The 57671-nt window shown below is 72.6% G+C and carries 46 protein-coding genes and 1 pseudogene (1 of these 47 only partly in view); 31 read left to right on the forward strand and 16 right to left on the reverse strand.

Annotation, left to right across the window (positions count from 1 at the left end):
* Positions 1 to 56: 56 nt before the first annotated feature.
* The 7 genes from EST92_RS00870 to EST92_RS00900 all read left to right on the forward strand — a co-directional run bounded on the left by EST92_RS00870 (position 57) and on the right by EST92_RS00900 (position 16172).
* Positions 57 to 6896 (forward strand): type I polyketide synthase, encoded by a 6840-nt coding sequence (locus EST92_RS00870; protein ID WP_129279063.1) that lies wholly within the window; start codon positions 57 to 59, stop codon positions 6894 to 6896.
* A gap of 1 nt (position 6897) precedes the next feature.
* The gene (locus tag EST92_RS00875) at positions 6898 to 11457 is read left to right on the forward strand and encodes a type I polyketide synthase (RefSeq protein WP_129279064.1); all 4560 of its coding nucleotides are present in this window, start codon (positions 6898 to 6900) and stop codon (positions 11455 to 11457) included.
* 65 nt (positions 11458 to 11522) lie between these two features.
* Positions 11523 to 11777 (forward strand): phosphopantetheine-binding protein, encoded by a 255-nt coding sequence (locus tag EST92_RS00880; RefSeq protein WP_254068375.1) that lies wholly within the window; start codon positions 11523 to 11525, stop codon positions 11775 to 11777.
* Positions 11778 to 11780: 3 nt separating this feature from the next.
* Positions 11781 to 12602 (forward strand): alpha/beta hydrolase, encoded by an 822-nt coding sequence (locus tag EST92_RS00885; protein WP_129279065.1) that lies wholly within the window; start codon positions 11781 to 11783, stop codon positions 12600 to 12602.
* Positions 12599 to 13780: a glycosyltransferase gene (locus tag EST92_RS00890; protein WP_129279066.1), complete on the forward strand. Its 1182-nt coding sequence runs from the start codon at positions 12599 to 12601 to the stop codon at positions 13778 to 13780. The genes EST92_RS00885 and EST92_RS00890 overlap by 4 nt, the downstream gene beginning before the upstream one ends.
* Positions 13780 to 14847: a class I SAM-dependent methyltransferase gene (locus EST92_RS00895; protein WP_129279067.1), complete on the forward strand. Its 1068-nt coding sequence runs from the start codon at positions 13780 to 13782 to the stop codon at positions 14845 to 14847. The genes EST92_RS00890 and EST92_RS00895 overlap by 1 nt, the downstream gene beginning before the upstream one ends.
* A gap of 242 nt (positions 14848 to 15089) precedes the next feature.
* Positions 15090 to 16172, forward strand: coding sequence for a PP2C family protein-serine/threonine phosphatase (locus EST92_RS00900; RefSeq protein WP_129279068.1), 1083 nt, complete (start codon positions 15090 to 15092; stop codon positions 16170 to 16172).
* 15 nt (positions 16173 to 16187) lie between these two features.
* On the opposite strand, the gene EST92_RS00905 is transcribed toward EST92_RS00900, so the two are convergent.
* Complete coding sequence (locus tag EST92_RS00905) at positions 16188 to 16895, reverse strand: AAA family ATPase (RefSeq protein ID WP_129279069.1); 708 nt, start codon at positions 16893 to 16895, stop codon at positions 16188 to 16190.
* 137 nt (positions 16896 to 17032) lie between these two features.
* On the opposite strand from EST92_RS00905, the gene EST92_RS32525 reads away from it, so the two are divergent.
* Together EST92_RS32525 and EST92_RS00915 are read left to right on the forward strand one after the other, a co-directional pair.
* Positions 17033 to 18739 (forward strand): histidine kinase, encoded by a 1707-nt coding sequence (locus EST92_RS32525; protein WP_129279070.1) that lies wholly within the window; start codon positions 17033 to 17035, stop codon positions 18737 to 18739.
* Positions 18732 to 19424: a response regulator transcription factor gene (locus tag EST92_RS00915; protein ID WP_129279071.1), complete on the forward strand. Its 693-nt coding sequence runs from the start codon at positions 18732 to 18734 to the stop codon at positions 19422 to 19424. The genes EST92_RS32525 and EST92_RS00915 overlap by 8 nt, the downstream gene beginning before the upstream one ends.
* A gap of 94 nt (positions 19425 to 19518) precedes the next feature.
* On the opposite strand, the gene EST92_RS00920 is transcribed toward EST92_RS00915, so the two are convergent.
* From EST92_RS00920 to EST92_RS00930, 3 genes are all read right to left on the reverse strand, one after another.
* Positions 19519 to 20532, reverse strand: coding sequence for a serine hydrolase (locus EST92_RS00920; protein ID WP_254068370.1), 1014 nt, complete (start codon positions 20530 to 20532; stop codon positions 19519 to 19521).
* Positions 20533 to 20895: 363 nt separating this feature from the next.
* Positions 20896 to 21489, reverse strand: a complete 594-nt coding sequence (locus tag EST92_RS00925; protein WP_129279072.1) for an HAD family phosphatase — start codon at positions 21487 to 21489, stop codon at positions 20896 to 20898.
* Positions 21477 to 22571 (reverse strand): alcohol dehydrogenase catalytic domain-containing protein, encoded by a 1095-nt coding sequence (locus EST92_RS00930; RefSeq protein WP_129279073.1) that lies wholly within the window; start codon positions 22569 to 22571, stop codon positions 21477 to 21479. Before EST92_RS00930 ends, EST92_RS00925 begins: the two co-directional genes overlap by 13 nt.
* A 147-nt stretch (positions 22572 to 22718) precedes the next feature.
* On the opposite strand from EST92_RS00930, the gene EST92_RS00935 reads away from it, so the two are divergent.
* From EST92_RS00935 to EST92_RS01010, 16 genes are all read left to right on the forward strand, one after another.
* Complete coding sequence (locus tag EST92_RS00935) at positions 22719 to 23555, forward strand: sugar nucleotide-binding protein (protein WP_129279074.1); 837 nt, start codon at positions 22719 to 22721, stop codon at positions 23553 to 23555.
* Between the two features lie 354 nt (positions 23556 to 23909).
* On the forward strand, positions 23910 to 25985 hold the full coding sequence (locus EST92_RS00940) for an aminotransferase class III-fold pyridoxal phosphate-dependent enzyme (RefSeq protein WP_161981684.1): 2076 nt from the start codon (positions 23910 to 23912) through the stop codon (positions 25983 to 25985).
* Complete coding sequence (locus tag EST92_RS00945; protein ID WP_129279076.1) at positions 25982 to 26890, forward strand: inositol monophosphatase family protein; 909 nt, start codon at positions 25982 to 25984, stop codon at positions 26888 to 26890. Before EST92_RS00940 ends, EST92_RS00945 begins: the two co-directional genes overlap by 4 nt.
* A gap of 22 nt (positions 26891 to 26912) precedes the next feature.
* Complete coding sequence (locus tag EST92_RS00950) at positions 26913 to 28334, forward strand: hypothetical protein (protein ID WP_129279077.1); 1422 nt, start codon at positions 26913 to 26915, stop codon at positions 28332 to 28334.
* The gene (locus tag EST92_RS00955) at positions 28331 to 29284 is read left to right on the forward strand and encodes a PfkB family carbohydrate kinase (RefSeq protein WP_129279078.1); all 954 of its coding nucleotides are present in this window, start codon (positions 28331 to 28333) and stop codon (positions 29282 to 29284) included. Before EST92_RS00950 ends, EST92_RS00955 begins: the two co-directional genes overlap by 4 nt.
* Positions 29242 to 30063, forward strand: a complete 822-nt coding sequence (locus tag EST92_RS00960; protein WP_129279079.1) for an HAD family hydrolase — start codon at positions 29242 to 29244, stop codon at positions 30061 to 30063. The genes EST92_RS00955 and EST92_RS00960 overlap by 43 nt, the downstream gene beginning before the upstream one ends.
* Positions 30060 to 31028, forward strand: coding sequence for a glycosyltransferase (locus tag EST92_RS00965; RefSeq protein WP_161981685.1), 969 nt, complete (start codon positions 30060 to 30062; stop codon positions 31026 to 31028). The genes EST92_RS00960 and EST92_RS00965 overlap by 4 nt, the downstream gene beginning before the upstream one ends.
* A 70-nt stretch (positions 31029 to 31098) precedes the next feature.
* The gene (locus EST92_RS00970; protein ID WP_129279081.1) at positions 31099 to 32157 is read left to right on the forward strand and encodes an ROK family protein; all 1059 of its coding nucleotides are present in this window, start codon (positions 31099 to 31101) and stop codon (positions 32155 to 32157) included.
* A gap of 113 nt (positions 32158 to 32270) precedes the next feature.
* Positions 32271 to 33461: an MFS transporter gene (locus EST92_RS00975; RefSeq protein ID WP_129279082.1), complete on the forward strand. Its 1191-nt coding sequence runs from the start codon at positions 32271 to 32273 to the stop codon at positions 33459 to 33461.
* 248 nt (positions 33462 to 33709) lie between these two features.
* A complete protein-coding gene (locus tag EST92_RS00980; RefSeq protein ID WP_129279083.1) occupies positions 33710 to 36643 on the forward strand; it encodes a LuxR family transcriptional regulator in 2934 nt (977 codons plus the stop codon).
* Positions 36644 to 37024: 381 nt separating this feature from the next.
* Positions 37025 to 37495, forward strand: a complete 471-nt coding sequence (locus EST92_RS00985) for a hypothetical protein (RefSeq protein ID WP_254068371.1) — start codon at positions 37025 to 37027, stop codon at positions 37493 to 37495.
* An 11-nt stretch (positions 37496 to 37506) separates the two neighbouring features.
* The gene (locus EST92_RS00990; protein ID WP_129279084.1) at positions 37507 to 38028 is read left to right on the forward strand and encodes a hypothetical protein; all 522 of its coding nucleotides are present in this window, start codon (positions 37507 to 37509) and stop codon (positions 38026 to 38028) included.
* A gap of 23 nt (positions 38029 to 38051) precedes the next feature.
* The gene (locus EST92_RS00995) at positions 38052 to 39185 is read left to right on the forward strand and encodes an MAB_1171c family putative transporter (RefSeq protein ID WP_174243889.1); all 1134 of its coding nucleotides are present in this window, start codon (positions 38052 to 38054) and stop codon (positions 39183 to 39185) included.
* Positions 39160 to 40344 (forward strand): amidohydrolase family protein, encoded by a 1185-nt coding sequence (locus EST92_RS01000; RefSeq protein ID WP_129279086.1) that lies wholly within the window; start codon positions 39160 to 39162, stop codon positions 40342 to 40344. The genes EST92_RS00995 and EST92_RS01000 overlap by 26 nt, the downstream gene beginning before the upstream one ends.
* A 160-nt stretch (positions 40345 to 40504) precedes the next feature.
* Positions 40505 to 41044, forward strand: coding sequence for a hypothetical protein (locus EST92_RS01005; RefSeq protein WP_129279087.1), 540 nt, complete (start codon positions 40505 to 40507; stop codon positions 41042 to 41044).
* 182 nt (positions 41045 to 41226) lie between these two features.
* Positions 41227 to 43446 carry an NADP-dependent isocitrate dehydrogenase gene (locus EST92_RS01010; RefSeq protein ID WP_129279088.1) on the forward strand — a complete coding sequence of 740 codons (2220 nt, stop codon included), beginning with the start codon at positions 41227 to 41229 and terminating at the stop codon, positions 43444 to 43446.
* A gap of 95 nt (positions 43447 to 43541) precedes the next feature.
* Here the strand turns inward: EST92_RS01010 and EST92_RS01015 are convergent, their stop codons facing one another.
* The 7 genes and pseudogenes from EST92_RS01015 to EST92_RS01045 all read right to left on the reverse strand — a co-directional run bounded on the left by EST92_RS01015 (position 43542) and on the right by EST92_RS01045 (position 49727).
* On the reverse strand, positions 43542 to 44249 hold the full coding sequence (locus EST92_RS01015; RefSeq protein ID WP_129279089.1) for an HAD family hydrolase: 708 nt from the start codon (positions 44247 to 44249) through the stop codon (positions 43542 to 43544).
* Entirely contained in the window at positions 44237 to 44977 is a 741-nt protein-coding gene (locus EST92_RS01020; protein ID WP_129279090.1) for a phosphatase PAP2 family protein, read from the reverse strand. Before EST92_RS01020 ends, EST92_RS01015 begins: the two co-directional genes overlap by 13 nt.
* A 97-nt stretch (positions 44978 to 45074) precedes the next feature.
* Positions 45075 to 46010: a M56 family metallopeptidase gene (locus EST92_RS01025; protein ID WP_129279091.1), complete on the reverse strand. Its 936-nt coding sequence runs from the start codon at positions 46008 to 46010 to the stop codon at positions 45075 to 45077.
* Positions 46011 to 46147: 137 nt separating this feature from the next.
* Entirely contained in the window at positions 46148 to 46735 is a 588-nt protein-coding gene (locus tag EST92_RS01030) for a DUF5134 domain-containing protein (protein WP_129279092.1), read from the reverse strand.
* 192 nt (positions 46736 to 46927) lie between these two features.
* Positions 46928 to 46996, reverse strand: a pseudogene (locus EST92_RS32655) (VOC family protein); the annotation flags it as partial.
* Positions 46997 to 47487: 491 nt separating this feature from the next.
* On the reverse strand, positions 47488 to 48582 hold the full coding sequence (locus tag EST92_RS01040) for an FAD-dependent oxidoreductase (RefSeq protein ID WP_129279093.1): 1095 nt from the start codon (positions 48580 to 48582) through the stop codon (positions 47488 to 47490).
* Between the two features lie 116 nt (positions 48583 to 48698).
* Positions 48699 to 49727, reverse strand: a complete 1029-nt coding sequence (locus tag EST92_RS01045; RefSeq protein ID WP_161981686.1) for an alcohol dehydrogenase catalytic domain-containing protein — start codon at positions 49725 to 49727, stop codon at positions 48699 to 48701.
* 125 nt (positions 49728 to 49852) lie between these two features.
* Here EST92_RS01045 and EST92_RS01050 point away from each other — a divergent pair, with 125 nt between their 5' ends.
* The 5 genes from EST92_RS01050 (at position 49853) to EST92_RS01070 (ending at position 53187) form a co-directional block, all read left to right on the forward strand.
* Positions 49853 to 50746, forward strand: coding sequence for a LysR family transcriptional regulator (locus tag EST92_RS01050; protein ID WP_254068372.1), 894 nt, complete (start codon positions 49853 to 49855; stop codon positions 50744 to 50746).
* A gap of 130 nt (positions 50747 to 50876) precedes the next feature.
* Positions 50877 to 51158, forward strand: coding sequence for a hypothetical protein (locus EST92_RS01055; RefSeq protein WP_129279094.1), 282 nt, complete (start codon positions 50877 to 50879; stop codon positions 51156 to 51158).
* A gap of 17 nt (positions 51159 to 51175) precedes the next feature.
* Positions 51176 to 51709 (forward strand): DinB family protein, encoded by a 534-nt coding sequence (locus EST92_RS01060; RefSeq protein ID WP_129279095.1) that lies wholly within the window; start codon positions 51176 to 51178, stop codon positions 51707 to 51709.
* Between the two features lie 57 nt (positions 51710 to 51766).
* The gene (locus tag EST92_RS01065; RefSeq protein ID WP_129279096.1) at positions 51767 to 52552 is read left to right on the forward strand and encodes an SDR family oxidoreductase; all 786 of its coding nucleotides are present in this window, start codon (positions 51767 to 51769) and stop codon (positions 52550 to 52552) included.
* A gap of 83 nt (positions 52553 to 52635) precedes the next feature.
* On the forward strand, positions 52636 to 53187 hold the full coding sequence (locus EST92_RS01070; RefSeq protein ID WP_129279097.1) for an OsmC family protein: 552 nt from the start codon (positions 52636 to 52638) through the stop codon (positions 53185 to 53187).
* Positions 53188 to 53685: 498 nt separating this feature from the next.
* On the opposite strand, the gene EST92_RS01075 is transcribed toward EST92_RS01070, so the two are convergent.
* Complete coding sequence (locus tag EST92_RS01075) at positions 53686 to 54072, reverse strand: VOC family protein (protein ID WP_129279098.1); 387 nt, start codon at positions 54070 to 54072, stop codon at positions 53686 to 53688.
* 141 nt (positions 54073 to 54213) lie between these two features.
* On the opposite strand from EST92_RS01075, the gene EST92_RS01080 reads away from it, so the two are divergent.
* Entirely contained in the window at positions 54214 to 54747 is a 534-nt protein-coding gene (locus EST92_RS01080; RefSeq protein WP_129279099.1) for a GNAT family N-acetyltransferase, read from the forward strand.
* Positions 54748 to 54828: 81 nt separating this feature from the next.
* On the opposite strand, the gene EST92_RS01085 is transcribed toward EST92_RS01080, so the two are convergent.
* From EST92_RS01085 to EST92_RS01100, 4 genes are all read right to left on the reverse strand, one after another.
* The gene (locus EST92_RS01085; protein WP_254068373.1) at positions 54829 to 55641 is read right to left on the reverse strand and encodes an amino acid ABC transporter ATP-binding protein; all 813 of its coding nucleotides are present in this window, start codon (positions 55639 to 55641) and stop codon (positions 54829 to 54831) included.
* Positions 55638 to 56528 carry an amino acid ABC transporter permease gene (locus tag EST92_RS01090; protein ID WP_129279100.1) on the reverse strand — a complete coding sequence of 297 codons (891 nt, stop codon included), beginning with the start codon at positions 56526 to 56528 and terminating at the stop codon, positions 55638 to 55640. The genes EST92_RS01085 and EST92_RS01090 overlap by 4 nt, the downstream gene beginning before the upstream one ends.
* Positions 56525 to 57406, reverse strand: coding sequence for an ABC transporter substrate-binding protein (locus EST92_RS01095; RefSeq protein WP_129279121.1), 882 nt, complete (start codon positions 57404 to 57406; stop codon positions 56525 to 56527). Before EST92_RS01095 ends, EST92_RS01090 begins: the two co-directional genes overlap by 4 nt.
* Positions 57407 to 57647: 241 nt before the next feature.
* Positions 57648 to 57671 carry the 3' end of a glycerophosphodiester phosphodiesterase family protein gene (locus EST92_RS01100; protein ID WP_129244878.1) on the reverse strand. 660 nt of this gene lie beyond the right edge of the window, so the window shows 24 of its 684 coding nt (coding positions 661-684); the start codon falls outside the window, past its right edge; the stop codon is at positions 57648 to 57650.

A 57671-nucleotide genomic window follows, 5' to 3' on the forward strand; every position in this document is an offset into this window, starting at 1 on the left:
TCGGGGAACCCGATCCGAGAATCGTCGCCGCCGTCTGCCGGGCCGGGGGGCTCGGCGTGCTCGATCTCGGCAAGGGGGACCGGCGGGCCAGGGAGGCGCTGGAGTCGGTCCGGCAGTGGGTGTCGGGGCCGTTCGGGGTGCGGGTGGCCGCCGGGTGTGCCGTCACCGCGGCCGACCTGGTGAGTGGCGGGGACGTCCACACGGTGGTGCTCGGCGTGGACGCGCCACTGCGGCTGGACGACGTCGTTGCCGATCACCGGGTGCTCGTCGAGGTGACGAGCCATGCGGAGGCGCTTGCGGCCGCGCGGGGCGGTGCGCACGGACTGATCGCCCGTGGCAGTGAAAGTGGCGGTCGGGTCGGTGAGTTGAGCACCTTTGTGCTCCTCCAGCAGCTGATGGCGGACCCGGCGCTGGAGCTGCCGGTCTGGGCCTGCGGCGGGATCGGGCCGCACACCGCCGCGGCCGCCGTGGTGGGGGGCGCGGCGGGAGTCGTTCTCGATACGCAGCTTGCCCTGCTGGCGGAGTCCGGCCTCCCGGAGGACGTCGCCGCGGCCGTGCGGATCCTGGACGGTTCGGAGACGGTCGTGGTGGCCGGGCACCGGGTGCTGTGGCGCCGGGGGCCGGACGCGCCGGCCCTTCCGGACGACCCGGTGGACGTGGCCGGCATGCTCGGTGCCGGCGATCTGCGGACGCAACTGCTCCCCGTCGGTCAGGACGGCTTCCTGGCCTCCCGGTTCGCCGAGCAGTGGCGCGATGCCGGTGGGGCGGTCCGTGCGGTCAGCGCCGCCGTGTGCGACGCGGTGCGGGAGGACGCGCCGCTCGACGCCCTGCGTGGCGATTCGGCGATGAGCCGGGCGCTGGGTACCCAACTCCCCCTCGCCCAGGGGCCGATGACCCGGGTCAGTGACCAGCCGGGGTTTGCCGCGGCGGTCGCCGAGGACGGGGCGCTGCCCTTCTTGGCGCTGGCGCTCGCCGGCCCGGAGCAGACGCGCACCCTGCTGGAGCAGACGCGTTCCGCACTGGACGGGCGGCCCTGGGGAGTGGGGGTGCTCGGCTTCGCTCCGCAGCGCACCAGAGCCGCACAGCTGGAGATCATCCGGGAATTCCGGCCGTCCTGCGCGATCATCGCGGGCGGCCGGCCCTCGCAGGCGACCGCGCTCGAAGAGGCCGGCATCGACACCTTCCTCCACGTGCCCTCGCCCGGCGTGCTGCGGCAGTTCCTGGACGTCGGCGTCCGCAAGTTCGCCTTCGAGGGGTCCGAGTGCGGCGGTCATGTCGGGCCGCGGAGCAGTTTCGCGCTGTGGGAAGCCCAGATCGCCGTCCTCACCGAGTTCCTCGACGCGGCCGAGGACACCGCGGGTGACACGCTGCGGGTGCTGTTCGCCGGCGGGATCCACGACGCCCGGTCCGCGGCGATGGTCACCGCGCTCGCCGCCCCGCTGACCGCCCGTGGTGTGGCCGTGGGCATGCTCATGGGCACCGCCTACCTCTTCACCGAGGAGGCGGTGAGCCATGGCGCGGTGCAGCCGCTCTTCCAGCGGCAGGTTCTTCAGGCCCGGCGGACCGAGCTGCTCGAAACCGCGCCCGGCCACACGACACGGTGTGTGACCAGCCCCTTCACCGACAACTACCTCGGCATCAAGGAGGAGTTGCGGGAGCAGGGCGTCCCGGAGCGGCAGGCGTGGGAACAGCTGGAACGGCTCAATGTCGGCCGGCTGCGGATCGCCAGCAAGGGCGTGGAACGGGTCGGCGAGGAGCTGACCGAGGTGGACGAGCCCCGGCAGCTCGCCGAGGGAATGTTCATGGCCGGCGAGGTCGCCGTGCTCCGGAACCGGCCCACCACGATTGCCGCACTGCACGCGTCGGTCAGCAGCGCCGCCGCCGACTTCTACACCGAGCACGCCGCGCGGGCGCGCGAGCGGCTCGGTGTGGCCTCCGGGCCGAGTGCGGAACCCCCCGCCCCGGCCCCCCTGGACATCGCCGTGGTCGGTATGTCCTGTATGTTCCCGGACGCGCCGGACCTCGCCAGCTACTGGGCGAACGTGGTCGGGGGAGTCGACGCCGTCACGGAGGTGTCCCCCGAGCGGTGGGACCCGGCGATCTACTACGCGCCCCAGGCGGACGGCGGCCACACCGATTCGAAGTGGGGCGGCTTCCTGCCCGACATCCCCTTCGATCCGCTGCGCTACGGCATCCCGCCGTCCTCGCTGGGCAGCATCGAGCCGGTCCAGCTGCTGTCGCTGGAGGCGGCGCGCCTGGCGCTGGAGGACGCGGGGTACGGGGAGCGGGACTTCGACCGGTCCCGGGCCGCCGTGGTCTTCGGGGCCGAGGCGGGCAGCGACCTGTCGAACGCCGCCGCGCTGCGCGCGCTGCTGCCGGCGTACGTGGCGCAGGTGCCGTCCGAGCTGGACGCCCAGCTGCCCACGCTCACCGAGGACTCCTTCCCCGGGATGCTGGCCAACGTCATCTCCGGCCGGATCGCCAACCGGCTCGACCTGCGGGGCATGAACTACACGGTGGACGCGGCCTGCGCCTCCTCGCTGGCCGCGGTGGACGTGGCGTGCAAGGAACTGTCCGCCGGCACCAGTGACCTCGTGCTGTGCGGCGGCGCCGACCTGCACAACGGGATCAACGACTTCCTGCTCTTCTCCTCGGTCCGTGCGCTGTCCCCGACCGGCCGCTCCCGCCCCTTCGACAGCGCGGCGGACGGCATAGCGCTGGGCGAGGGCGTCGCCTGCCTGGTGCTCAAGCGGCTGACCGACGCGGAGCGCGACGGGGACCGCGTCTATGCCGTGATCAAGGGCGTCGGAAGTGCCAGTGACGGCAAGTCCCTCGGCCTGACCGCACCCCGTGCCGAGGGGCAGCGTGCCGCGCTGGAACGCGCCTACCGCAACGCGGGGATCTCCCCGACGGAGGTCGGTCTGATCGAGGCGCACGGCACCGGGACCGTGGTCGGCGACCGCACCGAACTGGGCGCCCTCACCGAGCTGTTCACCCAGGCCGGAGCGGCGCCGGGAAGTTGCGCGCTGGGGTCGGTGAAGTCGCAGATCGGGCACACCAAGTGCGCCGCCGGTCTGGCGGGCCTGATCAAGACCGCCATGGCGCTGCGCACCGGCGTCAAGCCGCCCACGAGGCAGCTGGAGCGGCCCAATCCGGCCTGGGACCAGGAGAGCAGCCCGTTCGCCTTCCACACCTCCGCGCGGCCGTGGTCGGCGCGGCCGGCCGAGCGCGTCGCCGGGGTCAGCGCCTTCGGCTTCGGCGGCACCAACTTCCACGTCGTGCTGCGTGCCCACGACGAGGGGCCGCCGCCGGTGCAGGGGCTCGAATCCTGGCCGGCGGAGCTGTTCGTCTTCCGCGGCGCCGACCGCGAGGACGCCGATCGGGCGATCCAGGAGCTGCTGGACCTGGCGGAGAAGAACGAGCGGGACGGCCGCCCGTGGCGGTTGCGCGACTTCGCGCTGACCGCCTCCCGCCGCTGTGACGCCTCCCGGCATCCGGCGCAGTCGGCGGTCGTGGCGGGAGACCTGGACGAGCTGACCGTGCTGCTCGGGCGGGCGAGGGCGGGCGAACACGACCCGGCCGCTGGGGTCTTCGCCCTCGGGGCGGACAACGGGGCCCCCGACGGTGACACGGACGCGAAGGTGGCGTTCCTCTTCCCCGGCCAGGGCAGTCAGCGGCCCGACATGCTCGCCGACCTGTTCGTCGCCTTCCCGGAGGCCCAGCGCTACCTCCAGCTCGGCCGCGAGTGGGCCGAGGACCTCTACCCGCCGCACGCCTTCGACCTCGCCGTCGCGGCCGAGCAGCGGGCCAGGGTCACCGACACCACGGTGGCCCAGCCCGTGCTGGGCATGGTCGGCCTGGCCGCGTACGACCTGTTCTGCCGCGCCGGGGTGGTCCCGGACATGGTGGCCGGGCACAGCTACGGCGAATTGGTGGCGCTGTGCGCCGCCGGGGCACTGGACCCGGCAACCCTGCTGGAGCTGAGCGCGCGGCGGGCCGAGGCGATCGTGTCCGCGGCCGGCGCGGACCCGGGCGCGATGGCTGCGGTGTCGGCCGGCGCCGAGGACGTCTCCCGGCAGCTCGACGCGGCGGGTCTGGCGGACCGCGTCGTCGTCGCGAACCACAACGCGCCCGAGCAGGTCGTCATCTCCGGGCCCGGCGACGCGGTCGCGACCGCGGTGGAGCGCCTTCGCGCGCACGGTTTCGGCGCCAAGACCCTCCCCGTGGCCTGCGCCTTCCACAGCCCGGTCGTCGCCGACGCCGCCGAGCGGTTCGCCGAGGCACTCGCCAAGGCGCCGGTCCGCGCACCGCAGACGCCGGTGTGGGCCAACCGCACGGCGTCCGTCTACGCGCCACGCCCCGACGACGTACGCACCGAACTGGCCGCACAGATCGGCGCGCCCGTGCGGTTCACCGAGCAGATCGAGCAGATGTACCGGGCCGGGGCCCGGATCTTCGTCGGGGTCGGGCCCGGCTCGACGCTCACCTCCCTCGTGTCCGCGATCCTCCGGGACCGCCCGCACACGACGGTCGGTGCCGAAACGGCGGGCGGCCGGGGGGTGCGCGGCTTCCTCGGCGCGCTCGCCCAGCTGGCCATGGCCGGCGTGCGGGTGCGCACCGGCTGGCTGTTCCACGGCCGCCACGCCACCGATCTGCGGCACGCGACTCCCCCCGAACGACCCGGCTGGACCGTCAACGGGCACCTGGTGCGTACCCGTGACGGCAGCCCGCTGCCCGGCTCTCTCATGCCGGCCCGACGTATCCAGGAGATGTTGGTGACGACGCCCGACCCCCACGAAGCTGCCGTCAGCCCGGACCGGATGGTCTCCGAGTTCCTGCGCACCAGCCGGGAGATCGTCGCGGCGCAGCGCGATGTGCTGCTCACGTACTTCGGTGCTGCGCCGGGCACGCCGGCGCTCGCACCGCCGGCTCCGGTGGCGCCCGTTCGCCAGGTGCCCGTCCCGGTCGAACCGGTCACGTCCCCCGCGGTCCTCGGCGACCCCGGCCCCCTCGCGCCCGCCCCGGAGGCGGCGGCCCCGCCGGCGCCGGAGGCCCCCACCACGGCCGCGCCGCTCACCGAGGACGACGTGTTGCAGACCATCCTCGGCCTGATCAGCGAACGCACCGGCTATCCGGTGGACATGATCGAACCCGATCTCGACCTGGAGGCCGACCTGAGCGTCGACTCGATCAAGCGGATCGAGATCGCCGGCGAACTGGCCGCCCGGGTCCGGGCCGGCGGCGAGGGCGGGGCGGGCGTCTCCCAGCTCGACGACGCGGAGTTGGACGCGCTGTCCGCGGCCCGCACCGCCTCCGGCATCGCCGGACTGCTGATGGCACGGCTCCGCGGCGGCGAGGAGCAGCCCCCCGAGGACCGGAGCCCGGCGGAGCCGGTCGGCCGCCCGGCCCCGGCCGAGGTGGTCGCCGAGGCGCCCGCCCGGCTGCTGCTGCGGGAGGTGGCCCTCCCCGAGCCGGCCGCGGAACCCGGCGCGCTGGCCGGAAAACGGTTCGCGCTGCTCGGCGGGGACAGCCCGGTGGGCGAGTCCCTGTCGGCCCAACTCGCCGCACAGGGAGCCGAGTTCGTCGTACGCGACGGACAGCACCTGCTGACGGACGAGGACGGCCCGCTGGACGGTGTGCTCCACCTGGAGGCGCTGACCGGCACCGAGGACCCGCTGCTGCCGGAGTCGTTCCCTGTGGTGCAGGCCGCGCTGCGGCGCGCGCCCCGGTGGCTGATCGCCGCCGTCCCCGGCGGGGCGGCGGCCGACGACGGGCGACCGGACGGGCTGCGCGGGATGTTCCGGACCATCGCCCAGGAATATCCGGACACGGTCGCCAGGCTGGTCGAGGTCGCCCCGGACGCATCGGTGGAGGCCGTGGCGACCACGCTGGTCGGCGAGTTGCCGGCCACCGACCGCGCCCCGGTCGTCCTCCGGTCCGCCGGCGCCCGGTACGGCTTCGAGCTGACCGAGACCGCCCTCGGCCGGCTGGGCACCACGGGAGCCGGACCGGCCGGCGACGGTGCGGCCGAGGCCACGGCGATCGGCCTGGACCGGGACGCCGTGGTGCTGTTGGTGGGCGGAGCCCGGGGCATCACGGCACGCTTCGCCGCGACGCTGGCGGCGGCCGCCGGCTGCCGGATCGAGCTGGTCGGCAGGACCGCCGCGCCCAGCGGCCCGGAAGACCCGGCCACGCGGTCGGCGCCCGACCGCGAGACGCTCAGGGCCACCCTGGCGGCGCTCGGAAACCGCACGCCGGCCGAGATCGAGCGGACCGTCGGGCAGATCCTCGCGCAGCGCGAGATCAGCGCCACGGTCGAGGAACTGCGCTCCCTCGGCAGTGCGGTGCGCTACCACTCGGCGGACACCCGGGACACCGAGGCGGTGCACCGGGTGGTGAAGGACATCTACGCCGAGCACGGCCGGCTGGACGGTGTGGTGTACGCCGCCGGGGTGATCGAGGACCGGATGCTGGCGGAGAAGGACACCGAGTCCTTCCGCCGGGTGTTCGACACCAAGGTCGACGGCGCCCGCACGCTGCTGGAGGCGGTGGAGGGCCTGCCGAACCCCCCGCGCTTCACGGTGTTCTTCGGCAGCATCTCGGCCGTTCTGGGCAGCCGCGGCCAGGTGGACTACGCCGCCGCGAACGACGCCCTGCAGAGCATGGGCAGCCGCTGGGCCGCCCGCACCGGCAGCCGGCTCCTCACGGTCCACTGGGGACCGTGGGCCCCCACCGGGCAGCACGCGGGCATGGTGACCCCCGAGCTGGCGCGGGAGTACGCCCGCCGGGGCATCCGGCTGATCGACCCCGAGGAAGGCACCCTCTGCCTGCTGCGCGAGCTCGCCTGGGGCGAGGAGTCGGCCCGTGCCGTCGTCTACACCGCGTCGGGGTGGTGAGATGACCAAGGGGGAAGACGGCGCGGGCGCACAGATCGCCATCGTCGGCATGGCGGTCCTGCTGCCGGGCGCGGCAGACCTCGACGCCTACTGGCGCAACCTGGTCGCCGGGGTGGACGCGATCACCGACGTCCCGGCCGGCCGGTGGGACGCCAGCTTCTACGATCCGCAGGCGGTGGGGCGCTCGGACCGCGTCTACTGCAAGCGGGGCGGATTCGTCGACGAGCTGGCCGAGGTCGAGGTGACCCAGTTCGGGATCATGCCCAACTCGGTGGCGGGTACCGAACCGGACCAGCTCATCGCGCTGAAGGTGGTCGCCGACGCGATCGCCGACGCGGGCGGCGCGGACCGGTTGCCCGACCGCGACCGGATCGGCGTGATCCTGGGGCGCGGGGGCTACCTGACCCCCGGACTGTCCCGCGGATCGCAGCGGGTGCGCACGGCCAACCAGCTCGTGCGCACGCTCGGGGAGTTGCTGCCCGACCTCGGCGCCGACCACATCGAGCGGGTACGGCAGGCCTTCGTCCAGCAGCTCGGACCGGACGACCCCGAGCAGGCGATCGGCCTGGTGCCGAACCTCACCGCCTCCCGGGTCGCCAACCGGCTCGACCTGCGCGGCCCCGCGTACACCGTGGACGCCGCCTGCGCGTCCTCGCTGGTCGCGGTCGACCAGGCGGTGGCCGAACTGGCCGGCGGGCGCTGCGACCTGATGCTCGCCGGCGGCGTCCACCACTGCCACGACATCACGCTGTGGAGCGTGTTCGCCCAGCTGCGCGCGCTCTCCCCCAGCCAGCGGATCCGCCCCTTCGACCGGGCCGCGGACGGCCTGCTCATCGGTGAGGGCTCCGGCGTCGTGGTGCTCAAGCGGCTCAGCGACGCGCAACGCGACGGAGACCGGATCTATGCCGTGATCCGCGGCACCGGAGTGGCGAGCGACGGCCGCAGCGGCAGCCTCGTCAACCCGGACTCCGGAGGGCAGGTGAAGGCGGTACGACAGGCCTGGCGCGCGGCCGGTCTCGACCCCACCCGGCCGGGTTCGATCGGGTTGCTGGAGGCCCACGGGACCGCGACTCCGTCCGGCGACGGCGCCGAACTGGCCACCGTGCAGGAGGTGTTCGGCACCGCCGACGGCCCGGATCGGGCGGTCATCGGCTCGGTGAAGTCGATGATCGGGCACACCATGCCGGCGGCGGGCGTGGCCGGCCTGGCCAAGGCGGCGCTCGCCGTCCACCACGCGGTGCTGCCGCCCACGCTGCACTGCGACGACCCGCACCCCGCGCTGGAGCGGACCCGGTTCCGGCCGATCCCCGCGGCGCAGGCGTGGCGGACCGAGGGCGCAGACGGGGTCCGGCGGGCCGCCGTGAACGCCTTCGGCTTCGGCGGCATCAACGCGCACGTGGTGCTCGAAGCCCCGCCCGAGAGCGCGGCGGGCCGGCGGAACCGGCCCGCGGTGTCGGTACGGGAGCAGGAACGCGTGCTGCGGCTCACCGCCGACAGCCCCGAGCAGCTGGCCGGCCTGCTGGACGCCGACGACTCGGCGGTGCTCGCGGCGGGTCTCGACGACCGGGATCCCGGCGAGGGACGCAGCCGGCTCGGCATCGTCGACCCGACGGCCAAGAGCCTCGCCCTGGCGCGCAGGGTGCTGGCCAAGGGCCGCCCGTGGCGGGGCCGCGGCGATGTGTGGTTCACCGCGGATCCGCTGCTCGGTGGGGACGGTGGCGCGCAGGTGGCCTTCGTCTTTCCGGGGCTGGAGGCCGAGTTCCGACCGCACGTCTCCGACGTCGCCCGGCACTTCGGGCTGGGCGCCCTGCTCCCCACCCTCCCCGCCGGTCAGCCGACCGAGGTGGCGGACGTCGGGCGGCACGGGGGCGAGGTGGTCGCGGTGGGCCGGGTGCTGGACGCCGCCCTGCGCCGGATGGCCATCGTGCCGGACGCGGTCGCCGGCCACAGCGTGGGCGAGTGGACCGCCATGGTCACCGGCGGGTTGTTCGCCGGCCGTGCGGTGGACGAGTTCATGGCGGACTTCGACCCGGACGAACTGCGGGTGCCGGGCCTGGCCTTCGCCGTCCTGGGCGCCCCGGCCGACCGGGTCGCGGCCGCCCTCGCGGACCGCCCCGAGATCGTGCTGTCCCACGACAACGCGCCGGACCAGGCCATGGTGTGCGGTCCGCCGGGCCCGGTGGACGAGCTCGTGCGCTGGTTCCGGGCGCGGAACGTCGTCGGCCAGGTCCTGCCGTTCCAATCCGGCTTCCACACCCCCATGCTGGCCCCCTACCTCGACCCGATCCGCCGTGCCGCGAGCCGGTTCGCGCTGCATCCGCCGACCGTGCCGGTGTGGTCGGCGACCACGGCGTCGGTGTACCCGTCCACCGAGGCCGAGGTCCGCGAGCTGTTCCTGCGGCATCTGCTGGAGCCCGTGCGCTTCCGCCCGCTGATCGAGGCGATGTACGCGGCCGGCGTCCGGGTCTTCGTCCAGGCGGGAACGGGCCAGGTCGGCACGCTGATCGGCAACACGCTGCACGGCCGGCCGCACCTGGCGGTGGCCGCCAACTCCCCGCACCGCAGCGGACTCGCCCAGCTGCACCGGGTCGCCACCGCCCTGTGGGCGGAGGGCGGCGCGCCGGACTTCCGGCCGCTGCGGGCCGGCCGCGGCACGGCGTCGAAGCGCCCGCCGGTCCGGCTGGACCTCGGCGGACCGCTGGTCTCCTTCGACGAGGAGACGCTGGGCGGCCTCCGTACGGCACTGGCGGCCCGGCCCGCGGTGCGCACGGGCGGCGAACTGTCCGCCCTGGAGGCGGTGGCCGACCGGCTCCCGGTCGCCGGCGAACTGAGCGCGCTGCTGAGGGACACCGCGGACACCGCCACGGCGGTGCTCGGCGCCGCCCGCACGGCGGCGGCCGGGAGGCCCGCGGCGGCGACCTCCGTACCGGCGGCTCCTGTACCGGCGGCTCCCGTACCGGCGACGGTGCCCAGCTCGCCGGCGCCCGGCGGGGAAGAGTTCCGCACCGTGCTGCGGGTGTCCACGGACACCATGCCGTACCTGCTGGACCACTGCTTCTTCGCGCAGCGCCCCGGCTGGCCGGACGAGGCCGACCGCTGGCCGGTGGTCCCGGCCACCACGGTGATCCACCACATGATGGAGTGCGCCGAGCAGGCCGCGCCCGGCTCCTCCGCCGTCGCGGTGCACGGGGTGCAGCTGAACCGGTGGGTGACCGCCAGCCCGGCCGCCGACGTGCCCGTGACCGTGGCACCGCAGGGGCCCGGCCGGGTCGGCGTGACCTTCGGCCGGTTCGCCCGTGCCGAGGTCGAACTCGCGGCGGGCCACCTGGAGTCGCCGCCCCGCCCGTGGACCTGGGACCCCGCATCCGAACGGACCCCGAAGATCACCGCCGAGGAACTCTACGCGGACCGCTGGATGTTCCACGGCCCGCTGTTCCAGGGCGTCACCGAGCTCACCGCGGTCGGCCCGCACCACGTCCGCGGGAAGCTCACCACCCCGCCCGCCCCCGGCGCCCTGCTGGACAACGTCGGTCAGCTGCTCGGCTACTGGATCATCAGCACCCTGACCGAGCGGACCGTGGTCTTCCCGGTCCGCATGCGACGGATGCGCTTCTTCGGCCCGCACCCCGCGACCGGCACCACCCTGGACTGCCTCGTCACCATCTCTTCCGTCACCGAGACCGCGGTCGAGGCGGACATCCAGCTCGTCGCCGACGGCCGGGTGTGGGCGGAGATCCACGGCTGGCAGGACCGCCGCTTCGACAACCGCGAGGAGACCAGGGTCCAGGAACGGTTCCCCGAGCGGAACACCCTCTCCCGCGTCCAGGAGGGCGGCTGGTCGCTCGTCCACGACCGGTGGCCGGACCTGGCCTCGCGCGACCTCGTCATGCGCAACCATCTGAGCAGCGCGGAGCGCGAGGACTACGAGCGGCGCCCGCCGCGCGGCCGCGCGCAGTGGCTGCTGGGCAGGATCGCGGTCAAGGACGCCGTCCGCCAGTGGCTGTGGGACCACGGCGAGGGGCCCGTCTTCCCCGCGGAGATCCGGGTCGGCAACGACGAGGCCGGCCGTCCGCGGGTCGCCGGTCTCCACGGCCGGGACCTGCCCGAGCTGGACGTCACGCTGGCGCACTGTGCGGAGACCGGCGTGGCCATGGTGCGCCCCCGTTCCGGGCACGGACCCGGCGGGATCGGCATCGATGTGGAGGAGATCACCGAACGCCCGGAGCCGGCCCGGGCGATGGCGCTCGGCCCGGCCGAGCGCGCGCTCCTCGGCGCGCAACGGACCGAAGCGGGTGAGCCCGAAGGCCTGTGGTTCACCAGGTTCTGGGCGGCCAAGGAAGCGGTGGCCAAGGCGCGGGGCACCGGTCTGCAAGGGCGGCCGAAGGACTTCGCGGTGGTCGCCGCGCAGCCGGAAGAACTGCTGGTGGAGGCGGCAGGCCGGCTGCACCGGGTGTGGTGCCGCCGGATCGGCAACCCGGCGGACCTGCCGGGCAGGGAGTACGTCGTCGCATGGACGACGGAATCGACGGAAACCATGGACGAACGGGAGACGACGCGGTGAAGAGCGGTCAGACACAGCCACCGGTGCGCGCGGACGAGACGGTGGTGTTCGACGAGATCACCGGAATGCTGCGGGCCGTGCTCGACGATCAGGGGCTGGACGAGGTCGAGATGACCCGGGACACCCGGTTCCACGACGACCTGGACCTGGAGAGCATCGACCTGGTCACCCTCGGCGGCCAGTTGGGGGCACGGTACGGGGAGCGGGTGAACTTCGCCGAGTTCCTGGCCGGCCTCGAACTCGAAGAGATCATCTACCTCACGATCGGCCAGCTCGTGGACTACGTGGTCGGATGCCTGCGCCAGACGGGGGAGTGCTGAACGGTGGCGGTGATCAACGCCAACGGCATCGCCCTGCACGTGGAGCAGATGCCCGCCCGGGACCCCGCGGACACCGCGCCGCCGCCCACGGTGGTGTTCGTCCACGGCATGCTCGTGGACAGCCTCGTCAGCTACTACTTCACCCTCGCCCCGGCCTTCGCCGCCGAGGGGATGGACGTGATCATGTACGACCTGCGCGGTCATGGTCACAGCGAGCGGGTGTCCAGCGGCTACCTGCTGGAGGACTTCGTCGGGGACCTCGACGCGCTGCTCGACCGGCTGGAGGTGGCCGGACCGGTCCACCTGGTCGGCAACTCCTACGGCGGCACCATCGCGTTCAGCTACGCGGCCCGCCGCCCCGAGCGGGTGGCCAGCGTCGCGATGATCGAATCGGAGCCGGCCACCGAGTCCTGGTCGCGCAAGATGGCCGTCAACCTCCAGCGCGCGGCCGACGAGTTCGCCCGTACCGACCTCCACGAGCAGCTGACCCGGGAGCACGGGGCGCATGTGACCCGCCGGGTGAAGTCGGCGTCGCGGCTGCTGAATTCCAGCACCATGGCCCGGGACATCCCGGCCAGCCGGCTGCTGGACGAGGACGAGATCCGCGCACTGCGCTGCCCGGTGCTGGCCGTCTACGGCAGCGAGTCGGAACTCGCCGCCCAGGAACCGTGGCTGAAGTCGCTGCTCCCCGACTGCCGGACCGTCGTGGTGCCGGACCAGGAGCACTGGGTCCTGATGGGGGCCACGGACCTGGTACGCGACCTGATCACCGAGTGGGTCCGCACGCACGACGCGGCCGGGGCGGCGGAGGTCGGCGGCCGGTGAGCAGATTCCTGTTCGTGGTGCCGCCGCTGGTCGGCCACATCAACCCCACGCTCGGCGTCGGGGCGGAGCTGGTCCGGCGGGGGCACGAGGTGGCCTGGGCCGGATTGCCGGAGGTGCTGCGACCGTTGGCCGGCGAGCGCGCCACGGTGTTCCCGTGCGCCGCGCCGCCGCTCGACGACCCTGCCCTGCTGCGGCCGCTCTCGCTGCGGGGACCGGCGGCGCTGAAGTTCCTCTGGGAGCAGTTCCTCGTCCCCCTTGCGGAGGAGATGGCCCCGGGGGTGCGGACCGCGGCGGAGGAGTTCCGTCCGGACGTCCTGATCGCCGACCAGCAGGCCGTCGCCGGCGGGCTGCTGGCCGAGCGGCTGCGCATCCCCTGGGCCACGTCGGCGACCACCTCGGCGGGGTTCACCGCCCTGGCCGACATGCCCAAGGTGGAGGAGTGGATCACCGACGTGCTGCACGCCCTGCGGCAGCGGATCGGCGATCCGGCGAGCGAGGTGGACCCGCGGCTGTCCGACCGGCTCGTGCTGACCTTCAGCACCGAGGAACTGGTCGGGCCGGCGGATTCCTTCGGCGACCAGGTGCGGTTCGTCGGCCCGTCCCTGGCCTCCCGGCCGGCCGCCGACGACTTTCCGTGGGACCGGCTGGACCCCGGGCGCGCCACGGTCCTGATCACCCTCGGTACCGCCAACGCCGAGGTCGCAGCGCGCTTCCTCGACGCGTGCGCGCAGGCGGTGCGGTCCCGGTCGGACCGGCTGCAGGCAGTGGTCGTCGACCCGTCGGGAACCCTGGACGGCAGCGGCGACGGGCTGCTGGTGCGCCCGAGCGTGCCCCAACTGGCGCTGCTGGAGCGGTGCGACGCCGTGGTCTGCCACGGCGGGCACAACACCGTCTGCGAGGCGCTGTGGCACGGGCTGCCCCTCGTGGTCGCCCCCATCCGGGACGACCAGCCCACCATCGCCGCCCAGGTGGTCGACGCCGGCGCCGGCGTGCGCGTCCGCTTCGGCCGGGCGAGTGCCGACCAGCTCGGCACGGCCCTGGACTCCGTGCTCGACGAACCGGGCTACCGCGCCGCCGCGGAACGGGTGGGCCGCTCCTTCCGCGCCGCCGGGGGCGCGGAAGCCGCCGCGGGCCACCTCGAACGCCTCGCCGCGCCCCCAACCACAGGAAGCCGTTGATGATGAGCAGGGCCGATCGGGTCGCCGCGCTGCGCCCCCGCTACCAGGACGACCTGGCGCACGGGCCGGCGCGGTTCTTCCAGCCGCGACGCACCGACTGCCCGTGGTGCGGCGCGGCCCGGCTGAAGGTACGGCTCCGGACCCGCGACCTGTTGCAGGGCAAGCCCGGCCGGTTCGTCCTGGAACAGTGCCAGGACTGCCGCCACGTCTTCCAGAACCCCCAACTCAACGCCGAGGGGCTGGAGTTCTACTACCGCGACTTCTACGACGGGCTCGGTGAGGAGAACCTCGCCGCGCTCTTCAAGGGGCACGACGCCCGCTACCCGCTCAGGGCGCGGGCCGTGCTGCCGCACGCCGAGCCGGCGAACTGGCTCGACGTGGGGACGGGGCAGGGGCACTTCTGCGACGCGGCGCGTGCCGTCCTGCCCCGTACCGTCTTCGACGGGCTGGACATCAGCGCGGGCGTCGAGTCGGCCCAGCAACGAGGCTGGGTGCAGCGGGGCTACCGGGGTGCCTTCGTCGAGCTGGCCGGGGAACTGGCCGCGCACTACGACGTGGTCAGCATGTTCCACTACCTGGAACACAGCACCGATCCCGAGGCCGAGCTGATCGCGGCGCACCGGGCGCTGCGCCCCGGAGGGCATCTGCTGATCGAGGTGCCGGACCCGCAGTGCCGGTTCGGCCGGCTGCTCGGCCGCTGGTGGCTGCCGTGGCTCCAGCCGCAGCACCTGCACTTCATCCCGGTGGGGAATCTGCGCGAGAGGCTGACCGAGCTGGGGTTCACGGTGGTCGCGGAGGAACACGCCGCACCGCACGACCCCGTCGACCTGCTCGCCGCGGCCTGGCTGGCCCTGAGCGGCCTGGCCCCCCGCAAGGACGAACCGTGGTACGCCGAGGCCCCCGGCACGGCCGGCCGCGTCCTGCGGGCCACCGTGCTCGCCGCGGGCGTTCCCCTCCTCGTGCTGGGGTGGCTGCTCGACCGCGCGATCAAGCCCGCGACCCGGCGGCGGCCCGGCTTCTCCAACGCCTACCGGATCCTGGCCCGCCGCGACGACGGGCCGTGCTGACCGACCGCGCTGCCGCCCCGCACCGTCACACTCGGTCACCGACCACAGCCCGCCGATCCCCGCAGCCGCTTCTCCGGCACCGGGCCAGGTGGTGCGGCGGTGCCGTGCGGACCCCGCATCTGTTGCGCATGCGGCGCATGTGTGAAGCGATGGGCATACCGAGGTAGCAGGTGAGGCGCATCGTGTCGTGGCTTGAGTTTCCTTCCGCGTCGCGAGCACGGCCCGGCAGCAGGAGAGGCGCTGTGCAGGGCTTGCGGCCCGCGCCGGTGAGGGTGCCGTGGACGCTCGTGGCGCTGGCCCTGGTGACCGGCGTCCTGCTGGACCTTTTCGGGCCCGAGCCGTACCTGGGGCTCCCGCTCCTGGCGGCCGGGCCGCTGATCGCGGGCGCCATGCTGCCCTACCGTTCCGCGGTCGCTGTCGTGGCCGTGACGTGCGGGCTCTCGGTGGGGCTGGACATCGTGCGCGGGCGGCCGGCGACGCCGCTGCTCGTCGATCTGGCGGTGGTCGGTCTGATCGGTGGGCTGGGGCTGGCGATCAACGGGCTGATCGCGCGCCAGGGGCGTGATCTGGCGCTGACCCGGGACCTCGCGGAGGCGGTCCAGCTGGCGGTGCTTCCGGACCCGCCGGAGCGGGCCGGTCCGCTGGCCGTGGCCGCCGGATATGTCGCGGCGCAGGCGGAGGCGAGGATCGGCGGTGACCTGTACGCGGTACAGGAGACGCCCTTCGGGGTGCGAATGATCATCGGCGATGTCCGCGGCAAGGGCATTCAGGCCGTCGCCGCCGTCTCGGTCGCCATCGGCGCCTTCCGGCAGGAGGCCGAGTACGCTCCCACGCTCGACACGCTGGTGCAGCGGCTGGACGAGGCGATGGCCAGGGCGGGGGCCCGGAGCGGCCCGATCACGTCGACCGAGGGCTTCACCACCGCCGTCCTGGCCGAGGTGTCCGCCGACGGCCAGGCGCTGAGCCTGGTCAACCGCGGGCATCCGCCCCCGTACTTGGTCCACGGCGGGCAGCTGGTACGACTCGATCCGGCCGTCCCGCAGCTGCCCCTGGGCATGGGGCTGGACGACCTCGCGCCCGTGGGGCACCCGCCGGCCGACGTGGTGCGCCTGCCGCCGGGCGCTTCGCTGCTGCTGGTCACCGACGGTGTCACCGAGGCGCGGGACGCACAGGGAACCTTCTACGACCCACTGCGTTCCCGGCGCATGGGCCGGCGGTTCACCCACCCCGACGCCCTGGTGGAAGCCCTGATCAAGGACGTCGGCCGCTGGACCGGCGGCGAAGGCCAGGACGACATGGCCATCCTGGCCGTCACCCGCGGCTAGGGGTGTCCGGGCGTCTCAGTCGAGGACGTGCCGCAGATAGGACCGCGGGTCGCCCAGATAGCGGCGCCAGTGGTCGACCAGGGCGAGTTCATGCCAGGCCACGTTGCGCATGCCGTGTTCGCCGATCTCGACGATGTCCGCACCGGGCAGCGCGGTCAGCAGCGGAGAGTGGGTGGCGCAGACGACCTGACCGCCGTTCTTCGCCAACTGGTCGATATGGCCGAGAAGTTCGAGGCAGGAGGCGAACGACAGCGCGGCTTCCGGCTCGTCCATCACATACAGCCCGGGCCGGAGGAACTTGGACCGGAACGCCTCCAGGAAACCCTCGCCATGGCTGACGGAATCCGGCGCGAACCCCTCCCGCTCCAGCGCGTTCAGCGCGGTTTCGGCGCGCAGGAAGAACCCCTTGCGGGCCGACCAGCTGCTCAGCATCTGCCGTCCACGCGGCGCCGCGTCGAAGCGGATCCGCTCGCCCAACACCGATTTGGCCCGGTGGCTGGCGTAGCGCCAGTCGTGGGAGCCGCCCCAGGGGTCCAGGCCGAAGCCCTCGGCGAGCGCCTCGACCAGCGTCGATTTGCCCGAGCCGTTCTCGCCGACGAGGAAGGTCACCGGTGCGGTGAAGCGCAGCCCGTTCGCCAGGAGGGCGCGAACACAGGGCACGGACCAGGGCCACTCCCGGTCGTCACCGGAGGCCACGTGTGCGTACGCACGTTCGATAATCACCCGTCGAGTCTCGCACGGGGGACCGGGGACGAGGAGGACCGGCGCGCCCGCCGCGCAGGAGCCTCTGCCTTTGGGCAGAGGCGGCTCCGCCTCAAGGACCAGCGGAGTCCCGTGCACGGCCCCCGATAATCGGCGTTATGTCCTCCAGCGCCCCACCCGTGTCCGAGCACCACACTCCCCGGAGCCTCTTTGCGGAGCCCGGCGAGCGGGGGCGGCAGCTGTGGCGGGCGGCCGGCGAGGCGCTGCTGGCCGCGGTGCTCGTGCTGCTCACCTACTGGGCCGAGTCGGGGATCGACGCCAGGCTGGGCCTGGGCTGGCCGGCGGTGCCTCTGGAGGCCGTCGGCGTCGCGCTGGTGCTGGTGCGGCGCCGGTACCCGGTGGCCGCTGTGGTCGGGCTGGCCGCGCTGATGGGGGTGGTGCCCTCCGTGGCGCTGCTGACCGCGGTGGCCGCCCACACCGCGACCCGGCAGTTGAGGACGCCGCGGCGGCGCTTCGGGGTGCTGCTCGGGGCGGCCGCCGTGGCGATGCTGACCTGCGCGGTGTGCGCTCCTGTGCTGGAGCTGGGCAGCCACCTGTTCGGCCTGGCGCTGGCCGCGGTGCTCGCCGTCGCCACGGTCGTGGTGCCCGGGCTGGTCGGTACCACCGCCGGGCAGAGCGACCGGTTGCTGCGGGCGCTGCGGGAGCGCGCCGCCGCCGCCGAGGAGGCGCGGCGCCTGACGGACAGCGAGTCCCGGATGCGCGAGCGGTCGCGGATCGCCGCGGAGATGCACGATCTGGTCGGGCACCGGCTGAGCCTGGTCTCGCTGCACGCGGGCGGGCTGGAGATGGCGCTGCTCAAGGAGGCGCCCGAGCTACGGGACGAGGCCGCTGTGGTGCGCCGTGCCACCCGGGACGCGATGCAGGAGCTGCGGGAGGTGCTGGGGGTCCTCGGGCCGTTGGGGGGCGACACCGGCATCGGCGCGCTGACCGATGCCACGGGCACCCGGGCGGACGTCGAGGCGCTGGTCGAGGAGTCGCGCGGCGGCGGCATCCCCGCCGAACTGGTCTGGGAGGGGCCGGACCTCGACGCCCGGCCGGCCCGGGTGCGGCGGGCGGTGCACCGCGTGGTGCGCGAGTCGCTCACCAACGTGCACCGGTACGCGGCCGGGGCCCATGTGACCGTGACCGTCCGGCACACCGGCGAGCGGGTGGAGGTACGGGTGCGCAACGGCGCCCCACCCACGCGGCCGCCCCTGACGACCGGGCTCGGCTCCGGGCGCGGGCTGACCGGGATGCGGGAGCGGGTGGCGCTGCTCGGCGGCGACCTGGAGGCCGGCCCGACGCCCGGCGGCGGCTTCGCCGTTGCGGCCGACCTTCCCGCCGACCCCGGGCCCGGCGCGGAGACGGTGGAGGCGGCGCCGGACGACAGCGGACCGGTCGCCGTCGACGAGCCCGGCAGCGGGCTCTCCGTCCTCCAGCGGCGCATCGCCGGCGCCGTCACCGGGCTGCTCGGCCTGGTGGGGGTGAGCGCGATGATGCTGTTCGGGGTCCTGCTGGTGGACCATTCCCGCTACGACCTCGCGTACCGGAGCCCGCAACCGCCCCGGGTGGGGATGACGCGGGAGCAGGTGCAGCGCACCGTCGCGCCGGACGACCCCGCGTCGCGCGCGGCCGCCGCCGGGCGCGAACCGCCGCGGCCGGGCTCCGCCACGGACTGCCTGTATCCGTACGCGGGCGAGAAGCCCGAGCACGGGCGGCTGGAGCTCGTCCGCTACTGCTTCCGGTCCGACACTCTGATCGCGATCGACCGCTTTACCGTTCCCCTGGTGACCGAACCGCACGGTGGGAGAAGGACGCATGACTGACCAGGCCAACTCCGCGCACCCGCAAGCGGGTTCCGCGATCCGGGTGCTGCTCGCCGACGACGAGGAGATGATCCGGCACGGCGTCCGGCTGGTCCTCCGGCACGCCGAGGGCATCGAAGTGGTGGCCGAGGCGGCCAACGGCGCCGAGGCCGTCCGGGCCGGTGCCGAGCACCGGCCCGATGTGGTGCTCCTCGACGTCCGCATGCCGGTACTCGACGGGCTCGCGGCCATCGCACCGCTCGCCGCCCTCGACCCCGCGCCAACGGTGGTCATGCTCACCACCTTCGGTGACGAGGAGAACGTCATCCGGGCCCTGCGGGCGGGCGCCACCGGCTTCCTGCTCAAGGACGAGGGGCCGCAGGAGCTGATCAACGCGGTACGCAGGGCGGCCGCGGGGGACGCGGTGCTCTCGCCCGGCGTCACCGGGACGGTCATCCGGCAGATGCTGAGCTGCGGCGGAAGCGGGGCGGCCGCCACGGACCACCGGGTGGCGGACCTGACCGGCCGGGAGCGGGAGGTGCTCCGCATGCTGGGAGAGGGGCTCTCGAACCTGGAGATCGGCAGGCGGCTCGGCATCGGTGTGGGGACGGTCAAGAGCCACGTCGGCTCGATCCTGGGGAAGACGGGGTGCGGCAGCCGGGTGCAGGCGGCGCTGCTGGCGCACCAGGCCGGGCTGATGGGCTGAGCCCGGCCTGGTGCGACTCGGCTGCTGACCCGTCGGGGGCCTGAAACCCTTGGCTTCAGGCTCCCGTTGGCCCTCGGGCCGCGACGGACCTGCGCTACCCGGCTGCCGGTGGCGTGGCAGCCGGAGCCGGCGAAACAGGCGGAACGGGCGGCCTGCTGGGGTTGTAACCCTCGGCGTCCGGATGGACGTCCCGGTATATCGCGCGGGAAATCGTCTCTATCGTCTCGATCCCGTAGTCCATCCCCTCTTCCTTCGGGTGCCCTTCGGGAACTCGGTTGTTTTCGGTGAGGACGACCATGCCGGAGTCGTAGCCGTTGTCGGTGAGGACGGCCATGCTGTTCACCTTCCAGTCGCCCCGGTCGAAGAGGGCGACGTCGGCGTTGTTACTCCGCTGCATCCAGCCGTCCTTCACATGGATTACGGCATCGACCGGAGCGCCGGCCGTGGCGCCCCAACGCTGGGTGCTCTGCACGTCCTTCATGAGGTCGAGTGCGTAAGCGCGCGCCTTGCTCCCGAGAACCGCATCGTCGTTACCCGAGAAGAGGTGCAACAGCTTGGTCTGGTCGTTCGCGGTGACCTGGGAGGTGCCCCAGAACCCTTCCTTGTCGAGGACGGTGTCGTGCATCCCGGCCTTGTCCAGGAATTCCTGGATCTTGACCGGGTCCGGCTTCTTGGGATCCGTCAGATCGGACAACTGCTTCCACAGGGCGGTTGCGGCGTCGTTGTCCGAAGCGGTGATCATCTTGCGCGCGAGCGCATCCTCTTCCGCGGTGAGGTTGCCGTCCCGCTGGTAGAGCAGGGCGCCGAGAATGATGGTCTTCACCACGCTGGCCGCGTCGTACTGCTTGTCGGCGTCGGACGTGCACCTGGTTCCGGTGGGCTCGTCGTAGAAGGAGACCGAGGCCATGCTCTTCCGGCTTTCCAGCGCCTTGGCGATGTCGTTCGTCAGTTTCGTGGCCAGCTCCTGATTCTTTGAGGTGCATTGCACCGCCGTGGCGGTGGCCGTGGCGCTCTGCGATGCCGCGACGGAAGGTGAAGCCGCCGCGATGGGCCCGGCGATGACTCCGGCTCCCAGTGCCGCCGCGGTGAAGGTGGAAAGCCATTTCATCTCTGATCGCTGTCCTTTCGGGGGGTGTGAACATTCGGTTCGAGGGTGGGCGTGGGGGATCGTCGTCGGCCCTGGTCGTCGGGCAGGACGGACGGGGGTGTTGAGGCATGGTGGAGGGCAACCCGGGGGTGGCGCCCGGCAGATGGCGTGGCGTGGGCGGGCGGGGGCAGGGCCATCGCGGGAAGATCGACGGTCCCGACCATCGTGGCCGCGGTATGCGCTCCCCTTGTCGCTCTCAGGTCGGGGAAGCACCGCCCGACCAAGGGAGGATGTGCCGCGGCCGGGTCCCCCTCCGGGACCATGGCGGCTCTGTCCGAAGAGGGAGCCGACGGCCCGGGGCCCCGGTTCTCCAGGGCGGCTCCCTCACGGAAGTCCCGCCTCGGCGATGGCCCGACGGGCCTCGGCCGGTCCGGTCCAGTGCCGGGCGGGTATCCCTGCCGCGCGGGCACTGTCGATGTTGATGCGCCGGTCGTCGAAGAACAGACAGTCGGCAGGTGCGCAGCGCAGACGCCGGAGCAGGACGTGCCACACGTCGCTCTCCGGTTTCGCGACCCCGACCTCCCCGGAGAACACCAGGTGGCGAAAGTGCGCGGACCACGGCTGGCGGCGGAAGAACCGGCCGTGCGAGCGGGGCGCGTTGGACAGCAGGGCCAGGGCGGCCCCCTCCTGGTTCAGCTCGCCGAGCAGCGACACCACCTCCGGTGCGGTCTCCCGCCACCCGTCGAGGTCGACCCTGGTGAGCTGTGCGGCCTGCCGTACGGTGACGCGCTTGCCGGCGGCGTGGCCGACGGCCCGCCAGTAGCGAAGGTCCGTCCAGCCCCGGTCGTAGACGTCCCGGAACCTCCAGTAGCCGTCCGCGAAGGACTCCGGCTCCACGTCCAGGAGGGCGGCGAGCTCCGGCACGACCTCGCTCTGTTTGCTGATGACATTGCCGTAGTCGAAGATCAGCCAGCGCACCGGGATTCCTCCCCCGCCTGGTCACCGGGGAGCAGGAGCACCTTCATGGCCGCGTACGAGGACGGTGCCGACCGGGTGTCCGCCAACGGGACGTGGAGGGCGGCGAATGCCTCGGCGTAGCGGTGCAGCGGCAGCGTATGCGTGACCAGGCTGTCCAGGGGCAGGTCCCGGGCCAGGTCCAACGCCGTCTGGAACAGGTGCGGGGGATAGGGGCCGGCGCCCACGAGCCGCACTCCCCGGGTGACGAGCGGGCGCACGGGAATCGTGGCCGTGGCGGTCTCCCGTTCGCCCATGGCCACCACCGTTCCGCCGGTCGCGACCACCTCCAGGGCCTCGGCCGACAGCACCCCCGTGGTGTCGACGACCACGTCCGGCCCGGCGTCCGAACCGGCGACCGCCGGCCACAGGTCCCCGTCCCGCGCCGGCACCACCCGTGCCGCGTCCGGCAGGACGCGCCGCGCCAGTTCCACGCGGACGGCGTCGCGTTCCACCACGGTGACGCGATGGCCGCGGAAGGCGAGCACCAGGGCGCACAGCGTTCCGATGGGGCCGGCCCCGAGGACCAGGCAGCGGTCCGTCCAGCGCGGGGACGCGGCAGTGAGGTTGTTCAGTACGCACGCCAGCGGCTCGACGAGCGCGGCGCGGCGGTAGGAGACCCCCGGCGGCAGGGGGTGCAGGAACGGCGCCGGGACCACGACGTACTCCGCCAGGGTGCCGTCGTGGTCGACCCCGATCTCGCGCCCGTCCTTCGCCGTGCAGTGGGCGGCCATCCCGCGACGGCAGTACCGGCAACGTCCGCAGTGGTAGGTCGGATTGATCACCACTCGCGCGCCCGGAGCCGGCGAGCCGACGGCCGGACCCGTGGCCACCACCTCGCCGGCCGCCTCGTGTCCGAGCACGACGCCGGGGCGGGCGGGGAATTCGCCCAGGACGATGCTCCGGTCCGTTCCACAGATACCGCCGGCGGCGACCCGGACCACGACGTCGTCCGGTCGGCACGGCGCGGGCAGCGGACGGCTGCACAGCCGCAGTCGCCCGCCCTTTTCGAAGACCAGGGCCTGCATCATCGTCGTCGCTTTCAACGTTCATGCTCCTTGGGCTGGATGTATGGTCTGGGCTCTCGCCGGTTGCCGACATGCGCAGGCGTGGTGCGGACCGGTGTCGGTGAATTCCCGCAAACCGTGAGCCCGTCCGACGGGTTCCGAGAATGAGGACCCGGGTGATGACCGATGAAAATCCTGCTGCTCGGTGCGTCGGGCTATGTGGGCGGAGCCCTGTGGAAGAGCCTTTCGGCCCGCCACACCGTGGTGGGTACCTGCGCGCAACGGGCCGTGCCCGGCCTGGTGACGGTGGACCTGCGCGACGAGGCGGCGCTGTGCGCACTGCTGGATCAGGGCTTCGACCTGGTGATGCACGCCGCCGGACTGGTCGACCTCGCCGCCGCGGAGGCGCAGCCCGCGCTCGCCCACGCGCTCAACGTCCGCTCCGTGCAGGTGCTGCTCGCGGCGGTCCGGGACACCGGGACCAAGGTCCTCCTGCTGTCCAGTGACAACGTCTTCGACGGCACGGGGGAGGTGTACACCGAGGAGGACCCGCGCTCGCCCGTGAACGTCTACGGGCGCACCAAGTGTGCGGCGGAGGACGCGCTGCTGGGCGAGGGCGGCCACCTGGTGGTGCGCATCCCCCTGGTCTACGGCCGCAGCCCCTGGGCGGACAGGTTCATGGCGCGCTTCGCGGGCCCCGTCACCCGGGCACAGACGGACGTCGTCTGCGCGCCGGTGTATCTGCCGAGCCTCGCGCCGGCCTTGGAGGAACTCTGGGACCGCCAGGGGCTGTTGCACTTTGCCGGTGCCGAGGTGGTGACCCGATTCGAGCTGATGTCGAGAGTCGCCGAGGCGCTGCGACTTCCCACCCGGGTCGTACCCGTCCGGAACGACGACGTATTCACCTCGCCGCGCCGCCCCAAGCGGCTGGTATTGCGCAGTGTGCATCACGATTTCCTGGGTCCTGACGTGGCGACGGCGCTCGCCGACCTGGCGAGCGACAGCACGGAAGAAAAAACCTGAGCCCCCGGGCGAAATCGCTGTGTGGTCCGACCCGACGGTGCGGGACTTCCCGAACAGCTCGTTCCGTGGCGGGAGATGACCCACGCTAGGGCCTCCACCGGCGGTTATGCCCGGTGCGGAGGGGAATGCCGGGGCCCCGCCCGATTGATTGCGGTGCGGAGCCGGGCAATTTCGTGGTCACGACGGACCGGTGTACGGGGTGACCGAAGCATTAGCCCCGGCTGGTTGATTCGCCGCCGGGCGCTGCTTTGAATGAGGGCTCATTGAGCCACGGGTGGCTGAAACCTTGTGCCGCCACTTCGTACATCACGGGGGGCCGTTGTGTCGCATCCTTGTCCGTCTGCCGATTCCGCCGTGCGCACCGTGCCTTTGCGCGCGGTCTTCTTCGATTTCGACGGCACCTTGTGGGATCCCGAGCCGCATATCTTTCATGCGTACGCGGAGGTATTCCGCCGGCACGGACAGGTGCTCACGGGAAGCACCTGGTCCACCGTGGTGGGCACGGTCGGCTTCGACCTGTGGACCGAACTGGAGCGGCTGACGGGCGGCTGCGTCGATCGGGAGGCGGCCGACGCCGTGGTCTCGCTCGGCACCGAGGAGCGGCTGGCGGGACTGGGATCGCGCCCGGGAGTACACCGGTGGCTGGCCGAGCTGGACCGCTCGGGACTGGCCCGGGTGCTCGTCAGCAACAGCCGCCGGCCCTGGATCGCCCGGTACCTCCGGCAGTGCGGCATCGACCGGGGCTGGCGGGCCATCCACAGCTCGGACGGGCGGCCCGACCGGGCCAAGCCGGCGCCGCACCTCTACCAGGAGGCGCTGGACCGGCTCGGGTTGCGGCCCGACGAGGCGATGGCGTTCGAGGACTCGCCCAGCGGCATCAAGGCGGCCAAGCGAGCCGGCCTGCGGTGCGTCGCGGTGCCCAACGCGATGACCGCCGGCCTGGATCTGAGCGAGGCGGACCTGACCCTGGCGTCCTTCGCGCACATGGACCTTCCGCAACTGCTGCATTCGATGGGGCTGCGGGCCGGGAGCGGAGACCCGCCGCAGGGTTCCCGCGCGCGACGGGCGGCGCGTGGTGCGGACTCCCCCGAGGCAGGCCGAAGTATTCCGGAACACAGGCAAGGAGCGTCGAGCATGACCGTGTTGCCGTCAGCGAACTCGTGCGGAGAGGACGTCGAGGACGTTCTGCACCACTACTACAACCCACCACATCCCTTGAAGGCCGCCCGGGGCGAGGGGGTTTACCTCTGCGCGGACGACGGGACGCGGTACCTGGACTGCTCGTCGGGCACCTTCAACCTGACGCTCGGCTACTCCCACCCGGAGATCGTGGAGGCGGTCCGCGCGCAGGCGGGCGAACTCATCCACGTCACCTCCAAGTTCCAGTCGGGTCCGGTGAACGAACTGGTCAGCCGGCTGGCGGAGATCGCACCGGACGGCCTGAGCCGGGTCCACCTGAAGTCGTCGAGCGGCTCGGACGCCAACGAGGGCGCCATCAAGATCGCTCAGCACCACACCGGGAATCCGGACATCGTCTCGCTGTTCCGCGCGCACCTCGGACAGACCATGGGGATGATCGGTGCCTCGGGCGCCGCGTTCCGCCGGGCTCCCTTCCCCTCCCAGATACCGGGCGTGGTGCACGTCCCCGACCCGTACTGTGCGCGGTGCTTCTACCGCCAGGAACGCGCCACCTGCGGTCTGTTGTGCGCGGAGCGCATCAACGACTTCATCGACTACGCCAGTTCCGGCCGGGTGGCGTGCGTGGTGGTGGAACCGATCTCCGGCAACGGGGGCAACGTGGTGGCCCCGGACGGCTACCTTCAGGCCTTGCGCGACCTGTGCGACGAACGCGGCATCCTGCTGGTGTTCGACGAGATCCAGACCGGCTTCGGGCGGACCGGCCACATGTTCGCCGCCGACACCTACGGCGTCACGCCCGACATGCTCACCTTCGGCAAGGGGCTGGGCGGCTCGGGCCTGCCGATCGCGGGCATCCTCGCCAAGGAGCGGCTGACCGGCCTGGAGGGGCACCACATCAGCTCCACCTTCGGCGCCAATGTGCTGGCGGCCGCCGCGGCGGTCAAGACGATCGAGATCCTCCGCCGCCCGGGGTTCCTGGAGAACGTGCGCGCCGTGGGCGCCCACGTCATGTCCCGTCTGCGGGAGCTGGCCCCCCAGGTCCCCTTCATGGGCGACATACGGGGCGAGGGCCTGATGATCGGCGTCGAGATCGTCGACAGTGACGGAGCACCCGACCCCGCGCTCACCACCCACCTGGCCGAACGCGGCATGGCGCACGGCCTGTTGCTGCGGACGTCCCTGTACGGCTTCGGCAACGTCGTCAAGGTCAGACCGCCGTTGATCATGACGAGGGAGGAGGCGGACGACATGTGCGACCGCCTGCGGCGACTGTTCCTGGACGCCTCATGAGGGACCTGATCCACGGCCTGGCCGCGCACATCCGCCACGTCGTCCGTGCCGACCGGGCCGGTGCCGGCGGCCGCTACGTGGACGGCACCACCGCCGGCGGAGACGCGGAATTCCCGGTCGACGTCCTGGCCGAGGAAGCAGCCTGGGACTACCTCGTCGCGGCCGGCGTCCCGCTGGCCGTCTACACCGAGAGCTACGGGCTCCGCCGGATCGGCGCCCACCCCCGGCATGTCCTGGTGATCGACCCGATCGACGGCACCCGCGGGGCGGCGGCCGACATGGAGCCGGCGTGCGTGTCGATCGCCGCCGCGCGCTGTACCGACGCCCCCACCATCGGGGACATCGACAGCGCGATGCTCATGGAGATCAAGACCGGTCACTGGATGTACGCCGACGACGCCTTGCCGGGCATCCACAGCAGCGGCTATCCGGGACGGCTGCCCTGCCTGGGCACCACCACGGATCCGGAGCGGATGTTCTGGACCCTGGAGTTCAACGGTCACCCGGCCCAGCTGATGGTGGGCGCCTACGGGCACCTGATCGACGCCTCGGCCAACCGCGGCGGCGTCTACGTCGTCAACAGCGCCTCCTTCTCCCTCTCCCGGATCATCACGGGTCAGATGGACGCCTACGTCGACATCGGCAACCGTCTGCTGCGCGACCACCCCGAGACGGAGGCCGCGTTCCGCACGGTGGGGCACGGAAGCATCCTGCACCTCTTCCCGTACGACATCGCGGCGTCGGTGTACCTGGCCGAGCGTGCCGGAGTCGTCATCACCGACGCCTACGGGGAGTCGCTGCACGACACCCTCCTGCTGGACATCAGCGCCGACAACCAGCGCTCCTGCATCGCCGCGTGCACGCCCGAACTCCACCGGTCCCTGCTGTCCGCCATCCACTGGTGAGCGCCCACGCCCGGAGGACACCATGAGCACCCATCAGCCCCGCACCACGCCGGGGCCCCCTTCCACCGCCGGCCCCGACGAATGGCGTGCGATCCAGGAGGCCGCACAGCGACTCGGCCTCGACGTGGGCGAGGAGATCCTCGACGGTGGCTCGCCGGCCCGCGTCCACCGGGCGCGCACGGCCGAGGGCACCGAGTTGGTCCTGAAGGTCCTGACCGCGGCGAGCGGCGCCGTCGACGGGCACGACCTGTCCTCCTTCCGCGGCAAACGCGAGCAGATCGCGCTCATCCGACGGGCGGCACCGCAACTGGGCGCCCACTACCTGCCCGTACTGGACAGCATCGAGGGCAGCGGATGGGCCGCCTGCACCACGCCGTACTACCCGTCCCGGGATCTGGCCGCGTGCCTGCGGGAGGGGCCGGACAGGACGCGGCGGTTCTTCGCCCACCACGACGCCGTGGTGCACGGCATGTTCGTGCACGGCTACGGCACCCGCTCGGTCCCGGCCCCGGCCGATCACCTTCCCGAGGTCAACCTCGGGAGGTTCCTGCGCCGGCTCCCGGTGCTGGCACGCCGACTGCCCGAGGTCGCCGCGGCCGACGAGCTGGTGATCAACGACCGGCGCTGCGTCGCGCCGGCCCGGCTGCTGCAGCACCTGTCGGACGAACACGCCGCCCTGCTACGGCGGTTGGCCCCGCCCCGGCTGATGTTCCCCGCCCACGGCGACGCCAACGTCCGCAACATCCTGGTCGGACGGGCCGCCGGCACCGGGACGGACGACGGTCCGCAGGTCCACTCGGAGACGGCGGCGCGAGCCCACCCGGAGACGGCGGCGCGAGCCCACCCGGAGACGGATGCCCGGGCCCACCCGGTGACGGACGCCCGGGCCCGCCCGGTGACGGACGCGCCGGCCGACCCCGTGACGGACTACCGCATCATCGATCCGCGCGGCTCCGTGGACCACTGGGATCCGGTCTACGACCTGGCCAAGACCCTGTTCAGCCTCACCGTGTGGGACCCCGCCCTCCGGCTGGGCTTCGCCGTCGACGGTGCCACCGTGCACGGCACGCCGCGCTACCGGGTCGGGTTCCGCCGGCCCGTGTACCCGGGCTACCGCTCGGCGGCCCACGGCTTCCTGCCGTACCTGGAAGGCTCCGAGATATCCGGGCTGCTGGACGGGGACCCCGGCTGGCGGCAGCGTCTGCTGCTCACTCACGATCTCCACGTCCTCGCGGAGGCCCCCTGCCGCCTGTCGGACCTCAAGCCGAAACCGGACGCCGAGGGCCGGTGCACGCCGCCCGAGGAACTCGCCCTGGGCCACTACCTGATGGGCACCCTGCTCCTGGACGACCTGGTCCGGCAGCTGACGGGACCGGCGGAACCGGACGTGGACCGGCACCTGGCACTGGTGACCGGCGGGCCCGGCCGGGAGACCGGCTCATGACCGGCCCGCCGGTCCCCCGGCACCCGCCGGCCACCGCCGTACCCCGCCTGCGGGCGGCGGTGGTGGGACACCTGGAGTGGACCACCATCGCGCGGGTGCGGCAGCTGCCGGCCCGCGGCGACATCGTCCACGCGGAGGTCCTCTGGGAGGGGCCGGCCGGCGGCGGAGCGGTGGCCGCCGCGCGACTCGCGGCCCTGGCCGGGGCGTGCACCTTCTTCACGGCGCTCGGCGACGACCAGGCGGCCGGTCGCTCCCGGGAGGTGCTCGGCCGGCTCGGCGTGGAGGTGGTGGCCGCCGTACGGGACCGGCCCACCCGGTCGGCCGTGAGCCTCGTCGACGCCTCCGGTGAGCGGACCACGGCCACCCTGGGGGCACGGCTCCAGCCGGAAGCGGCGGACGACCTGCCCTGGGAAACCCTCCGCTCCTACGACACCGTCTACTTCACCGCCGGCGGAGCGGGGGCCCTGGCGCGGGCACGGCAGGCAGCGGTCCTCACCGCGACCAGCCGGGAGTTCCCCCTCCTCACCACCGCGGGGATCCCCGTGGACGCCTTGGTGGGCAGCGCGGACGATCCCGCGGAGCGCTGCGACCCGACGGGCCTGCCCCGGCCACCGGGCCTGCTCGTCGTCACCGAGGGCGCGCAAGGAGGCGTGTACCGCGCACGGGACGGAACCGCCCGACGCTACCGGGCCGTCCGTCCTCCCCGCCCGGTGGTGGACTGCTACGGCGCGGGCGACAACTTCGCCGCCGCACTGGCCTTCGCACTGGGCACCGGCAGCCCTGCCGCCCAGGCCGTGACGTTCGCGGCGGGCACCGCGGCCCGGTGCGCGGCCACCCGCGGCCCCTACGCGGTGCCCGGGAACCCGGGCCCCACGGGGCCGCACCGATCCACCAACCGAGGAGCACCATGTGCACCACCCTCGTTCTCTGGGACATCGACCACACCCTGATGGTCAGCGGGCCGGCCGCCACGTCCGTGTACCCCCGGGCCTTCACCCTGCTGACCGGCCGTGCTCCCACCGCCACCGTGGAGACGGAAGGCCGCACCGAGCGCGCGATCCTGCAGGAGCTCCTCGCCCTCGAAGGGGTCACCGGCATCGCCCGGTCCGCGGCCGACCGGGCGATGGTGCGGTCCCTGCGGGCGGTCGCGAAGGAACTGCGCGACCACAGCCACGCCTTGCCCGGCGCCCGCGAAGCACTCACCGCCCTGCGCGCCGAGCCCCGGGTGATCCAGTCCCTGCTGACCGGCAACCTGCTCCGGAACGCCGTCCGCAAGCTCCGCGCCGTCGCACTGCACGAATGCGTGGAGGTCGGGATCGGCGCCTACGGGTCCGACAGCGCCGTCCGCGCCGACCTGGTGGGCATCGCGCAGCAACGGGCGCGGCACCGGTACGGAGCCGTCTTCGGACCGGACAACACGGTCGTGCTCGGGGACACCGTCCGGGACGTGCGGGCCGCACGCGCCGGCGGAGCCCGGCCGATCGCCGTGGCGACGGGCACGTGCACCCTCGCGGAACTGCGGGCGGCCGGCGCCGAGTCGGTGCTCCCCGACCTGCGGGACACCGACGCCGTGCTCGCCGCGGTGCTGGGCGGTCGCCCGCCGGAAGGCCCACGGCCGGAAGACCCGCAGCCGGAAGACCCGCAGCCGCGGGAACAGCAGGCCCCCGCGCCCACGAGTGCCACGACCGACACGGCCACCGGCCCCACCGACACCGGGAGACGACCGTGACGGCGGCACGGAACCAGCAGACCGGCGGGCAGCCGGCACCGGCACCGGCCCCCGAACCGGCACCGGCGCAGGAAGCGCAGCCGGTGCGGCCGCTACCCCTGGTCTCCGTCGTCGTGCCCGCCCGCAACGCCGCCGCCACGCTCGGCCGGCAACTGGAGGCCCTCGCCGGCCAGGACTACACCGGGCCGTGGGAGGTCGTCGTCGTCGACGACGGCTCGCAGGACGGCACCGGGGAGGTCGCCGCCACCTACCGGCCCCGGCTGCCCCGGCTGCACGTCGTCCGCACCCGGGGGACCGGGGGAGGGGGAGTCAACCGCGCCCGTAACACGGGCTGCCGGCACAGCGCGGGCGACGTCCTGGTGTTCTGCGACGCCGATGACGTCGTCGCCCCCGGCTGGCTCACCGCGATGGAGGAGGCGCTGCGCCGGTCACCGGCGGTCGGCGGCGCCCTCGAACGCGTCTCCCTGAACGATTCGGTGGCGCTGGCCGCCCGCCCGCCCAAGCCGACCGCCTGTCTCGCCGATACCTTCGGATTCCTGCCCTACCCGCTCGGCGCCAACTGCGGTGCCCGACGGGAGGTCTGGGCGCTGCTCGGCGGCTTCGACGAGCGGTACCTCTACGGATCCGACGACGTCGAGTTCTTCTGGCGTGCGCAGCTCGCCGGCCGGGAGCTGGCCTTCGTCCCGGACGCCGTCGTGCACTACCAACTGCGCTCGACCGTCCGGCAGATGGTGCGCCAGGCGTTCCGCTACGGCAGGTCCCACCCCATGCTCTTCCGCACCTTCGCCGCCCACGGCATGCCCCGCTCCTCCCTCCCGGGCCTCGCGCGCGAGTGGGGGTGGCTCCTGTGCCACGGGCTCCACCTCGTGGGCCGCACCGACCGCCGGGCCGCCTGGCTTTCCCGGGCCGCCCTGCGGTCCGGCCGGCTCGTCGGGAGCGTCCGGCATCGCGTGCTCTACCTGTAAGGGCCGGCGCCCCGCCTCCCACGCCCGGCCCTTCCGGCCTCGTCCTCCCACCACCCTCAGCGGAGTAGTGATGACCCGTACCCCCCGCGCCCTGACGACGGACTCCTCCGCGGCCCGGCCTTCTCCCGAGCCCGGGGAGGACCCCCGCCCGGTCCTGGCCCTCGACATCGGCGGTACCAAGATCGCGGCGGCACTGGTGGACGCGGCGGCCCGGGTGTCGGCCCGTACGCAGATACCTACTCCCACCGGGAAGGACCCCGACGCGGCATGGTCCGCAGTGGCCGGCGCGGCCGCTGTCCCGCTGTCGCAGGCGGGCGCCCACCACGGCGGGGTGCGCGGCATCGCCGTCAGCTCCGCCGGGCCGCTCGACGTGGCCCGCGGCACCATCAGCCCCGTCATGATCCCGGTATGGCGGGACTTCCCGGTACGGGACCGGGCGGCCGCACTGGTACCGGGACGCCCCGTCGGCCTCGTCGGCGACGGCATCTGCGCGGCCGTCGGCGAACACTGGGCAGGCGCCGGCCGCGGGGCCGACCACCTGCTCGGCTGTGTCGTCTCCACCGGTGTCGGCGGCGGTCTCCTTCTCGACGGGCGTCCCTGGACGGGGCGTTCCGGCAACGCCGGGCACCTCGGCCATACCGTCATCGACCTCGCCGGCCCGCCGTGCCTGTGCGGCAGCCGCGGCTGCCTGGAGCTCTACGCCAGTGGCACCGCCCTGGTCGCCTGGGCCCGCAGGGCCGGATGGCGCGGGCCCGGCGGGCAGTCCACGGCGCGCGACCTGAGCACCGCGGCCCGTGCCGGCGACCCGGTGGCCTCGGCCGCGTTCGAGCGCGCGGGCCGGGCCCTCGGCGCCGCGTTCGCCTCCGTGTGCGCGGTCTGCGATCTGGACCGGATCGTGATCGGCGGTGGCGTCGCACAGGCCGGCCGGGTGCTGTTCGAGGCCATCGAGGCCGGGATGGGGGAATTCGCCGGGCTGGCTTTCGTCCGTGGCGTATCCCTCCACCCGTCCGCTCTGGGCGCCGACGCCTGCCTGGTGGGCGCCGCGGCGACCCTCCTCGCCCCCGACCGTTACGCGCGCCGGCCCTCGTCCGCCGCGGCCGACGGCGCCCCTGCCGCCGCGGCCCCCTGACCGGCGGTGCACCGGCGAGAAGGCACGGCAGGACCTTCTCCCCGCCGGTGCACCGCCTCCCCTTCCTCCCCGTACGCAGGCAGCCGGACCACCGAACCAAGGAGTCGCCCTTCATGTCTCTCGACGGGGAACGGCGGCTGCGCGCCGCTCGGCTGGCGACCTTCGGCTATTTCGCGCTGAACGGATTCCTCCTGGGTATGTGGGTCGTCCACATCCCCGTCGTCGAGCACCGCACCGGGATCAGCCATGCCGTCCTCGGCTGGCTCCTGCTGCTGCTCGGCGGGGGAGCCTTCCTCGGCATGCAGGCCGCCGGGCCGCTCACCGATCGCCTCGGCCCCCGCGCCGTCGTACCGTGCGGCGCCGCGCTGTGCAGCGCGGCGCTGATTCTGCCGGGGCTGGCCACCGGCGCCTGGACGCTGGGGGCGGCGCTGCTGGTGCTCGGCTTCGGCAACGGCTGCCTGGACGTCAGCATGAACGCGCACGCCGTCCAGGTCGAGCGCGGATGCCAACGCCCCGTGATGTCCGCCTTCCACGCCACCTTTTCCGTCGGCGGCGTGCTGGCCGCGCTGCTGGGCGCCCGCGCGCTCGGCTGGGGCTGGAGCCCCGTGGCGGCCCTCGGCGCCACGGCCGGCGTCGGCCTCGCGACCGCCGTACTGGCCGCCCCCGCGCTGCTCCGGCCCGAGCCTCCCCACACCGACGAAGGGCCGGCGGCCGCCGCGGGGACGCGCCGCCGCACACCACGGCGCATCTGGATGCTGGCCGCCCTGGCACTGGTCCTGATGTTGTCCGAGGGCGTCGCCTACGACTGGAGCGTGCTGCACCTGCGGGACGTCCTCGACGCGCCCGCTTCCACTGCTGCCCTCGCCTACGGCGCTTTCGCGACCGCCATGACGGTCGGCCGTCTGCTCGCCGACCGCGTGGTCGCGCGCTGGGGTCCGGTGGCGGTCCTGCGGTACGGGGCGTCGACGGCCGCACTGGCCCTGACGGTGGTGGCGTTGTCCCGCTCGGTCCCGCCGGCCCTGCTCGGCTGGACCGTGTGCGGGGCCGGGCTGGCCGGTTGTGTCCCCCAGCTCTTCAGCGCGGCGGGCCACGCCGACCGCACCGCCACCGGCGCCAACGTCTCCCGCGTCGCCGGCCTCGGCTACCTCGGCATGCTCGCCGGGCCGGCCGTCATCGGGCAGCTGACCCGCTTCGCCCCGCTCAACCTCACGTTCTTCGTGCCGGTCGCGTGCTGCCTCCTCGCGGCGGGCACGGCCGGCATCCTGCGCGCCCACGGCACGGGTACGGATTCCGGCCCGCTCTAGCGCGAGCCTTCCCAACTGGTTGCGCCCCACGCAACGGTGCCGCTCTCCGTCACCGCCCGTGACCGCCCGGGACCACGACGGGTGGGCGGCACGACCACGACACCGGGCCGCCCGTACCACGACACTTACGGTCTCCACCTCGCCGAACAGGGCGATCACTTATCGGAATTTGATCCGCTTCGCCGCATGTGCAACCTGCTTACGCAAGCAAGCGTCTGACACACCGAGCGACAGAAGGTGAGCACCGGATGGACAGGCGCCGACGCGACACGATGGATCCGGGTCTCCCGCTGCGCGCCGAGCCGCCGCAGGACCGTGCGTCCGAGCAGGCCGCGTGGCCCTTCGTGGGACGTGCCGCCGAGCTGACCGCGCTGGAAGCGGTGGCCGGGGAAGTCCGCAACGGGGGGCTGCGGGTCGTACAGCTCGACGGGGACGCCGGCATCGGCAAGACGACCCTGTTGCACCACTGGCTCGACGGGCTCCCCGACTTCCTGGTGCTGCGGGCACACTGCCACGCGCTGGAGCGCGACTTCGCCTTCGGGACGGTCCGGCGGCTGCTGCGTTCGCTGCTGGCCGCCGACCCCGGCATCGAGCACGGGCATCCGTTGAACGGCGCCGCCGACCCGGTCGTGCGCGGGCTCTGCCTGCCGGACCGCCCGCACCACGTGTCCGGCGCCCGCCCCGACGGGGCCGAGACCATACGGAGCCTGACCCACCTCGCCTTCCGCCTCGCGCGTCGTCAGCCGCTGCTGCTGGCGATCGACGACGTGCAGTCGATCGACCCGCCGTCGCTGCGGTGGCTCGCGGGCCTGGTGCACCAGGCCGACGCCCACCCCGTGCTGCTGGCCGTCACCACGCGCACGGGCGAAAGGCCCGCGCCCGAGGCGTTGTTCAACGAGCTGGCCCACCCCTCGATATGTCGCACCGTCCCCCTGAAGCCGCTGGCTCCGGAAAGCGTGGAACGCCTGGTTGCGGAGGTGTTCGACACCCGACCCGGAGATCCGTCGTTCGCCGCCGCCTGCCACGCCGCAACCGACGGCCACCCGCTCTTTCTGCGGGCGCTGCTGTGCGATGCCCGGCGCAGCGGCGTACGGCCGGACAGCAAGGGGCGCGAGCGCATCACGACCTTCGGCCTGCACACGCTGCACCGGGAGATCAGGGACCGGCTCTGCCAGGGGTCCGAGGACACCGCCGCACTCGCCCGTGGGCTGGCCATCCTGGGCGACCGCAGGCCGCCGGAGCTGCTGGCGGCCTACTGCGGCAAGGGCGAGGCCGTGATCCGGTGCGCGGCGGCGGAGCTGCACGCCCTCGGCCTGCTGCGCGCCGGCGACGAACTGTGCTTCACGCACCCCGTGGTCCGGGACACCGTGCGGGCCCAGTGGTCCCCCCAGGAGGTGGGGGAGGCCCATGCCCGGGCGGCCCGGGTGCTCCACCTGGACGGGCGGCCCGACGAGGAGGTGGCCGCACACCTCCTGGCCGCCGGTCCGGTACAGGGCGGCTGGGCGGTGAGCGTCCTGCGCCGGGCCGCCGAAGAGGCGGTGCGCAGGGGCGCCGCCGAGACCGCCGTGACGTATCTGCGCCACGCCGTGCACCAGCCGATCACGCCGGACGAACAGGCCCAGGTACTCCTGCAACTCGCCACCGCCGCCAGCCACTACGACCCGACCCTCGCGGTGTCGTACGCGGCGGGGGCGCTGGAGGGGCTGAACGACGCCTCGCTCCGCACGAAAGCCGTCGGCGTGATCACGTACTCCTCCCTCCTGACCCGGGACCACCGCGGGCTCGCCGTGGGGCTGGCCGGCCTGACCGCCGAACTGTCCACGCAGGAGCTTCCGGCGCCGAGTGCCCGCGAACGGCGGCTGCGCAAGGAGGCCCTGCGCTGGTGGCTGGAGTTCGAGCGGCCCTCGCTGCGGAGCGCGCCAGGGCAGCCGAGCGTGCGGGTCGACGAGGAACTGACGGGCAGCACGCCGGGGGAACGACAGCTGCTGGGCATCCGGGCGTTCGACGCGCTGCGGGCGGGCAAGCCGGCCGGGGAGGTCCTCGAGCTGGTCAACCGCGCCGCGGTCAATCTGCCCACGTTCTCCCTCGACCTGTTCCCGCTGCACTATTGCGTGGCCCGCTCCCTGCTCCATCTGGACCAGCTCGACCGGGCCGAGCAGTTCTGCGGAGACCTGCTGCGGGAGACCCGCGCCCGGCGCCTGGACCTGCTGTCCTCGTCCCTGCTCGTCTACAAGGCGAGCATCCAGTGGGCGCGGGGGGACATCGGGGAGGCGGCCGCCACGGCCCGTGCCGCGGCCGAGGGTCCGTGGCCGAAGGGCGAGCCACCGTTCCGGCTGTCGTTGGAAGCCATCAGAATCGACACCCTGGTGGAGCAGGGCGATCTTGAGACGGCCGAGACCCTCGCCGCCCGGCACGCCGGCACCGACCCGGCCGACGTCTCCTGGGAATGGAGCCGCTTCCTGATGAGCCTGTCGGCGCTGCGCACCGCGCGGGGCGATCTCTACGGCGGGCTGTCGCTCCTGCGGGAGTGCGGTCACCACCTCGCGACGTCCGGCGCCCTCAGCCCGGTGATCGCCCCCTGGCGGTCCCGTGCCGCCGTCCTCCAGCTGGCGCTGGGCCGTCGTCGCGAGGCACACGCCCTCCTGGAGGAGGAGCTGGCGCTCGCGAGGCGCTGCGAGGTCCCGCGCGCCCTGGGAGTGGCGCTGCTCTCCCAGGGCGCGATGACGGACGGGCCGCGAGGGCTCGCCCTGCTGGCCGAGGCCGTGAGCACGCTGGAGCGCACCCCCGCCCGTCTTGAGCTGGCCCGCGCCCTGCACGCTTACGGGCGCGCGCTGATGCAGCGCGACGACAAGGCCGGCGCGCGTACCGCCGTACGCCGCGGGCTGGACATCGCCACCGAGTGCGGGGCCACTTCGCTCGCCCAGCGCCTGCAGAAGAGGTTGCACGACGCGGGCGGCCGGGCCACCACGCGCATGGCGCACCCCGGTGGCAATCTGACGGTCAGCGAGGAGAGGGTCACCGCGCTGGCCGCCCAGGGCTACAGCAACAAGCAGATCGCGCAACGCCTCTTCGTGTCCCTCCGGACCGTGGAGACCCACCTCACCCGTGCCTACCGGAAGCTGCACATCGACGGGCGCTCCCAACTCGTCGCCGCACTCGGCAACGCCGGCGGGAGCAGCTAGGAAGACACCCCCTCGGCGCGCAAGGATCCGGCGGAGGGAAGGGGAGCGCGAGCCGTTCCCCTGTGACGGCTCGAACCACTTCCTCCACCGGATCGCGGATTCCGGTGTACGGCCGCCCAGAGCTGCGAGCGGTCGGCGCGGGCAGGCCCACTCCTCGGACACCGGTCTCGTGCGCGACGGGCTGTCGTGGGAAGCACGGCCTCCAACATGCCTGCGGAGAGGGCGTGTTCTCTGACGTCAGCCGGTGTCATGCGCGAAGCGTCCAATATATTGGCACCCTGTGGAGTACAGGGTCAAGTAGTCTTGTGTAGTGGCCAATCGGCTAGTACACAGTGGCTGATACAGGGGATGACGGGCGGGTACGGCCGGGGGAGCGTGGGCATGGTGGCAGAGGCTGACCGAGGCAGCGAGCGGTCGCTGGCCGAGCGGCTGAACGCATTGTTCGCGAGGGTGCGGTGGACCGATGCCCATGGCCGGCAGCGGGAGTATTCCACTGCCGAAGTGGCCAAGGCGGTGACCGCCGATCCCTCGCACCCGGCGACGCTCTCGCGGAGTTATCTGGCCATGCTGCGCAACGGGTCGCACACCAACCCGACGCTGAGCGTCCTGGAGGGGCTTGCGAAGTTCTTCGACGACCATCGCGAGCCGGAGTCGCGGCCGATCACGATCCAGTGCCTGGTCGCCCAAGAGGACCCCGAGGACGCGCTGTTGCGCGAACGGCTCGCCGGTCATCAGGTGCGGAAGATCGCGATGAGGGCGGGCGCGATGACGCCGGCGATGCGTGAGCAACTGCTCAAGATGATCGAGACATTCGATCAGGACGGGACCCCCGGCACCGGCGCCGGGGCGTGAGAAAGGACGTCGTGGCCGTACGCGAACGCGAACTCCGCCGCTCTTGCAAGCATCTGCTGCGGCAGCTCGACATTCAGCCCCCGCTGGAGGTGCGCGAGTTATGCCGCCGGCTCGGTGAACTCCGGGGCAAACCCATACGGTTGATTCCCTGGGCGCTGCCGATACCCGGCCCGTTCGGGGTGTGGATGTCCCGGCCGCACGAGGAATGCATTTTCTACCAAGAGGAAACGACCCGCGTACATCAGGACCACATCATCCTGCACGAGATCGGCCACATCCTCGCCGACCACCAGGACGACGGCGGTTTCGAGGAGGAACTGCCGGACCTCGGTCCCGATTCCCCTGGCGATGAGGTCCCCCGGGGATTTCGCCGCACCTGCTACACCGAGGACTATGAGCGCGAGGCCGAACTGGTCGCGACCATCATCCAGGAATGGGCGGTGGTCATCGACTACGCCACCCCACGCACCCCCGAGGATTCCGCGCTCGGCCCGCTCAGTTCCGCGCTGAACCCCCGCTGGGGGTGGACGTAATCTTCCAACAGCCAGTGACCCTCATGCTGATCGTCGGGGCGATATGGAAGATCGTCGACCTGACCCGCGCACCGCGGGACCGGGTGCTGCGCCTTCTGGTCGCCTGCCTGCTCCTGCTGGCTTCCGGGCAAATCCTCAGCTTTCCCGAGGTCCTCCTCGCGGTCGATTCCGCCACGGCGGTCGGCGTCGGAAAGATCGCGTTCAACGCGGTCCACATGTCCGGCCTCGGCGCGCTCATCCTGGTCTTCCTCTTCTCCATGCCCGGCCCGGACGCCGCCGGGCGGCGCCAGGTCCGGCTCCACGCGGGCCTGCTCGCCGGTGTCCTGACCGCCCTGGTCATCGACATGATCGCGACCCCGGCGGCGCTGCGCGGTCACACCTTGACCACGGCGGACATGACACAGCCGGCCATCGCCGCGTTCTACCTCATCGGCAACGCCTATTTCGTCTACGCCTATCTCACCCCGGCACTCTGGGCGTTGCGCTATGCGCGCCTGGCGAACCGGCACCTGGCGGCCGGCCTGCGGGCCATGGCACTCGGCCTGTTCGTGCTGGCCCTCACCTCGGTCAATCGGGTCGTCTGGGTCTTTCTGCGCATGGACGATCCCGGCTCGCACCAGGCGTTCAACACGGTGAACTGGTCGATGAACGACTGGGCGCTGGGCATCGTCCTGCTCGGGTTGACCTATTCCGCGGCCATGCAAGTAGCCGCCCATCTGCGGTCAGTGGTGTACCACCGCCGTATGTACCGCGAGCTCACCCCTTTGTGGACCGCCCTCGCCGCGGCTTATCCGGAACTCGTCCTGAATGTCGAGCCGAGCGGTTCCCCATGGCGTCGCTTCCGGTTCCGCCGTACCCACGAGCGGTTCTACCGCCGGCTCATCGAATGCCGCGACGGACTGGTGCGGCTGAGCCCCTATTTGGCGCGCGTCGCCCCCGAGGCCGATCTCGCCCGCGGCCCGGCCGATCAACTCGCCCGGCACATCGCCGACGCGCTCGCGCTGAAGCCGGCCACCGAGGATCCCGATACGGCCTTTTCCGCCACCCGCATCGCTTCCCCTTCCGGCAACGACCTGGGCGCCGAAGCCCGGGAACTCGTCGCCGTCTCCCGTGCCTATGCGAAAGGACATCGTGAACAAGGTACTGATAACCGCTGACCTGGTCCTCACCGGAGGTGCGGACCAGGAGATCCGCGACGGCGCCGTACTCGTCGACGCCGGCGTGATCACCGCTGTCGGTACCGCGGCCGAGCTGGCGGCGACGGTGGATCCGGGCGTGCCGCGCCTGCGGTGCCCGGGAGCCACGGTGCTGCCCGGACTGATCGACTGCCATGTCCACCTCGCCTTCGACGCGGGCCCCGCCCCGGTGCGCGCGGTGACCGAGGCCGCCCCGGACGAGCTCGCCGCCGCCATGGCGGACCGCGCCGGACAACTGCTGGGCGCCGGGGTGACGACCGCACGGGACCTCGGTGACCGCGACGCCCTCACCATCGCGCTGCGCGCGGCCATCGCGTCCGGGGAGACGTCCGGGCCGCGCCTCCTCGCCGCGACCGCACCCCTGACCCCACCGGGTGGCCACTGCGGATTTTTCGGCGGTGAGGTCACCACCGACGACGACATCCGCAAGCAGATCGCCCGCAATGCGGCAGCGGGAGCCGACCTGATCAAGGTGATGGCCTCCGGCGGCGCCCTCACCCCCGGGGGCCCGCGGATGTGGGAGTCGCAGTTCACCCGCGCGCAACTGCGCCTGATCGTCGAGGAGGCCGCCGGCCACGGCCTGGAGGTGGCGGCGCACGCCCACGGCACCGCCGCCATCGCCGACTGCGTAGAAGCCGGCGTCCGGACCCTGGAACACTGTTCCTGGCGCACCGCCGACGGCGTCACCTACGACCCGGAGATCACCCGCCGCATCATCGAGAACGACATCTCCGTCTGCCGCTGTGTCTCCGGGGACTGGCGGCTGTTCCTCCAAAAGCTCGGCCCCGAAGGCGCCGAGGCGATGGTCCGGGTCATCCGTGACATGCGGGAGGCCGGTGTCCGTTTCATCGCCGGCACCGACGCCGGTGTGCCGGGAGCGCGGTTCGGCGACTACGTCGGCATGCTCGAATTCTTCGCGTCGCTCGGCTTCACCCCTGCCGAGATTCTCGATATGGCCACCGTCGACGCCGCCCGTGCCCTGGGGCTGACCGACACCGGCGCCCTCCGTCCCGGCTTGCGCGCCGACCTCCTCGTCGTCGACGGCAACCCGCTGCACGAGCTGGACGCCCTCCGCCGCGTCCGACACGTCTTCATGAACGGTCGCCACGAGATCGGCTGAGGGGCCGCCCCGGCCCGCGGGCCGGGGCGTCGGCGCTCCCCGTTCCGGCGGGGGCGGGCGAGCGCGCGGTGAGTGGGCGACGGTCACCCGGGCTTCCGTACAACCTTCAACGGCATTGAGCGGTCTTCACCACACCATCACAGATGCTGGGGGAACGTTCATGTCGCACTCGCAACAGCAGCCCGCGTCCTTCGGTCAGCAGCTCCACTCCTTCGCCATGCCGCCCGCCGGGCAACCGCCGCGGAAGGAGCACGCCGCACTCAAGATCGCAGTGGGGGCGGTGTGCGCGTGCACCGTCCTCGGGCTCGGCGCGGCCGTCGGAGGCGACGGCAGTGGCGGCACGAAGCCCGGGGCGAAGCCGGCCCCCACGGCGGCGGTCACCTTCACCGCCAAGCCGGTCAGGGCCTCGGTGGGCAAGCCGGAGAGAGCCGCCGCAAAGGCGGCCGCCGCGGGGTCCGGCACCACGATCGGCCAGGGCAGTCATCGGGTGGGGGAGGACATCGCCGCCGGTACGTACCGGACCGGCGGCCCCGCCGCGTCCGACATACCCCGGTGCTCCTGGGTACGCGCGAAGGACTCCAGCGGTGCGAGGGGCGGCATCATCGCCCACGGCACACCCAGGGGCCCGGCCCGCGTCACCCTCACCAAGGGCGAGACGTTCGAGACCAGCGGCTGCCGGCGGTGGACGAAGGTGGGCTGACCGATCGCCCTGCCGGCGGGCGGTTCCCGCGGGTCGCCCGCCGGCCGGCGCGAATTGGACCGGCCGAAACCGTTCGGAATGGATTCCTCCGGATTTGCCCCTGGCGGGGTCATGTCGAGACGGAGCCGCCCACGAGATATCTTGATGTCGAGCAATGTTGCAGACGTGGAGCGGAGCACCCGGTGACTGACTCGACCATCATCTACACCCACACTGACGAGGCCCCGGCCCTGGCGACGTATTCGTTCTTGCCGGTGATCCAGGCATACGCGTCGACGGCCGGCGTCAGCGTGGAGACCCGTGACATCTCCCTGGCCGGGCGCATCATCGCGAGCTTCCCCGAGCACCTGGAGGAGGGTCAGCGGATCGACGACGCCCTCGCCGAGCTCGGTGAGCTGGCCAAGACTCCCGCGGCGAACATCATCAAGCTGCCGAACATCTCGGCTTCGATTCCGCAGCTCAAGGCGGCCATCGCCGAGCTCCAGGAGCAGGGCTACGCGCTCCCGGCCTACCCGGACGACCCGAAGACCGACGAGGAGCGGGACATCCGCGCCCGTTACGACAAGATCAAGGGCAGCGCCGTCAACCCGGTCCTGCGCGAGGGCAACTCCGACCGCCGCGCCCCCGCGTCGGTGAAGAACTACGCCAAGGCGCACCCGCACCGGATGGGCGCCTGGACGTCCGGTTCGAAGACGAACGTCGTGCACATGGACACCGACGACTTCCGCTCCACCGAGAAGTCCGCGGTCATCGCCGACGCCGGCTCCCTGCGCATCGAGCTGTCCGGGGACGACGGCAGCACCACCGTGCTGCGCGAGTCGGTACCGGTCCTCGCGGGCGAGGTCGTCGACGCGTCCGTGATGCGCGTGGCCGCGCTGCGGGAGTTCCTCACCGCGCAGGTCGCCCGCGCCAAGGCCGAGGGCGTGCTGTTCTCGGTGCACCTGAAGGCCACGATGATGAAGGTCTCCGACCCGATCATCTTCGGCCACGTGGTCCGCGCCTTCTTCCCGAAGACCTTCGCCCAGTACGGCGAGTCGCTCGCCGCCGCGGGCCTGACCCCGAACGACGGCCTCGGCGGCATCTACAAGGGCCTGGAGTCGCTGCCCAACGGTGCCGAGATCAAGGCGTCCTTCGACGCCGAGCTCACCGAGGGCCCGGAGCTCGCCATGGTCGACTCCGACCGCGGCATCACCAACCTGCACGTGCCGAGCGATGTCATCGTCGACGCCTCCATGCCGGCCATGATCCGCACCTCCGGCCACATGTGGGGCCCGGACGGCGAGGAGGCCGACACCCTCGCGGTGCTCCCCGACAGCAGCTACGCCGGTATCTACCAGGTCGTCATCGACGACTGCCGTGCCAACGGCGCCTACGACCCGTCGACGATGGGCTCGGTGCCGAACGTCGGCCTGATGGCGCAGAAGGCCGAGGAGTACGGCAGCCACGACAAGACCTTCGAGATCCCCACCACGGGCACCGTGCGGGTCCTCGACGCGGCCGGCAACGTCGTGCTGGAGCAGGCCGTGGGCGCCGGCGACATCTTCCGTATGTGCCAGACCAAGGACCTGCCGATCCGCGACTGGGTCAAGCTCGCCGTCACCCGTGCCCGGGCGACCGGCGACCCGGCGGTGTTCTGGCTCGACGAGGAGCGCGCCCACGACGCGCAGCTGATCAAGAAGGTCAAGGCCTACCTCCCCGAGCACGACACGGACGGCCTGCAGATCGAGATCATGGCGCCGGTCCACGCGATCAAGTTCTCCCTCGACCGCATCCGCCGCGGCGAGAACACGATCTCGGTCACCGGCAACGTGCTGCGTGACTACCTGACCGACCTGTTCCCGATCCTGGAGCTGGGCACCAGCGCCAAGATGCTGTCCGTCGTCCCGCTGATGAACGGCGGCGGACTGTTCGAGACCGGTGCCGGCGGCTCCGCGCCCAAGCACGTCCAGCAGCTGGTCAAGGAGAACTACCTGCGCTGGGACAGCCTGGGTGAGTTCCTCGCGCTCGCGGTCAGCTTCGAGCACCTCGCGCAGAAGACGGGCAACGCGCGCGCCCAGGTGCTCGCCGACACCCTCGACCGCGCCACCGGCACCTTCCTGAACGAGAACAAGTCGCCCAGCCGCAAGCTCGGCGGCATCGACAACCGCGGCAGCCACTTCTACCTCGCGCTCTACTGGGCGCAGGAGCTGGCCAAGCAGACCGAGGACGCCCAGCTCGCCGAGGCGTTCGCGGCGCTCGCCAAGACGCTGACCGAGCAGGAGCAGGCCATCGTCGACGAGCTGATCGCGGTGCAGGGCTCGCCGGCCGACATCGGCGGCTACTACCAGCCCGCCGTCGCGAAGGCCTCGGCGGTCATGCGCCCGTCGGCCACCTTCAACCAGGCCCTCGCGACCCTCAGCTGACGCGCAGCCGCGGAAGCCCCTTCCGCCCCGGCCGGCACCCGCCGGCCGGGGCGGTTCCGTTTTTCCGTCCGGCCGCCGCACGCACCGGTGAAGCCTCAGCCCACCAGGTCCAGCACCGGCCGCAGGCCGTCCGGGCGCCCGTCCGCCGGCAGGCGCTCCACCGGCAGGAAGGTGCAGCCCACCGCCGTCGCGCCGCCGTCCGCCGTACGGTCGTCACCCACCATCAGGACCGTGGACGGGGCGAGCCCCAACTCCCGGCAGGCGAGGGTGAAGAGCTGTGGATCGGGCTTCTGGAGGCCGTGCTCGCAGGACAGCACGCAGGTGTCGACATAGCGGTCCAGGCCGTGGGCCCGCAGCACCGGCCGCAGGTCCCAGCCGATGTTGCTCAGGACGCCGATCCGGATGCCGCGCCGGTGCAGCTCCGCCAGCACCTCGGCGGCGTCCGGATAGGGCCGCCAGGCCTCCGCGGTCTTGTGACGCTCATAGAGCGCGTCGTACAACTCCGGAGCGGGCAGCGGCACTTGGCGGGCCAGTCCGGTGTACACCGCGCGGTGGAGGCGGGCGTCGCGGTCGCGGATCTCCCACCGCCCGGCCAGATCGGCAGGGATCTCGACGGGCGGGGCGCCGCCGGGCAGCGCACCGGCCCGTTCCAGTGCGGCCGCCCGCCGGGCGAGCTCGGCCTCGTCCATGGCCGTGCCGGACGCGCTCAGCGCCGCGCGCAGCCAGGACTCGGCGGGCTCGATGTGCAGCAGGGTCCCGGAGAAGTCGAAGAGCACACCTGTGATCGTCGTCATGACCGCCATCCTGTCTCCTGGGCGCAGCCGGGTCGATCCCACCTGGCCACATACGCGTGGTACACGGCCACCGACCCCGCCACCAGGGCGCCGCCCAGCAGCCAGCCGCCGACGACGTCCGACGGCCAGTGCACCCCCAGGAACACCCGGGTGAAGCCGACGCCGACGACCGAGACCGCCACCACCGCCCGGGCCGCCCACCGCCACCGCCGCGACACCCCGTGCAGCCGCAGCAGCCACAGCACCAGGGCGCCCGCGACCAGCGCGGAGAGTGCGTGCCCCGAAGGGAAGGCGGCATAGCCCGCGGAGTCCACCGGGTCCGGCCAGACCGGGCGTTCCCTGCCGACCAGCGCCTTCACCGCCTGCTGGACGCCGGTACCCAGCAGCGAGGTGGCGGCCACCCAGGCGGCGAGCAGCCGTTCCCCGCGCCGCAGCAGCAGCCAGACCACCGCCGCCAGCACCGCCCGCATCGTCCACGGGTCCCACGCCCAGTCGCTGAGCACCCGGTTGCGGTGGGTCCAGCCGGGTTCGGCGACGGCCGTCCGGTGCAGCGCCCCGGCCAGGTCCGTGTCCAGGGAGATCAGCGGGCCCCAGCGCAACACGACGAGGGTGAGCAGCAGGCCGAAGAGGACCGTGCACAGCAGGGCGGCGGCGACGGCGGGGCGTGGCGGGGCGGACGCGGCGCGGCGTTCGCCGTCCACGGCGGACGTCCGGGCGGCGGGAGGCGTGGTGGGCATGGGACGATCCTCGCCCACGCCGGGCGCCCGGGGCGAGGGACAAAGGGCCCGTCCGACGGGTCATGGCCGGGCCCGCGCCCTGACCCGTCGGACCGGCCTACGTCAGTGCGCGCAGCCCGGGAACGAAGGTCACCAGCAGCGGCACCGCCGGCACCAGCGCGGCCACCGCCGTCATCCGCAGCCGTCGGCCGGGGGTGAAACGGGGCGCGGGGGACAGCAGCCGGTCCACCCGCTCCGGCACCTGGGCCAGTTGGGCCGGGCACGGGCCGAACACCCCGCGGTCCTCGTTGAGCTCGACCAGCGCCAGCGCGATCGTCAGCCGGCCGAAGCGGCGCGAGGCCACGTCGTCGGCGGCCAGCTCGACCAGCCGGTGCACCTGATCGCGGAACGCGGCGAAGACCGGGATCTGCGGGAAGCCGACGGCCAGCGCCGAGGCGCAGTGCAGCAGGAGGTCGTGCCGGGCCCGCGCATGGCCCTGCTCGTGTGCGATCAGGGCATCCAGCTGACGGCCCTTCAGGCGCCGCAACGCCGAGGTGGTGATGACCAGTTGGGGCGAGGAGTGCGGCAACCACCAGGCCTCCGGGCGGTCGCCCTCCAGGACGACCAGGCGCTCACCGGTCGGCTCCTCACCGGGCAGCAGCGGCGAGCGGCGCAGGAGTTCGGCGCGGCGCTGCCGGCGGCGGACGCGCGCCGCCCGCACCTCGCGGGTCAGGGTGACGGCGGTCCAGGCGCCACCGCCCGCCAGCAGCAGGGCCAGCGCCCCGGCCCAGGGCCCGTGCCCCTGGAGTGCGTACGCCTCGACGACCACATGCGGGGCGAATCCGAACACCGGGCTGCGCACGGCCTCCCAGGCGGCGGCCGCGCTCAGCGACATCGCGAGCAGGCAGCACAGCAGGACACCGGCGACGACGCACTGCCACACCCACAGGGCGAGCACCGGCTCACGGCCGGGCCAGTCGGAACGGGCCATCAGCCGCGGCGCCATTGCCGCGGCCAGCACGCCGAGAATCATCAGCGCGAGGGGGACCATCATGGCGTCAGCCTATGAGCGGGCGCCTACCCGTTGGTACGGGCGCGGGCCGGAAGTGACGTATGCCACCCGCGCAACGGGTGTGCACCGCGGACCGGGCGTGCGGGCGGCGCACCCGGGACGGCAGGCATCGCCGCAGTTCACAGCGCCAGCAGCATCGCCAGCATGCCGATCCCCATCGCCACCCGGCAGGCCCGCAGCACCCCGGGCGGCCCGGCGTCCGCCGCCGGCCCGTCCGGCGCCGTGGTCACCGCCGCCGGCGCCAGCCGGACGCCCGCCGCGATCACGTACACCGTGAAGTAGAGGAGCAACAGCCCGGTCAGCAACGGCACTCCGCCCGGCGCCGGGTGCCCCATCGGGCTCATCCCGGCCGTCCGGCCCATCCCGTCCAGGTGCCCGGCGGGGCCCCACTGCCCGGCGGGCAGCACCATCGCGAGCGCCATGTACGCCATGGCTCCCGCGCCCACCGCATGATGCAGATGGCGCCGGGCCAGCGCCCACAGCCCCGCCGCCCCGAACACCGCGGTGAACAGCCACGGCGACCACGCCAGGGGCGCCGCGGCGGACGCCGGCCACGCCATCGCCGCCATCCCCAGCGCCATCAGCCCCTCACCGCGCGCCGCTCGCCGCTCGGCGGCCGGGACGGTACGCGACCGCACCAGGCAGTACGCGCCGGCCGCGGCACACAGCAGCACCAGCGGCCAGCCGACCCACGGTGGTCCGTGCACCCAGCACCTCCCCTGGGACCCGTACGCAACGGGGGCAGGATTCCCGCCCGCTGACCCGCACACGGGAGCGCACGGACGCACGGGGGGCGCGGGCGCGAGGGCCCGACGGCTCCGGGCAGGCGGCTCCGGGCCCGGCAGCGCACCCGCAAGGGCGTCGCGGACCGCGCCCGGCCCCGCTCCGTCGGACAGGCCTCAGGGGCGGTAGCGCAGCGGATGGTCCGCCGGGACCTGCGTCAGCACGATCCGGTGACCGTCCGGGTCAACGAACCCCGACTTGAGACAGAACCCCCTTAGCAGAACTCATAGCCTCCCACCGTCTCATTTGACTTGACAGGTTCCGGGATCACTTCCAGTGCCCAACTGCGCACCGTGGTCGCGGAGATACGCTTGCCGCCGGCCATGTCGGCAAGCCGCTGGTCATGACGCAGGACGGAGATCGTGGCGATCTGTCAGGGCGGCAGCTTGCGCCACCGTGGGCGGAACTTCTTCAGGTGGCCGCGCAGCCGGTCGCCGATGAAGATCAAGGTGGCCGTGGACAGCTGCCGGCTGGACTGGCGGAGCACCTGCGGCGAGCCCGGCGCCGCTGAGGATCTGAGAGGCGACCAGAGCGCGCAGGATGCGGCGCTGGGACGTTGTGCCGGTGGGGACGACGGGTATGTCGGGCCGGAGGGCAGAGGGGTTCGCCATCGAGTTCCTTCGTGAGCGTGGCATGCGGTGCCGGGCAGGGCTGGCGCGTCCGTGGCGGGGAGGCCCTACCGGCTTGTCGCGCGGAGGCTGTCCGGTACGCGGGAAGCCGCCAGGACGGCTCGCGCCGCCCGTTCTCCGGCGGCGAGGGCGCCTTCGATGTGTCCGGCGTGGTCGGTCGCCGTCTCGGTCGACGCCCAGTGCAGTCGGCCGTCCAGCGCCGGCCGCTGGTAGAGGGGGTGGCCGAAGAGGGAGTAGTCGGCCAGGTGCTGCACGGTGGACGGGGACGTCCACCGCTCGGCGCTCCAGTTCCGTAGGTGCAGGGCGTCGGGGGTGGCCGCGGCCGGGCCGAAGAGCTGGGCGAGCTGGGCGACGACGGCTTGTTCGAAGCCGGGGCGGACGGTGCGGGCGTGCGCGAATCCGAAGAGTGCGGCGGGCTCACCGGCGGGCCCGGACATGTCGTGGATCTCCTGGAGTGGGCCGGTCCTGCTGAAGGCCGCGCCGGCGAGCCCGTCTTCCCGCCAGAAGGCGGACCGGTAGTGGGCGACGACCTTGGCGACGGCGCCCATCCAGACCGGGGTGCCCTGGGCGAGGCGTACGAGGTCGGCGGGGAGCGCTCCGTCGGAGTCGATGCGCTCCATTGCCAGGGCCGGCGGGATGGCCAGGGCGACCTGCTCCGCGTACAGGGTTCCGGTCGGGGTGTGCACTGCCAGGAGGCCTTCGCCGTCCGGGCGGATGGCGGTGACGGGCGTGTCCAGTTGCAGTGTGCCGGTGGGCAGGGCGGCGGCGAGCGCGGTGGTGATGCTCGGGGATCCGGCGGCGAAGCGCCGGGAGGGGGCGTCGATCAGGTTGCCGGCGAGTCGGCGTATGGCGGTGGTCTCCTGGAGGAGGGAGTCGCCGGCGAGGTGCTGATCGAAGGTCTCGATGCCGCTGCGCGCGGCGAGGGTGCGGACGCGCTCCTCGCCGTCCCAGAACCAGGTGGCTCCGAGATCGAGGGCTCGCTCGGGGTGAGGGGTGGAGGCGGAGAGCAGGCGTCCGCCGATGCGGTTGCGAGCCTCCAGGCAGACGGTGTCGCGGCCGGCGGCGTGCAGCGCGGTGGCCGCGGCCAGTCCGGAGGCACCGGCGCCGATCACGATCACGTCGTGGGTGTCCCGGTGGGACATGGGGGACGTCCTTTCTCACCAGCCGAACCCCTGTCGGCGTGGGCCTTGGCGTCCGGCTCTGCGAGCGTGCCGAGCCGGTGCCGCCACGCACGACGGGGCGACCGGAGGGGGGGTGGTTACTCGCTGTCGGTGGTGTCGAGGACGATGCGGAAGCGGGGAGCCCCGGAGCGCAGCCGGGTCACGGCGTCGCCGGCCTGCTTCAGCGGCATGCGTTCGATCAGGGGCCGTACGCCGGTGGTGACGGCGAACTCCATCGCCTCTTCGGTCTCGCGCGAGCTGCCGGTCAGGTGACCGGTGAGAGTGTGGCCGTTCATGACGAGCCGAGCCGCCGGGACGGTCGCGGAGCCCGCGTCGACGCCGACGAGGGTGAGCTGCCCGTGCACGCTCAGCCCGGTGAGCAGTTCGTCCACAGGGGCGGAGGAGGAGGCGGTGTAGACGATGAGGTCGGCGCCGCCGAGTTCCTTCAGAGCGGCCCCGGGCGCTTGGGCGGCGCTGTCGATGTAGTGGTGGGCGCCGAGCTCGCGTGCGAGCTTCTCGCGGGCGCCGCCGCGGGCGATGGCGATCGTCTCGTACCCGAGCTTGGCCGCGAACTGGACGGCGAGGTGGCCCAGGCCGCCGAGCCCGAACACGGCGACCCGACCGCCCGCGCGCGTACCCGCCTTGCGGACGGCGTTAAAGGTGGTGACGCCCGCGCAGCCGAAGGGGGCGGCGTCGAAGAGGCCGAGGCCGTCGGGGATGCGGGCGAGCGCGTTGGCGGGCACGGTGATGCTCTGGGCCCAGCCGCCCGGGTAGGACAGGCCGGGGATCTTGCGTTCGGCGCAGTGGACGACGTCCCCCGCACGGCAGTACGCGCAGTGCCCGCAGCTGCCGCCGAACCAGCCGACCGCCACACGGTCTCCGACCGCCCAGCCCTCTACCTGGTCGCCGATCTCGGCGACGACTCCTGCAACCTCGTGCCCCGGGGTGACCGGGAAAGAGGTGCCAGTACCGGTGGCCGCGGCCGTCCCCAGGTCGGCGTTGCACACGCCGCTCGCCACCACCGACACACGGACCCACCGGCCCCTCGGCGTTGTCGTTCCGGCCGTCAAGGGGTGCAGGGGGCCCCGAGGCTCGGTCACGACCATGGTCACGGCGCTGTCGGACATCGTGGCCTTCCTCCAGGAACAGAACGAAGCTCATAGCTGCTGGTTATGGTTGCCTAGCAGGCGTCCCACCGTAGGGAGAGGCAGACTGGCCCGGTAGGGGACATCAGTGAATGGAGCGATAAGCCATGGCTATGTTCGATCGCCTGAATCTCGAAGGGCTCCGGTACGCGCAGGCGGTCGCCGAGACCAAGTCCTTCAGCGCCGCCGCACGCGCCTACGGCGTCACCCAGCCCGCCCTGTCCAACGGCATCGCCAAGCTGGAGGAGCGGCTCGGCGACAAGCTCTTCGACCGCTCCCCGCGCGGCGTGACCCAGACCGCGTTCGGCGCCCGCATCCTGCCCCTGATCGAACGTGCCCTCGACGCGCTCGACGCCGTCGCGGCGGAGGCCCGACGGCTGACCGAACCCGGCGAGCAGAAGATCCGCATGGGCGTTTCGCCGCTGATCAGCTCCCACCTGGTCGCCCGGGCGTTCAGCATGGTCCAGGACCTTCCGGTGCCCCGTGACCTCGTGCTGCGCGAGGCGAACATGCAGGACCTGCGCGAATGTCTGCTGGCCGGCCAGCTCGACATCATCCTCATCCCGGCCGTGACCGCGATGCCGCGCTTCGAGCACCGGGTCATCGATGTCGAGCCGATCGTCGTCGTCAGCCCCGACACCACCGCGGTAGCGGCTCCGCTCGAACTCGAAGAGGCCGGCAAGGAGCGCTTCATCCTCGTGCCGGACACCTGCGGCCTGACCACGTTCACCACGCAGCTCTTCCAGGCGCACGAGATGCCCCTGAACACCTATCCGGGCGAAGCCGCCAGCTACCAGGTCCTGGAGGACTGGACGAAGTTGGGCCTGGGCTCGGCCATGGTCCCCCGCTCCAAGCTCACCTCACCCGACGTACCCCACCGGCCGCTGCTGAATGAGGGTCGCGAGGTGCAGATCTCCTTCGAAGCCGTCTGGAGCGCCGACTCCCTGCTCGCCACGGACCTGCTCCACCTCGCCGACAGCCTGGTGGCCGCCCGCCGCTAGCCATACGCATTGCTTATAGCCTGATTCAGCGAGATCCTCTACCGGACCCCTCCAGGAATGCCTAACTTGGCAGGCATGTTGCGGAACCCACCGCACCGCACTTTCCGTGCCGACCGAGTGAGGCATAACCATGGCGTATCGTGGGATCACGCTGCCGGCGGCTCCGGCCAACCGCGTCGCGGCCGCAGGCGTGTACGAGAAGTACAAGCGGCCGTTCCTGGACACCGTCCCGGGCACCGCCAGCAAGGAGCTCCTCGTCCGCGACGAGGACGTCGAGGTCCTCCACGGCTTCCGGACCGCGACCGACGCGAAGGCGTACCTGGCGAGCGACCTGTTCACCCGCGATGTGGTCGGCGGCCTATCCCCGTTGCTGGAGGCGGCACCCGAGGTCCGCCTCTACGACACCGTCTGAACTGGGCAGGCGGCGTCATGCGCGAACTCACCGCACTGCTGCGCGAGTACGACCGTGCCCGTGCCTACACCGACCAGCTGTGGAAAGACCTCATCCCGGACGAGGTGACCTGGCGCCCACACGAGAACTCCAGCGCCATCGGCTGGCATCTCGGTCACCAGGCTCATGTCGCTCACTTCATGGTCCGCAACCTCACCGCGGCCGAACCCGGCCCCGACCCGGCCCTGGACGCCCTGATGGACTCGGCGCAGCCCGAGAAGTTCCGCGGCGCCCTGCCCACCGTCGAACGGCTCACCGCGTTCCGCGACACCGTCGCCGAACGCGTCCACGCCCGCATCGGCGACATCGCCGCCGGCAAGGTCAGCGCCCGCACCCAGCTGACCGTCGTCGCGACCCACCTGCTGACCGCACTCATCAACCACGAGTACCAGCACGACCAGTGGATCAGCGAGGTCCGTGCCGACAACCTCGGCCGCGCGCTCCCGCCCGACCCCGAGTCGGACCGGCTCAGCCGCGTCGACGGCTACCTCGTCCTCAACCCCTACGCCTGACAACCACACCGGACACCCCCTTCCTCGTCCGGGTACTCACCGAAACAGGAGCACCACATGTCCAGCACCACCATCCTCGACTTCACGGGCCAGAAGGTCATCGTCATCGGCGGCACCAGCGGCATGGGCTACGCCATCGCGCGCCACGTCCTCGACGCCGGCGGCAGTGCCGTCGTCGTCGGGCGCACGCAGGCCGGCGCCGACGAGGCAGCGGCCGCGCTGTCCACCCACGGCAAGGCCGTCGGCCTGGCGGCCGACCTGGCCGACCTCTCGGCGGTCGACCGCCTGCGGGTCATCCTCACCGACCAGCACGCCGACGCCACCCTGCTCGTCAACGCGGCCGGTGTCTTCGCCCCGAAGTCCTTCCTGGAGCACACGCACGCGGACTACGACCGCTACCAGGCCATCAACCGGGCCTTCTTCTTCCTCACCCAGACCGTCACGGGCAACATGATCGACCGTGGAGCGAAGGGCTCCATCGTCAACATCGGCTCCATGTGGGCCCACCAGGCCATCGCCGCCACGCCGTCCTCGGCGTACTCGATGGCCAAGGCCGCCCTCCACTCGCTCACCCAGCACCTCGCGCTGGAACTCGCCCCCCACGGCATCCGCGTCAACGCGGTGGCCCCGGCCGTCGTACGCACCCCGATCTACGAAGAGTTCATCCCCAAGGCGGACGTCGACTCCGCGCTCGACGGCTTCAACACCTTCCACCCCCTCGGCCGGACCGGCACGCCCGACGACGTCGCCGCCACCGTCGCCTTCCTCCTGTCGGACCGGACCGACTGGGTCACCGGTGCCATCTGGGACGTCGACGGCGGCGTCATGGCCGGACGCAACTGACCGGCCCCAGCCGGCCTCGGACGCCATCGGCCCACCCCCCTCCGCTCAACCCACATGTCAACCCACCGAAGGAACCCGCACTCATGTCTGTGATCAACGAGGTCGACGTCCAGGCTCTCCAGGACACCACGGCCGCCGTCCAGGCCAACCCCAAGCTCGGACAGGCCACCTTCTCGCTCAACGGCTCTTGGCAGGGCGGCTGCCGGCTCACCGCGGAGACCGGCGCGATGACCCAGGGCGGTGAGCGAGACCAGACGCGCGTCGCGCGGTACGTGATGAGCAGCGACGAACCCGTCGCGCTGCTGGGCACCGACACCGCGGTCTCCCCCGGCGAGTACGTGCTGCAGGCGCTCGCCGGGTGCTACACCGTCACGCTCGCCGTCAACGCTGCCGCGCAGGGCATCGAGCTCAAGAGTTTCCGCCTGGAGCTCGAAGGCGATGTCGACCTTCGAGGATTCCTCGGTATCGACCCCTCGGTAAGGCCGGGCCTACAGCAGGTGCGAGTCTGCCTCCACGTCGACGCCCCGGACACCACGCGTGAGCAGCTTGAGGAACTCCTCTCCCTCGTCGAGAACCGCTCGCCCATCCGCGACTCGCTGATCAGCCCCGTCGACGTCGTCGCAACCCTCGCGTAGACCACCGCATCCGGGTACTCGGCATGACGGCGTCGGACGGCGAACGTGTGGGAGGCACAGCGATGCCGGGCGGGTTCCGGACGGACACCGGTGCGGTGGCGGCCCCCATGCTGGATCGCTGCTGGATCGTGGCTCTCGACGGACGATCGATGCAGGTCACTGCGAAGCCGTCGATGTTCCGCTTCAACGTGTAGTGCGTTCCGTAGCATCGGCGCAGCGATCTGACACATATGCAGGTCAGACGGGGGCGATCCCAAGCGGGGTCGCCCCCGTTGCCGCTCCCGCTGCTGGGAGCTGCGCGGCACACAGATGCTGTCCCCGGCGCGTCAGCTTCACGGTCCTTGCCGAGGGAGTGAGCTCGTGATTGAGCAGCTCTGCATGGAGAGTAACTCTGTTCGCGCACGATTGGCTGTGGGGGTGCGCAGTCTCCCCGGCAAGGGCGGCGACTTCGAAGAGGCTATGGAGAGTGGCTCCCGGGTCCCGTTGGGCTGTGCTTCGTCAGGGTCGGTATCGGAGTGGATGGTCCGCTGGGATTTCCACGATTGCAACTTTGTGACCGTCCGGGTCGGCGATCCACATCTCGATGAGGCCCCACGGCTCCTGCACGGGCGGCCGCAGCACCTCGACGCCACGGGCCCGCAGTTCTTCGTGTGCGGTGGCCACGTCCGCCACCTGGAGCCACAACTGGAGGGTGTCCGTGGCCGGATCCGCGGCGCGTCCGGAGACCTCCAGGAAGCCACCGCCCAGGAAGTAGACCGTGCCACGGTGGGGCCCCGTACCGAATTCCCGGTAGATCTCCAGCCCCAGCGCCTCCCCGTAGAACGCCCGCGACCGCTCGGGGTCGGACGGCCGCAACAACACCCTGCTGCTCAGTACGTGCACCATGCCAGGACCCTACGGCCCGCGGCCGGGCGCGGCCTTTCGTCACCGCCGAAAGCCCGTGGCGAAAGGCCCTGACACGGCAGGCATACCGCTTGTTAGCCTCCATGCAGTCATTCGTGCCGCTCTGAGAGGACTCCGCGCGCCATGCCCACCAGCGAGCTGACCTTCCGTACCGCCCTCGACGCCGACGTCCCCGGGCTCGTCGAGCTCATCGAGTCGGCGTACCGCGGCGACACCAGCCGGACCGGCTGGACGACGGAGGCGGATCTGCTGGCGGGGCAGCGCACCGACCCGGACGGCGTGACCGCCGTGGTGCGCAAAGCGGACGGCCGACTGCTGATCGCCGAGCGGGACGGGGAGCTGATCGCCTGCTGCCAGCTCGAACACCGCGGGGACCACGCGTACTTCGGGATGTTCGCGGTGCGCCCGCAGCTCCAGGGCGGCGGCCTCGGCAAGGTGATCATCGCGGAGGCCGAGCGGATCGCGCGGGAGACCTGGGGCGTACGCGAGATGCGGATGACGGTCATCCGGCAGCGCGACGAGCTGATCGCCTGGTACGAGCGCCGCGGCTACCGGCGCACCGGAGAGCTCACCCCGTTCCCGTACGGCGATGAGCGGTTCGGCATCCCGCAGCGCCCCGACCTGGAGTTCGAGCTGCTGGTCAAGCCGCTCGGCTGAGCCACGCCGGGCCGGCGGCGGAGCCCGTCCGATGGCCGGTCCCCCATGGGCGTGCGACCGGGCGGCGGCGACGGCCGGCGCTCACAGCCGTCCCGCCTGGATGATCCGTCGCAGGAACTGCCGGGTGCGGTCCTGCTGCGGGTCCCCGAAGACCTGCTCGGGAGTGCCGCGTTCCACCACCACCCCGCCGTCCAGGAAGCACACCTGGTCGGCGACCTCCCGCGCAAAGCCCATCTCATGGGTGGCGATGACCATCGTCATCCGCTCCTCCTTCAGATCGCGGACGACGCCGAGCACCTCGCCGACCAGCTCCGGGTCGAGCGCCGCGGTGATCTCGTCCAGCAGGAGCAGCCGGGGCCGCCCGGCCAGTGCGCGGACGATCGCCACCCGCTGCTGCTGGCCGCCGCTGAGCCGGTCCGGGTACTCGCCGGCCCGCCCGCCGAGCCCGAGCCGCTCCAGCAGCTCGCGGGCCCGTGCCTCGGCCTGCGCGCGCGGCACCCCGTGCACCCGGCGGGGCGCCAGCGTGATGTTGTCCAGCACGGTCATGTGCGGGAAGAGGTTGTAGGCCTGGAAGACCACGCCGATCCTGCGGCGCACGGAGTCCGCGTCGATCCGCGGGTCGGTGATCTCCGCGCCGTCCAGGAAGATCGCGCCGTCGTCGATCTCCTCCAGCAGGCCGGCGCAGCGCAGCAGCGTGGACTTGCCCGACCCCGAGGCGCCGATCAGCGTGGTCACGGTGTGCGCCGGGACCGCGAGGTCCACATCCCGCAGTACGACCGTGCCCCGTCCGTATGTCTTGCGCACGGCCTCCAGCCGCAGCACCGGGCCGTCGCCGGGCGCCTCGTGGCCGACGGCCCCGTCGGCCGGCCGCGGGGTGTCGTCGGTCGTGCTCATACCAGGCCTCCCTGGGCGCGCTTGCGGTCCATGCGGGCCGTGATCCAGTCCGTGCCACGCGTCATCGGGATCGTCAGCGCGACGAAGACGAGACCGGCCACGACGTACGGCGTGAAGTTGAAGTCCCTGCCGGCGATGATCTGCGCCGCGTAGACCGCGTCCACCGCGCCCGCGATGGAGACCAGACCGGTGTCCTTCTGCAGCGAGACCAGATCGTTCAGCAGCGGCGGCACCACCCGCCGCACCGCCTGCGGCAGCACCACGAAGCGCAGCGTCTGCCCGCCGCTCAGCCCCAGCGACCGGGCCGCGGCCCGCTGCGAGGGGTGCACCGACTCGATGCCGGCCCGGAAGACCTCGGCCACATACGCCGAGTACGTCAGGACCAGCGCGGCGCCGCCGAGCATCACCGGATCGGTGGTCACGCCCTGGAGCCGCAGCGCCGGCACCCCGAAGACCACCATCAGCAGACAGATGATCAGCGGCAGTCCGCGGAAGAAGTCGGTGTATGCGGTGGCCAGGGCGCGCAGCGGGAAGAACACCGGGCCGCGCAGCGTCCGGGCCACCGCCAGCAGCAGCCCGAGCACGAGCACCGCCGCGCCGCACACCACCAGCAGCCGCAGATTCAGCAGCAGCCCGTCCAGGACCTCCGGCAGCGCCTTGCGCGCATACGCGGCGCTGAAGAAGGTCTCCCGGGTGCGCGGCCAGCCGGGGGAGCGGGTGATCACGAGGAACAGGACGACGGCGGTGACCAGGGTGCTCAGCGCGGCGACGCCGACCGCGCGCCGGGCCCTGGCCCGCTTGAAGCGCTCCCGCTCCACCCGCCGCTGCGAGGGCACGTACCCGCCCTCCTCGGAGGAGCCGTTCACCACGCCTTTCGAGGACGTCATGTGAGCACCGGGACGGACACCGCGTCGGTCAGCCACTTCTTCTCCAGCGCGGCGAGGGTGCCGTTCCTGCGCAGCGCGTCCACCGCGGCGCTCACACACCCGGTGAGCCGGCTCTCCTTGTCCAGGACCAGGCCGAACTGCTCCTTCGCGGCGCCGGTGGCGGCGAACTGCCCGACCACCTCGGCGTCCTTCACCTCGGCGGATGTGATGAAGAAGGCCGTCGGCAGATCGGTGAGGATCGCGTCGACCTGACCGTTCTTCAGCGCGGACTTGGCGAGGTCGTTCTTCTGAAAGACGGCCGGGGGCTCCGTCGGCCGGACGGTGTCATGGATGACGTCCAGGCTGGTACTGCCCACCTGGGCGCCGAGCTTGAGCCCACGGAGACCGGCGATGCTCCTTGCGTGCGCGGCCTTGGAGCCCTTCAGCGCGATGACCGCCTGCCGTACGTCGTAGTAGCCGGAGGAGAAGGCGACGGCCCGTTTGCGTGCGGCGTTGATGGAGACCTGGTTGATGTCGAAGTCGAACTTCTTCTCGCCGGGCGCGAAGGCGTTGTTGAACGGCACGGTCTGCCAGTGCACCGCGCCCTTGTCATAGCCCAGTTGCCGGGCGACGGCGTAGGCGACCGCCGATTCGAAGCCCTTGCCGCTCGCCGGGTCGTCGTCGTGGAACCACGGCGCATACGCGGGCTTGTCGGTGCCGATCGTGAGCGTGCCGCGGGCGACGGTGGGCAGTTTGCCGCGGTCACAGCTCTGCGTGCCCCGCCCGGCGGCCCGTGGGCCACCGGGGGACTCGTCCTGTGGGGCACAGCCGACGGCCGCCGCGAGCAGCACGACGGTGGTGCAAGCGGCAAGGCGGAGGGGGCAGTTGGCGAGGCGCATGGCGGGAGAGTGGCAGTGCGCGAGGCCGTCTGTCGAGATCACCGGGCGAAACGTCCGCATGGTGGAAGCTCGTTGCACCGCTGTGAACTGCGGGTTTCTCAGCTGACAGACAACGGGCACCCGGGGCGCGCGACGGGAGGGAGGCCCGGCTCGTACCGGCCGGCCCGTACCACCCGGCGCGGTCCGTCCAGGGCCTGATCCGAACGACAGGCCCTCGGCCCTCGCCGGGGGCCTGGCCTCCTCACGCCGTGAAGCGCACCGCCCG

The sequence above is a fragment of the Streptomyces sp. TM32 genome (assembly GCF_004122755.1).
Classification (GTDB): domain Bacteria; phylum Actinomycetota; class Actinomycetes; order Streptomycetales; family Streptomycetaceae; genus Streptomyces; species Streptomyces sioyaensis.

Coding starts and splice junctions, on each gene's coding strand:
- EST92_RS00960 (WP_129279079.1), top strand. CDS start 29,242: ATGTGCACCACCCTCGTTCTCTGGGACATCGACCACACCCTGATGGTC.
- EST92_RS01090 (WP_129279100.1), bottom strand. CDS start 56,528: ATGACGTCCTCGAAAGGCGTGGTGAACGGCTCCTCCGAGGAGGGCGGG.
- EST92_RS01070 (WP_129279097.1), top strand. CDS start 52,636: ATGTCTGTGATCAACGAGGTCGACGTCCAGGCTCTCCAGGACACCACG.
- EST92_RS00975 (WP_129279082.1), top strand. CDS start 32,271: ATGTCTCTCGACGGGGAACGGCGGCTGCGCGCCGCTCGGCTGGCGACC.
- EST92_RS00955 (WP_129279078.1), top strand. CDS start 28,331: ATGACCGGCCCGCCGGTCCCCCGGCACCCGCCGGCCACCGCCGTACCC.
- EST92_RS00875 (WP_129279064.1), top strand. CDS start 6,898: ATGACCAAGGGGGAAGACGGCGCGGGCGCACAGATCGCCATCGTCGGC.
- EST92_RS01005 (WP_129279087.1), top strand. CDS start 40,505: ATGTCGCACTCGCAACAGCAGCCCGCGTCCTTCGGTCAGCAGCTCCAC.
- EST92_RS00995 (WP_174243889.1), top strand. CDS start 38,052: ATGCTGATCGTCGGGGCGATATGGAAGATCGTCGACCTGACCCGCGCA.
- EST92_RS00945 (WP_129279076.1), top strand. CDS start 25,982: ATGAGGGACCTGATCCACGGCCTGGCCGCGCACATCCGCCACGTCGTC.
- EST92_RS00920 (WP_254068370.1), bottom strand. CDS start 20,532: ATGAAATGGCTTTCCACCTTCACCGCGGCGGCACTGGGAGCCGGAGTC.
- EST92_RS01065 (WP_129279096.1), top strand. CDS start 51,767: ATGTCCAGCACCACCATCCTCGACTTCACGGGCCAGAAGGTCATCGTC.
- EST92_RS01055 (WP_129279094.1), top strand. CDS start 50,877: ATGGCGTATCGTGGGATCACGCTGCCGGCGGCTCCGGCCAACCGCGTC.
- EST92_RS01080 (WP_129279099.1), top strand. CDS start 54,214: ATGCCCACCAGCGAGCTGACCTTCCGTACCGCCCTCGACGCCGACGTC.
- EST92_RS00985 (WP_254068371.1), top strand. CDS start 37,025: ATGGTGGCAGAGGCTGACCGAGGCAGCGAGCGGTCGCTGGCCGAGCGG.
- EST92_RS01045 (WP_161981686.1), bottom strand. CDS start 49,727: ATGTCCGACAGCGCCGTGACCATGGTCGTGACCGAGCCTCGGGGCCCC.
- EST92_RS32525 (WP_129279070.1), top strand. CDS start 17,033: ATGTCCTCCAGCGCCCCACCCGTGTCCGAGCACCACACTCCCCGGAGC.
- EST92_RS01050 (WP_254068372.1), top strand. CDS start 49,853: ATGGCTATGTTCGATCGCCTGAATCTCGAAGGGCTCCGGTACGCGCAG.
- EST92_RS01025 (WP_129279091.1), bottom strand. CDS start 46,010: ATGATGGTCCCCCTCGCGCTGATGATTCTCGGCGTGCTGGCCGCGGCA.
- EST92_RS00935 (WP_129279074.1), top strand. CDS start 22,719: ATGAAAATCCTGCTGCTCGGTGCGTCGGGCTATGTGGGCGGAGCCCTG.
- EST92_RS01085 (WP_254068373.1), bottom strand. CDS start 55,641: ATGAGCACGACCGACGACACCCCGCGGCCGGCCGACGGGGCCGTCGGC.
- EST92_RS01075 (WP_129279098.1), bottom strand. CDS start 54,072: ATGGTGCACGTACTGAGCAGCAGGGTGTTGTTGCGGCCGTCCGACCCC.
- EST92_RS00880 (WP_254068375.1), top strand. CDS start 11,523: ATGCTGCGGGCCGTGCTCGACGATCAGGGGCTGGACGAGGTCGAGATG.
- EST92_RS01015 (WP_129279089.1), bottom strand. CDS start 44,249: ATGGCGGTCATGACGACGATCACAGGTGTGCTCTTCGACTTCTCCGGG.
- EST92_RS01060 (WP_129279095.1), top strand. CDS start 51,176: ATGCGCGAACTCACCGCACTGCTGCGCGAGTACGACCGTGCCCGTGCC.
- EST92_RS01040 (WP_129279093.1), bottom strand. CDS start 48,582: ATGTCCCACCGGGACACCCACGACGTGATCGTGATCGGCGCCGGTGCC.
- EST92_RS00970 (WP_129279081.1), top strand. CDS start 31,099: ATGACCCGTACCCCCCGCGCCCTGACGACGGACTCCTCCGCGGCCCGG.
- EST92_RS00915 (WP_129279071.1), top strand. CDS start 18,732: ATGACTGACCAGGCCAACTCCGCGCACCCGCAAGCGGGTTCCGCGATC.
- EST92_RS00950 (WP_129279077.1), top strand. CDS start 26,913: ATGAGCACCCATCAGCCCCGCACCACGCCGGGGCCCCCTTCCACCGCC.
- EST92_RS00895 (WP_129279067.1), top strand. CDS start 13,780: ATGATGAGCAGGGCCGATCGGGTCGCCGCGCTGCGCCCCCGCTACCAG.
- EST92_RS01020 (WP_129279090.1), bottom strand. CDS start 44,977: ATGCCCACCACGCCTCCCGCCGCCCGGACGTCCGCCGTGGACGGCGAA.
- EST92_RS01095 (WP_129279121.1), bottom strand. CDS start 57,406: ATGCGCCTCGCCAACTGCCCCCTCCGCCTTGCCGCTTGCACCACCGTC.
- EST92_RS00980 (WP_129279083.1), top strand. CDS start 33,710: ATGGACAGGCGCCGACGCGACACGATGGATCCGGGTCTCCCGCTGCGC.